Source organism: Rugamonas rubra (genome assembly GCF_900114705.1).
Lineage (GTDB): Bacteria > Pseudomonadota > Gammaproteobacteria > Burkholderiales > Burkholderiaceae_D > Rugamonas > Rugamonas rubra.
This window is the reverse complement of sequence record NZ_FOTW01000018.1, coordinates 1-54,744: the sequence shown is the minus strand read 5'-3', so window position 1 is coordinate 54,744 and position 54,744 is coordinate 1. Positions and strand designations below refer to the sequence as shown.

The window sequence follows — 54,744 nt, the reverse complement described above, 5'->3', positions numbered from 1 at the left end:
GCGCGCAGACCGAGGACAAGACCATCGCCGTCAAGGGCGAGATCAAGCTGCAGAACCTGGTCGGCGACGCCGGCCACATCAACGTCAACAGCTTCAACCGCCGCGTCCTGCTGACCGGCGAGGTGCGCGACCAGGCCATGAAGGACGCCGCCGAACGCGAAGTGCGCGGCATCGAGGGCGTGGTCTCGGTGGCCAACGAGATGGAGATCGCCGGACTGTCGAGCTACACCTCGCGCTCGAGCGACGCGCTGATCACCACCAAGGTCAAGGCCAGCCTGGTCGACATGAAGGACATCTCGGCCAACTCCTTCAAGGTGGTGACCGAGCGCGGCGCCGTCTACCTGATGGGCCGCGTCACCCAGCGCGAAGGCAACATCGGCGCCGACGTGGCGCGCGGCGTCAGCGGCGTGCAAAAAGTCGTGAAGATCTTCGAGTACATCACCGAGGAGGAGTGGAAGAGCTACCAGCCCACCCCCGCCGCGCCCAAGCAGCAGGCCGCCGCCAACTAAGCCAGCCGACGTAAAACCGCGCCGGGTGGACGGCATGTCCACCCGGCGCGCGGGTTCGAACGGTCTTAAGAATACCGGCCTATAATGTTCGCACCTGCCATTCGACGGTGAACATCCTATGCAAGCATCCAGCTCCAACTCCAAAGCCTGGCTCAAGCCGGCGCTGGCCGCCGTGGTCATCGCCGCCGCCGGCGTGGCCGCCTACGCCGCGCTGAACCAGCAGAGCAGCGCCCCGGCCGTGACCTTCATGAGCATCAAGGGCGAGAAGATCACGCCCGAGAGCCTGCACGGCAAGGTGGTGATGGTCAATTTTTGGGCAACCTCCTGCGCCACCTGCGTGGCCGAGATGCCGAAAATGGTCGAGACCTACAACAAGTACAAGTCGCAGGGCCTGGAGTTCGTCGCCGTGGCGATGCGCGACGACCCGCCGAACTACGTGGTCAACTTCGCCGAAACACGCCAGTTGCCGTTCAAGGTGGCGCTCGACACGGCCGGCGACGCCGCCAAGGCCTACGGCAACGTCGCCATGACGCCGACCACCTTCGTCATCGACCGCAACGGCAAGATCCTCAAGCGCTATGTCGGCGAGCCGGAATTCCCGGCGCTGCACAAGCTGCTGGAAAAAGCCCTGCAGGGCTAAGTCGGCCCCACCGGGGCCGCTATGCGCTGGCCGGCGCCGGGCGCCCCGCCAGTTGTGGCGGGGTCAGCGGATCGAAGTCGGTCCAGTCGCCCGCCCGGATAGTCCCGTCCGCCTTTTCGATCCGCGTCGCGCCTACGCGGGCCAGCAAGTCCATCGCCTGCGCCTGCCGCTCCGGGCCGCTGGCGGCCACCGCGACCAGCATGCCCGAGGCGCGCTGCGGCTCGGTGTTGTCGGCGCCATCCGGCCCCGTTTCCTCCTCGCCGCGCTCCTTCATCGAACGCATGCTGCCGACCAGGCCGCCGACGTGGGCGCCGAGCAGGGCCCCCATGGCCGGCGCCAGCGGGCCGGCCACCACCACGCCGGCCATGCCGATGGCCGCGCCGACGGCGCCGCCGGTGGCCATGCCGGCGGCCAGGCCCTCGCCGCTTTGCTTGGCGCCGGGCGACTTGTCGCGGTCGCCGCCCAACCCATAGCTGTCGTGCTGCCCGGCCGGATTGACGAAGAAGGAACTGATCTGGTCGGGCGCGAAATCGCCCTCCACCACCAGACTTTCGATGGCGCGCTTGACCTGGTCTTGCGTCTGCAAATACCCTGCGATGATGTTCGACATGTTTTTCTCCCGGTGAGGCGCCAGAGTCCGCCAAACACCGGAAGCGGTCTGTTCGGGTCCGCACACAGCGGGCGCGACGGCGCGGCGCCGGGTCGCGGCGGCGCTCCCACCGGCTATTTGGGATACAGGATCATCTGTGTGCAGCGGAACATCGCGATCGTCTTGCCGCTCGCCTGGTTGCTCACCACGGCGTCCCACACCTGGGTGGTGCGGCCCGGGTGCAGCAGCTTGGCCGTGACGGCGATGGCGCCCTCGCGCGCCGTGCCGAGGTGGTTGGACTTGAGCTCGATGGTGGTGAAGCTGCTGGCCCCCTCGGGCAGGTTGCTGATGCAGCCGAAGCCGCAGGCGGTGTCGGCCAGCGTGACCACGCTGCCGGCGTGCAGGAAGCCGTTCGGCGCCAGCAGCTTGGGCGTCACCGCGCACTCGGCGCGAACTTCGCCGTCGCCCACGGCGGTGACGACGATGCCCAGGTGCGCCGGCAGGGTGCCTTCGCTGATGTGGTTGAAATACTCGGGGGTACATTGTGGATTCATTGCGGCGCTTCCTCGCTGGCTGGCCGGACGACGGCCCAATGCTCTTGATGATAGCAACTTTCCGCCGACTGCTTGAGGGCGAGGTGAATTCGTCCCACATGGCCCGTGGTCACGGTGCCAGCAGCCAAAATCCAACCATCGAAGAGAATTGCTGATATCTTCATGCAACATTACCGTCGTAATAACATCGAGGTCAACATTGAACCCTAGTGCCACTTTTCGCCAGGCAACCGTCGCCGATATCCCCGCGATGTCGAGAATACGCCTGGAGGTTCGCGAGAACATTCTGGCCGATCCCGCCCGGATCACCCAACAGATGTATTTGGACTATCTTGAGCGCCTGGGGCGCGGCTGGGTCGCCGAGGTGCGTGGCGAAATCGCCGGCTTTTGTTGCGCGGCCAGCCAAGACGCCTCGATTTGGGCCTTGTTCATCGCCCCCGAGCATGAGGGGCGGGGTTGCGCCAAGCGCTTGCTGGCCTTGGCGGTCGACTGGCTATTCGAGCTGGGCAACGACGAGGTCCGGCTGAGCACGGCCGCCAACACGCGCGCCGACCGTTTCTATGCGGCGCAAGGGTGGAGCAGGGGAGCGCAGACCGGCGCCACCGACGTCCAGTATCGCGTGCGCAAGGCGCCGTCCAAGCCTAGTCAAGGTTGAGCAATCCCATGATGACATCACATGACGCGCAGCTCATTTTTCTTGAACACGCCAACCGAGATGTGGCAAGAGCCGGAGGAGATTGGATTGTCATCCAATCTTGTGAATTGTCGCCACGAGGTGATTACTGGGTATTGCGCGGAAACTGCGAAGCGTATGTCGTTCATGGGATTCAGGAACGATGTTTGGTCGGCGCCTCCGCTCACCTAGTCGAAGTCGCGACAGGGACAGTCAAATCGGTGGGCAGCTGGCAAAGCTGGCAGGAGTATTTACAGAACAAATACGACGTCGAGGATGCCAACGGGAGCCACTACCTGCTGTCGCCGACTTTCGACAAAAGCGACAAGGCTGCGCTGATCAATCTGCGGCAAAAACTGGGTTGCCGCTTCCAAGACGTTCTGTTCATGACGTCGCTGGACGGCAGATGTTGGTTAAGCGGCACGCTACGAGCCTTGAACCATGCCAAATGGCTGCTGAAGCAGGAAGCCATAGATACCGCGATAGAACTGGATGCCAGCAGCGGCGGTGCGATTGAGATCAGCGATCGTTGTTGGCACTGGGCTTTGCTCAAAACCGAATTGCTGCGCCGAACAATTCAGCCCCCTGGTGCCAACTCCCGTTAAACCCACTGGGCCAAACAGCCGAACCTAGGCCCGCGCGCGGGGCGGGAAAGCTTACGCCGGCGCGTAGCGCATCTGCCGGCGCATCCAGCGCAGGAAGGCGGCGCGGCGCGGGTCGGCGTCGAAGGGCAGCGGCGACAGCAGGCAGTACGCCGAGCCGTCGCGCACGAAGCCGAACGGCGCCACCAGGCGGCCGTCGGCGATCTCGTCCTGCGCCATGAACACCGAGCTGATGGCCACGCCCAGGCCGGCGCCGGCCGCCTGCAGCGTCAGATAGAAGTGCTCGTAGGTCTGGCTGCCGCTGTGCTCGGCAGCCGTCTTGCTGGCGCCGCGCCAGCTGGCCCACGCCGTCCTGCGCGACGAGGTGTGCAGGATGCGCTGCGCCGGCAGGTGCAGTTGCTTGCGCTTCAACAGGGTCGGCGCGCAGACCGGGCCGATCCACTCGTCGCACACCGTTTCGGCATGGACGCCGACGTCCCACTTGAAGTCGTTGCGGCGCAGCGCGATGTCGACGCCGTCGCGCTGGAAGGCGACCGGGCCGCCGGAGGCGAAGATGTGCAGCTGGATCTCCGGGTGGCAGCGGTAGAAGTCGCCGAGCCGGGGGATCAGCCATTTCATCGAGATGGTCGGCTCGCAGGACAGCACCAGCGGCGCCTGCCGCGCCGGCTGGCGCAGCGCGTCCATGGCGGCGTTGAGGTGCTCGAAGGCGTACTGCGCCGCCGCCCACAGCTGCTCGCCCTGCGGCGTCAGGAACACGCCGCGGTTGCGCCGCTCGAACAGGGCGGTGCCCAGCGACTGCTCCAGCAAACGCACCTGGCGGCTGACGGCGCCGTGCGTCAGGTGCAGCTCCTCGGCCGCCTTGACGAAGCTGCCCAGGCGGGCGGCGGCCTCGAAAAAACGCAGCGCATTGAGCGGTGGCTGGCGGTTCATCGGCGCCTCGCTTTCTGTTAGTTTTCCTCACATGTTATCGAAAGTATAAATCGCTTTTCCGGCGCCGGCAATGTATCGATAATTTTGCTCAGGAACTGGAACAACCGGATCGTCGCCAGGCACCGAACGGCGATGATTTTTCACCGATAACTTTGCGTCGAATGATGCGTAACGAGGAACTTTTAACATGACTATTCTGTTGGATGAAGGCCAGATTTGCGCACCGGATATGGCCATCGATCGACTGTGCGACCTGATCACCCGCAAGGACCGCTGCTTCATTCCCGCCGAGCGGATGCGGGAATACCTGCTCGATGGCAACGAGGCGGCGCTGGCCGACCTGGCGGCCTTCCGCGACAGCTGGAACGACATGCCCTGCGACGAGTACATGGCCGACGGCGGCCGCTACCGCTCGCGCCGCCACGCCACGCTGCGCGCGCTGCCGTCTAGCCACGTGGTGTACGTCGAGCCGCACCAGCCGCACTACCAAAGCCTGAGCTACAACAACCTCAACGGCGGCATCGCGCGGCACTACCAGCCGATCGAGCCGGAGATCCTGCGCGGCCCGACGATGACGGCGATCCTGCGCTTTTGCTGCAGCATCTTCGGCCGCCTGTCGCCGTACGCCCACTGGCACATCGAGGCGCACCAGTTCCGCATCGACGCCAAGCTGGCCGCCGAGGGCAAGCCGACGCCGGAGGGCGTGCACCGCGACGGCGTCAACTTCGTGCTGATGTTGATGGTCAACCGCAAGAACGTGGTCAACGGCTGCACCCAGATCTACGACCTGGACAAGCGCAAGATCGACAGCTTCACCCTCACCGAGTTGTTCGACGCGGCCATCGTCAACGACCACCATGTGCTGCACGGCGTGACGCCGATCGTCCAGCTCGACGTCGAGCAGGCGGCCAGCCGCGACGTGTTGGTGGTGACCTTCCGTAAAAAATAGCCGCAGCAACATCGCGCGGCGCCACGCCGCGCGATCCCCCCACCCCAGAAGGAAAGAAACATGACCGAGCTCATTGCCGTCGCCCTGATCACCATACTCGCCACCATTAGCCCTGGCCCGGATTTCGCGATGGTAACGCGCAACAGCTATTTATACGGCCGCAACGCCGGCCTGCTCGCCGCGCTCGGCATCGCGCTGGGCGTGCAGGTGCACGTGTTCTACACCATGTTCGGCGTCGCCCTGATTATCGCCCACTCGCCGGCATTGTTCACCCTGATAAAGGTAGTAGGCGCCCTCTACCTGATCGTCATCGGTTGGAAGACCTTCGCCAACAAGTCCAAGCTGACCATCGACCTGCACGGCGCCGACGCCGTCGCGCCGCTGCGGATGGTCGGCAACGGCTTCTTCACCAACGCGCTCAACCCCAAGACCACGCTGTTCGTCGTCAGCACCTACACCCAGGTGGTGCAGGCCGGCACGCCGTGGACCACCCAGTTCGGCTACGGCCTGTTCATGTCGGCCACCCATTTCTTCTGGTTCGGCCTGGTCGCGCTGTTCTTCTCGCAGCAGGCCTTCCGCTCGCGCATGCTGAACCACCAAAGCGCCATCGACAAGCTGATCGGCGGCGTCCTGATGGCGCTCGGCACCTCGCTGGCCTTCACCAATTTGAGCCACTAGGCGGGGGCGGAATGAACATCGCATGCATAGACCTGGAGGGTGTGCTGGTGCCGGAGATGTGGCCGCACGTTGGACAACTGGCCCGCATACCCGGACTGGCCGTCACCACGCGCGAGGAGCCGGACTATCCGCGACTGATGCTCAGGCGGATAGCCTTGTTGCGCAGGAGCGGCTTGCGCCTGGTCGACGTCCAACGCATCGTCGCCACGCTGCGGCCGCTGTACGGCGCCGCCGAGTTCCTGGCGGCGCTGCGGCGCCAGCACCAGGTGCTGGTGCTGTCGGACGCCTTTGTCGAACTGGCGGCGCCGTTCGTGGCGGCGTTGGGGACGGTGGAATTGCAGTGCCACCGGCTGTCGGTCGACGCCGACGGCTTCATCGACGGCTGTTGTTTCCTACCCCGCCGCGGCAAGGAGGAAACCGTGCAACAGCTGCAGCAGGAGGGCCACCGGGTGCTGGCCGTGGGCGACGCGCTCAACGACCTGGCCATGCTGCGCCAGGCCGATCTCGGCTTCCTGTTCCAGCCTTCGCCGCAGACGCTCCAGGTGGCCGGCGATCTGCGTGTCGCGCTCGACTACGACGACATCCTGGCCGCCGTCGCGCGCGCCGCCGCGCCCGCCGAGCGGCGGTTCGCGCCGCCGCCCGGCGGTATCGTGTTGCGCAAGGCCGGCAACGGCGCCTGAGGCGCGGCGGCGCCGTTGCCGCCGGCGCCACGCTAGCCGCGCGCCGCCACGGCGCGGCGGGCGAGCGGCGGCGCGCCGCCGTACAGCAGCACCTTCAAGGCCACCAAGGCCAGCGCCAAGGCGGCGAACAGCAGGCCGCTGACGATGCTGCCCTGGATGCCGAAGCGCTCGATGAACCAGCCGCCGGCCAGCGAGCCGATGGTCACGCCGAGGTTGATGAAGGCGATGTACAGGCCGGTGGCGAACTCCGGCGCGTCCGGCGCCTCGGTGCTCAGCCAGACCTGGGTGACGATCAGGCCGCTGGTGTGGGCGGCGCCCCAGAACAGGGCGATGACGGCCATAGTCGTCAGCGCCGGCGTGGCGCAGAAGTACAACACCGCGTAGGCGCCGGCCAGCGCCAGCGGGTGCAGCAGCACCGTCGCCAGCAGACCCTTGCCGAGCAGGCGGCCGGCCAGCAGGTTGCCCAGCACGCCGCCGAGGCCGAAGATCGCCAACGTCAAGCCGATGCCGCCGCCGTCCATGCCGGTGCGCTGGCGCAGATACTCGGCGGCGTAGGCGTAGACCGAGAACATGGCGGCGAACACCACGGTGGCGGCGGCGATGTTGAGCCACAGCGGCGGCCGGCGCAGAATACTCAGCTGCTTGACGTAGGACAGGCGGCCGCCGGCAGGCGTTGGCGGCAGGCTGGCGATCAGGCCGGCGGCGGCGGCCAGGTTGACGCCGGCGCAGAACAGGAACGACATCTCATAGCCGAAGCGGGCGGCGACCCAGGTGGTCAGCGGGATGCCCAGCACCATGCCCATGCTGGTGCCGATGAAGGCGTGGGCGCTGGCGCGGGTGGCCTGCTGCGGCGGATACATCGAGGCGGCGGCGACCATCGCCAGCGAGAAGTAGACCGGATGGAACAGCGCCGCCAGCACGCGCAGCGCCATCAGCGCGCCGAAGCTGGGCGCGTAGGCCGACAGAGCGCTGACGGCGGCAAACAACAGCAGCGCGGCGGCCAGCACACGCTTGCGGTCGAAGCGCGAGGCCAGCAGCACCAGCGCCGGACCGGCAACGGCGACCACCAGCGCGAACAAGCCGACCAGCAGGCCGGCGCGCGCCGCCGTGACGTGGAAGCGCTCGATGATCAGCGGCAGGATGCCGACCACGCCGAACTCGATGCAGTACAGGCCGAACAGGCCCAGCGCGATGAAGAAGACCGGCCGGCGGCTTGTCACGGCCGCGCTCCGGCGGTGGCGGTGGTGGTGGCCGCAGCACCCGGCGTGCTGCCGTAGACGGCGTGGCACAGCTGGTCGACGAAGGCGCCGGCCATGCCCTCCAGCGCGGTGTTGGTGAAGGCCACCACGCTCAGCTCGCGCTGCGGATCGACGAACCAGGAATGGCCGTAGGTGCCGCCCATGCGCCAGGTGCCGACCGATTCGGGGCTCTGCGCGGCGGCCGGGTCCTTCAGCACGGTGATGCCCAGGCCGAAGCCGCGCCCGGGCCAGAAGGCCATCGGCAGCTCGCCGATCTGGTTGCTGGTCATCTGCGCCACCAGCGCCGCCGGCAGCAGCGGCGCGCCGCCCCGGCGCAGGGTTTCCAGCAGGCGCAGCAGGTCGCCGGCCGAGCCGACCATGCCGGCGCCGCCGGACGGGTAGGCGGCGGCGTCGAGCGCGCGCTCCGGCGCCAGGTGGAAGCCGGCGCCGCCGTCGAGGAAGGGTATCCGGTCGGGGCTGGCGAGGCGGCGCGGCGCCGGGCTGGCGTTGGCGTAGGCGGCCGTGAGGCGCTGCGGGTCGCGCGCCGTGAAGGCGGTGTCGAGCATGCCCAGCGGCGCGGTCACCAGCTGCGCCACGGCCTGCGGCAAGGGCAGGCCGCTGACCTGTTCGATCACGGCGCCGAGCACGTCGGTGGCGATCGAATACCTCCACTCGCTGCCGGGCGGATACAGCAGCGGCGCGGCGGCGATGCGGGCCAGGTTGTCGCGCAGGCTGACGGCGCTGTCGTCCATGCCGTCGGACACGCCGGCGCGCGCGTAGGCGCCGTCCTCCGGTTGGAAGAAGCGGTAGCTCAGGCCGGCGGTGTGGGTCATCAGCTGGCGCACGGTGATGGCGGCGGCCGTGCCGTCCGCTAGCCGGGGCTGGAAGTGCGGCAGGTAGTGCGAGACGGCCCGCTCCAGATCGAGGCTGCCCCGCGCCAGCAGCACCAGCGCGGCGGTCGAGACGATGGGCTTGGAGACGGAGGCCAGGCGGAACAGGGCATCCTGCCGCATGGGCCGGCCGGCCTCGCGGTCGGCCATGCCGGCGGCGCGGTGGTAGACCAGTTGGCCGCCCCGGGCGACCAGGACGACGGCGCCGACCAGGCGCTGCTCGGCCAGCGTCTGCTCCAGCACGGCGTCGATGCGCGCGGCCAGCGCCGGGTCGGCCGGATGTTGGACGGGGATGTTGAGATTGGACATGGGAACTCCTCGAAAAGTGGGGATTCCAGCTTAGCGGCGGGCGGGTCGAAGAAAAATGGGCTACAGTTCCGCTCATAGCGGACACTGGCGTCCGTAATCGGGGAGATCCATGGATCATTTGGCGGGCCTGTCGGCCTTCGTGCAGGCGGCGGAGGCGCGCAGCTTTGTCGGCGCCGGGCGGGTGCTGGGGGTGTCGGCGTCGGCCATCGGCAAGAGCGTGGCGCGGCTGGAGTTGCGGCTGGGCGTGCGCCTGTTCCACCGCAGCACGCGCAGCATCACCTTGACGGCCGAGGGTGGCGTCTTCCTGCAGAGCTGCCGCCGCATCCTCGGCGAGGTCGAGCAGGCCGAGCTGGCGCTGTCGAGCAGCATGGCGGCGCCGCGCGGCCGGCTGCGGATCAGCCTGCCGCTGGTGGGCGGCCTGCTCAATCCGGTGCTGGCGGCCTTTGCCCGCGAGTATCCCGAGATCGAGCTGGACCTCGACTGCACCGACCGCCGCGTCGACGTCATAGAAGAGGGCTTCGACGCCGTGGTGCGCGTCGGCGACACGGCCGACTCGCGCCTGATGAGCCGCAAGCTGGGCAGCTTCCATCTGCAACTGGTGGCGTCGCCTTCCTATCTGGAGCGGCACGGCGCGCCGCAGCTGCCGGCCGACCTGCGGCGCCACCGCTGCCTGCTCTACAAGTTCCCCAGCACCGGCAAGGTCGAGCCGTGGCCGGTGGCGGGCTGGGAGCAGCTGCACGGCGCCGGCCTGCCCACGGTACTGGGCTGCAACACCATCGACACCTTGATCCACTTCGCCGAGCAGGGCCTGGGCATCGCCAGCCTGCCCGACTTCGCCGTGCGCGCGGCGCTGGCCGAGGGCCGCCTGCGCACCGTGCTGGCGGCGCACAGCAAGCACAGCGGCTCGTTCCAGATCCTGTGGCCGTCGAGCAGGCAGCTGTCGCCCAAGCTGCGCGTGTTGATCGACTTTCTGGGCGAGCGGGTGTTCCCGAAAATGTGAGCATTGGTGACGCCGTTGGACGCCACCACGGGCTTCGGCTATGTTATTGTTTTTGTACAGTGATTCCCACGGTCAGGAAGAATGATGCAGCCAGCAGTCGCCGGGTTTGTTCTCGCAGTCAATATCGCGTTCGCCGCCGGCGCCGTGGCGGCCGAGGCCGCGCCGGCATCGGCGTCGGCGTCGGCTCGGCAAACTATCGCCAACCCCGCTGCAAAACCCGCTGTGCCACCGGCCGCCACAGCCGTCACGGCGGCGAAACCGGCGGCGGCCAAGAGCACTCAGGCGCGCCCGGCGCCAGCCTCGACGACGACGGCGCCGTTGAATATTTCCGATGCCGTCATCAAGCAGGCGATCAACGATGTGCTGCACGCCGAGGGCGCGCCGGTGTCGGCGCTCAAATCCGGCCCCGACATCTACAGCGGCGACCCGACCAGCGCGCGGATGACGGCGGCATTCAACGAGGCCAGGGTGCCGGACTGTCTGCACGACAACGCGCTGAAGCACCAGCCCGCCAAGATCGGACCGATCGGCGTGGTCGGCCCGCTGTCGCTGCCCTGGGTCATCGCCGCCGCCATGCGCGGCAAGTGCAGCATGCCTTGAGGCGGCGGCCGATGGAAGCGGCCTGAGCAGCACCAGCAGCCGGTTCCGCACGACGGCGGCCGGAAAGGGGCGGATGCAGATCGCTGGCCGCCGCTCGCCGCCTAGTCGAGGCCGGCCAGCAGCCCTTCGGCGCGCAGCAGGTCGACGGTGCTTTGCTCCTCAAGCGCATACATGCCGCGCGCCGCGCGCCACACCAGCTTTTTCTCCTGCAGCGCGATGAGGGCTTGCTGCACACCGGGCACGTCGGCCTTGACCTCGTCCGCCGGCAGGCCGGCCAGCTGCATGGCCAGTCGGTAGCGTCCCATCGTCGCCGTCTCGAACGGGGCGTAGGTGTTGCCCGATGCCGCCATGACACGCAACACCGCCAGTTGGATCGGCGTCAGGCTGTGGATGTCTTTGCGCTGGACTTCAACCATCTCGGCGGCGAGGCGGCGCACCTCCTCGGCGAACTGCTGCGGGCCCGCCGCCGGGTCCAGCTCGAAGTCGAAGCGGAAGTGGTCGCCGGCGGCGCCCAACAATTCCGGCTGGCAGCCGACCGCCGCGAACAAGGGCCACACCTGCGCCGCATCGAGCGGGAAGGGCAGGTCGATGCGGGCACAGAACCAATCGATGAAATCGCGGCCCAGCAGGGGAAAGTTGACCATCGGGGCGCCAAAGAAGGCCTGCTCCTTGCTGTTGCGCAGCATGGCCAGTTTGTCGCGGTTGGAGCCGGTGCAGACGACGCGCAAGCCATGGTGCCGGCTGCTGTTGAGTTCGTCGCGCGCCGCCTTGAGGGCGAATAGTGCCGCGACGCCGGCGTCGCTGGTCATGGCGTGCTGGGCCTCGTCGACGACCAGCACGATCATGGCGGCGATCTCGTCCGACAGGGCGACCAAAGCCTCGCTCAACGACACCGTTGCGCCCAGTCCCACGCGGTCCAGGTCGAATTGCATGGCGCCGCCGACGCTGAACTTGCTCAGGCCCGCGCTCTTGGCCAGGCGCAGCAGCACACCGTCTTGGCCCTGCAACGCCGAGCGTATCGCCTGGACGATGGCATCGCCGGGGTCGGCCGGGGGATTGGCCCACAGGTCGACATACACGACCAAGGCGCCCTCGGCCTCGAAGGCGGGCCGCAGGTCCTCGCGGACAAAGGTGGATTTTCCCGTGCGGCGGGGGGCGGAAAGGAAGACGCCGGAACCGGCGGCACTGCCGACGCCGACCTGGAGTATCTGTTGCACCAACTTGCGGGCCAGTTCCGGGCGGTGGAAAACCGCTGCTGCAGAGGGCATAGTGGTCACCTACTATAGCGAACTATAAAGGAATTATAGTCAGACTATAGGCGTCTACAAGTTCCCCCCTGGGCGCGACGAACCTCACGTTATCGATGGAAACAGCCCTGATTTTTGCACGAGCAGGAACAGCCGCACGCGCAACTCCTTCTTATGCGCTTTCGACAGGCCAAAGTTACTCGCAACGATATCGCCATGGAGTGGATCATCGGGCAACGACGTGTCGTAAAGACGGATGCGCGCCGGCACGGCATCGACATTCACCGCACGCGCACTATGGGCGACGAAGCGGAAAACGCCGAGGTACTGTCGGTCAGGCTGAGGTGGACGTTGTGCCGACCCATTGCGGATTTGTTCGGCCAAAGCTTCCCCGCGCTGGTGAAGCACGGGAAGGGCTTGTTCCCAATCAATTTGAACGCGATTCACCGATGCGCCGAACTTAAACGCATCCAAGACAACGGTCTCGTCAATTTCGCCTGTCTGGGTCGACATGTGTGCAGGAGCGAACACGAAACGTGCAAGCACCTCGTCGTCCTCGACCGGACCCGGCGATGTTCTGCCCACCTTGACACTCTGGCAGTCGCCCAACGGGTCAACTCCAAGGATAAAGCGGACGAATTCGTCCGCTGGTCCAATGTAGTCGCCGATATCTTCGCAGGCCATCGGCCTAGCCTAGCCGCCGATGGCGTCGCGCAACGGAGGTGGCAGCGTGCCACCCGACCACGTGCCAGACGTGACGTCGAGTTCCCTCGCGGCGGACCAGGGGAAGTCGCCATCGGCATCAAAATCGATGCTCGCGTACACGTCGCCATGACGCCAGAACGCGGCCAGCGTGCCATCGTTCAGCAGCATGAGCTTCGGGGCGGGAACCTCTTCCAGAAGAAGCATGAGGAGTCCATGTTGGGCTGCGGCAATTTGCTCGTCATTTGGCGCCACCACGGGCGAGGTCGACCAATTTGTCGGGACTGCACGGAAACGCTCAATGGCATTGAGCTGCACCATATACGCTTCCGCATGCGGAGAATTACCTAGCGGTCCAGTACCATCACGAAGTGAACCATTCTCGATACGAGCTCTGTCTTCCGTCGAGTTCTTCATAGACACCTTTCGACGTGCGCTGTGGCACGGTGGAGCAAACGCCTCCAGCGTAGGTTTTCTTGCTTGGACGCGGAGGTCAAGGTTTGGACGGTTTGCGCGAGATCATCATAGCATCGTGGTGCTTCGCTGGCACATCCTGGCGCCAAATGGCGGCACGCAGCCGAAGGCACAGCGCGCTCAAGTCTGCAGGGGGAGTGGGGCAAGAGGGAATGCGCGGCACCCGATCCGGGCGCCGGCCGAGCGGCGGCGCAGAACGCCGCCACTTGCCCGCCGGAAACGCTCGTCCCCGGGTGCGAGCTTGGATGGTGCAGATTTACAGCGGCGCCAGCACGCCGTGGGCCTGCTCGTCGGCGTGGTAGGAGCTGCGCACCATGGCGCCGACGGCGGCGTGCTTGAAGCCCATCTTGTAGGCCTCTTGCTCGAACATCTTGAACACGTCCGGGTGCACGTAGCGGCGCACCGGCAGGTGGCTGTTGGACGGCGCCAGGTACTGGCCGATGGTCAGCATGTCGATGTTGTGCTCGCGCATGTCGCGCATCACCTGCAGGATCTCCTCGTCGGTCTCGCCCAGGCCGACCATGATGCCGGACTTGGTCTTGACGTTCGGATACAGCTCCTTGAACTCCTTGAGCAGTTGCAGCGAGTGCATGTAGTCCGAACCGGGACGCGCTTCCTTGTACAGGCGGGGCGCGGTTTCCAGGTTGTGGTTCATGACGTCGGGCAGGCCGTCCTTGAAGATGGCCAGGGCCTTGTCCAGGCGGCCGCGGAAGTCGGGCACCAGCACCTCGATCTGGGTGTTGGGCGACAGCGCGCGGGTGTGCTGGATGCACTCGACGAAGTGGCCGGCGCCGCCGTCGCGCAGGTCGTCGCGGTCGACCGAGGTGATCACCACGTAGCTCAGGCGCAGCTTGGCGATGGTGTTGGCCAGGTTGGCCGGCTCTTCCTTGTCGAGCGGATCGGGACGGCCGTGGCCGACGTCGCAGAACGGGCAGCGGCGGGTGCACTTGTCGCCCATGATCATGAAGGTGGCGGTGCCCTTGCCGAAGCATTCGCCGATGTTCGGGCAGCTGGCCTCCTCGCAGACGGTGACCAGCTTGTTCTCGCGCAGGATGTCCTTGATCTCGTAGAAGCGGGTCGAGGCCGAGGCGGCCTTGACGCGGATCCAGTCCGGCTTTTTCAGACGCTCGACCTGTTCGATCGGCACGATCTTGATCGGGATGCGCGAGGTCTTGCTGGCGCCTTTTTGCTTGTCGCTCGGGTTGTAAGCGGGGGCGATCTTGTCGGTGGTCTCAGAGGTCATTGGCTGCGGGCCCACAGGGGCGTAGTTTGGTTATTCGTGGTGGTTGCCGGCGGGCTGGTCTGCGGCCACGTCCAGCACTTGCGTCAGTTCTTGCGCCAGCGCCTGCTGCACCTCGGCCAGGGTCGCCCGCGCGCCGAGGCTGCGCATGTCGACCGTTTCCAAGCCGGAGTAGCCGCAGGGGTTAATCCAGGAGAACGGGGCCAGGTCCATCGCCACATTGAGCGACAGGCCGTGGTAGGTGCAGCCGTTGCCGCGCACCTTGAGGCCGAGCGCGGCGATCTTGGCGCCCTGGTGCGCGCCGTCGGCGACGTAGATGCCGGGGGCGCCGTCGATGCGCTCGCCTGCGAGATTATACGCCGCCAGCACATTGATCATCGCCTGCTCGATTTTATGCACGAACTGGCGGGCGTACAGCTTGCCGCCGGGCTTGTTGCGGCGCAGGTCCATCAGCAGGTAGATCACCACCTGGCCGGGGCCGTGGAAGGTGACCTCGCCGCCACGGTCGGTCTGCACGATGGGGATGCTGTCGGCGCCGGCCAGCAGGTGGCCACGGTCGGCGCCCAGGCCCAGCGTGAACACCGGCGGGTGCTCGACGATCCACAGCTCGTCGCGGCTGTCCGGCGTGCGCGCGTCGGTGAAGGCGCGCATGGCGGCGAAGGTGGCTTCGTAGTCGGCGAGGCCGAGGTGGCGGATCAACGCCGGTTCGGCGCGGGGTGTGGACATGGTTGCTCTGGTGGTGGGGTTCGGGGCCGGACGGCCGGGGAACCGGAACTGCGACATTATAAGGCAGCGCGGGCCGGAGGCGGGAATGGCGCGGCCGGACTGGCGCGGCGGGACGAATCGGGGCGGGCGGCGAGGGGCGGACGCCACCCCACAGACACAGCAGGGGTCGGACCCCGTACGGGGTCCGACCCCAAACACGCCGCCGGCCTCAGGTACACCGGGGCGGGCGGGGTGCTGCTCAATAGATAGGCAACAGGCGCAGCCATTGCTGCACGGAATCGCGCTGCCACTGGGCGGCGGCGTAGTCGCGCAGCCGCGCCGGCACCGCGTCGCCGTTCTTGATCAGGCGTTGCAGCATCATCGCCAGGTCGGTGTCGGCGACGCACCAGGCGCCGAACAGGTGCTCGCCGTTGCCGTCGAGCAGGACCTCGGCGGCGTGGATCAGCTTGTCGGCGCCGGCGCGCGCAGCGGCGCCGAGCGGCTCGGTGGCCGGCTGGTAGAACACGGTGCGGGTGTCGCGCGCCTCGCGCAGGGGCAGGAAGTCGCTGCGCAGCCAGGCTTGCAGCTGGCGGGCGCGGGCCCGTTGGCGCAGGCCGGGCGGCAACAGCGCCGGGTGGCCCGGCGCCGGGAAGGCCTCGTCCAGGTATTCGCAGATGGCGCTCGACTCGGTCAGCACGAAGTCGTCGTGCACCAGCGCCGGGATGCGCGTGGTCAGCGACAGGTCGCGGTAGGCGGGCAGCAGGTTGGCGCCGGCCTCGAGGTCGAGGGTTTCCAGGGTGAAGGGCAGGCCCTTCTCCGTCAAGGCGACGAAGGCGGACAGGGCGTAGGGGCTGGTGTAGCTGCTGTTGGCGTACAAGACTAGGCTCATGGCGGTTTCCGTGTTGTTGAAATCTGTTCACATGGTATTCCTTGCCAAAGCAACTACATAACGATATATTTTGGGGCTTCTTGTTAGTTCTATTCACATAAAACCGGCCCGAGAAAAACCCATGAGCGAGACCCCGCGGCTGCCCAATTTTTCCGCCCTGCGCGCCTTCGAGGCGGCGGCGCGGCACCAGAATTTTTCGCGCGCGGCCGAGGAGTTGCACCTGACCCATGGCGCGATCAGCCACCAGGTGCGCGCGCTGGAGGAGGAGCTGGGCCTGGCGCTGTTCGTGCGCAACGGCCGCCACGTCAAGGTGACGGCGGACGGGCTGCGCTTCGCCCAGGTGCTGGGCCGCTCCTTCGCCGAGATCGCCATGGCGGCCGAGGCGCTGCGGCCGGGCAGCGCCAGCGCGCGCCGGCTGACGGTGTCGTCCATCCCCTCGTTCGCGGCGCGCTGGCTGGCGCCGCGCCTGGGCCGCTTCATCGAGTTGCATCCCGAGGTGGAGGTGGTGCTGCAGTCGAGCGGGCAGTTGCAGGATTTGGCGCGCGACGGCGTCGACGTCGGCATCCGCTTCGGCCGGGGCCACTATCCGGGCATGCAGGTGGAACGCCTGATGGGCGACATCTATTTTCCGGTGGTGAGTCCCCACTATCGCGGCGGCGCCCTGCCGGCAACGCCGGCCGAGCTGGACCAGGCTTGCCTGCTGCGCTCGGTGGAGCCGTGGGCGCCGTGGTTGCAGGCGGCCGGCCTGGCGCTGGCGGAGCCGTCCGGCGGGGTGATGTTCGAGGATTTGTCGATGCTGATACGCTCGGCCGTCGACGGCGACGGCGTGGCGCTGGTGCGCCGCGTGGTGGCGATGCAGGAGCTGGCCTCGGGCCAACTGCTGCGCCTGTTCGAGCTGGCCGTTCCCTGCGCCGAGCAATATTACTTCGTCAGCCCGCCGGCGGCGGCGCACAAGCCGCAGGTGCAGGCCTTCCGCGCCTGGCTGCTGGCCGAGGTGGCGGACTTCCAGCGCCAGCTCGGCGGCGCTGTTACATGACGATCTTGACCATCGGGTGGGCCGACAGTTCGGTGTAGAGGGCGTCGAGCTGCTCGCGGCTGGTGGCGCGCACGATCACCGTCAGGCCGGTGTAGTTGCCCTTGGCCGAGGGACGCACTTCGAGCTTGCCTTCATGGAAGGTGTCGTCGAACCTGAGCACCACTTCAACGATGGTCGGCGCGAAATCGACATGGGTCGGGCCCATCACCTTGATCGGGAAATCGCTCGGGTACTCGATGAGGGACTCTGAGGGTGGGATCGCTGCCATAATCATTCCAATCAAAAACAATGTAAAAAAACCAAGCATGACGGCCGTCGCGGCCGCCACACTTGGTATTGTAGCCAATTACGTCGACGTCTTATGAATTGCCCAGCTGCGGGGCCGGCGCGGCGCTTTTGCCGGACAGCCGTTGCAGCCGTTCCAGCGCCGACTCGGCGCCCAGCGCCGGCGTGTTGACGGAGCGGCGGATGGCCTCGATCTCGGCGGCCTGGTCGATCGGGCGCTGGCCGATGTCGTTGACGATGCGCATGCCGGCCGCCTCGTTGCTGACGGTCTGGGCGCGCCGGGTCAGCGCGTTCAGGGCGCTGGAGTTGCCGCGCATGCCGGACAGGCCGGCCAGTTCGCTCTGGCGCTCGGCGCGCACCTGCTGCAGGTCCTGCTGGGCCTTGGCGGTGGCCAGCTGCTGCATGGCCTTCTTGGCGGCGGCGTCGAACTCGGAGAGTTGCTTGGCCAGCGCGTCGACGATGGTTTGCAGCTCGTCCATGTACTGCTTGGCGTCGGCCTCCTCCTGCTCCTCCTGCGGCATGCGGGCCTTGTTGGCCTCCAGCTCGTCGCAGAACAGGGTGATGGTGGCCTCCGAGATCTTGCCGGCGGCCAGGCGCTCGGCCAGGGTGCCGGTGGCCTTCTCGTCGGTGGCGATCAGCTCGCGCAGCTTGACCACGTCGGTGCGCTCCTTCTCGAAGGAGGCGCGGGCGGCGGCCAGCTTCTGCGCGGTGCTGCGCAGGCTGTCGGCCAGGCGGTCGCGGTCGGCTTCGGTGGCGGTTTCGGGATCGAAGTTGGCGATCGCTTCCGACACGCGGTCGCCCAGCGCGCCGAAGTGTTTCGAGATCAGGCGCGCGGTCAAACCCCAGCCATTCGAGTTGCTCATATCAGTATCCTTCTAGGTTAATTTGGGTAAAACACTTCACACACACTGCGGACCGCTTATTGGATGACGATCCGCTCTTGCTCTACCGGTATGCCAATGACGAAATCGACATGGATACCGCGCTTCGAGTTGTCGCCGTTCACGCTGGAGATGACTTCCGTGGTGATCAGCAGATACTCGCTGCCGCCGCTGGGCAACTTGCGCACATACGGCATGAAATACATTTCCTGGCGCAGGCCGTTGCGGCCAGCGGCGTCGTCGATGCGCGTCTCGGTGCCGGAGAACGGCGCGACGAACTCGGCCTGGCTGTCGCCGGCGTCGCGCCAGAAGTCGACGCCCTCGTGCTGGCCGAAGATCAGGTCGAGGTCGGCCTGGTCGAGGCCGTAGTCGTCGAGCTGGTTGCGCCACAGCGTGTAGCTGCGGTCGCCCAGGCCCGCGCCGGACACGCCCATATAGGCCTCCTGGTCCTCCACCGTCTCCGGGATCACCCGGGCCAGCTGGGTACAATACATCAGCTCGGCCACCTCGCCCTTGGCGTTCTGGTAGACCTGCAGGAAGGTTTCGCGGGCGTCCAGGTCGCCCTTGCTCAGGTAGTAGCGGTACAGGCCGCCGGCCAGGTTCAGGCGGATCTGCGACACCGCCTGGATGCGCGTCTCGCCCGGCAGCGGCAGGCGGATCAGCGAGCCCTCGGCGTTGGCGCGGATCAGCGGCGACTGCTGCAGCGTGAACAGGCTGCCGATGCGGGCGCCGAGCGGCAGGTCGGCGTCGGCGCGTGCTTCGCTCGGGTCGGCGCCGCGCTTGGCGGCGACACCGCGCAGATAATCAAATGCATTGCTCCAACCCATTTCTATTCCCTTTCGAAGGAGTAATTCGCGCCGCTGGGCGTGCGGCCGCGTTTGAGACGTTTCACGGTGAAGTAGGCCAACCAGCCCAGCACGCTCAGCAGCACCAGCCAGGCGAAGGTGCGCAGCACCGTGGCGCCGAACGAGGGCGCGGCGGGCGGCGCCGCGACCGCGCCGGCGCCGAGGCCGGCGTCGGCGGCGTTGTTGTTGCCTGTGCCGTTGTTGTGGCCGTTGTTGGCGTTGCCGCCGTTGTTATTGCCGTTGTTGCCCGGATAATAGGTCGGCTGCGAACCGCCGCTGACGGCGCGGCCCAGCATGAAGCCCATCAGGCCGTGCATCAGGCCGTTGCTGGGTTGCTGCACGATCACCGGCGGCGCTTGCTGCGGATAGCCGGGGCCGGGCTGCTGGTATTGCGGCCCCGGCGAATACTGCGGCGACTGCTGCGGCCGCGACACCGGATCGGTCAACGGCGGCAACGGCGGCGCGGCGGCGGCGGCGCGGCGCGCCTCCAGCGTCTGGTTGGCGCGCTGCTGGGCCGTGCTCTGGTTCATGTCGCGGCCCAAGGCCGAACGGCTCGACGACGGTGCCGGCTCAGCGGCGGGCGGCGGCGCGCTGTTGGCGCTGCGGCCGAACGAGCCGAAGCCGCCGCGCTGCGACGACGGCGCAGGCGCCGGCGCGGCCTCGGACGCCGTGTCGCGGCTGGCGCCGCGGCCGAACGAGCCGAAGCCGCCGCGCTGCGACGACGGCGAAGGCGAAGGCGCGGCCTCGGGCGCCGTGTCGCGGCTGGCGCCGCGGCCGAACGAGCCGGGAGCGCTGCGCGGCGAGGACGGCTTGCTCTTCGCCGTGCTCGACCGTTGCGACGAAAATCCGCTCTTGTACGACGATGTGCCAGAATGCGAGGTATCGCGCGCCTCGGCCGGCAGGTGGCCCGCCAGCGACAGCAGCACGGCCAGGACCACGGCAAAATGAGAGGACTTCATGATGTCTTTTCAGTTAAGTTGGGCAAAAAACAGCATAGCATGACTTGCATTGGAATCAGCATAGCGCCCATTTGGGGGGCATGCATCGGTAATAAAAGGTTAACTTCACCATGACGCGCAAATACCTCGACATGAATCAACACGATGCCCTGTATAAAGTGGCACGCAACTACCCGGGCGGCATCGAAGCGCTGGCGCAGAGCATGGAAATCTCCGTCAACGTGCTGCGCAACAAGCTGGCGCCGACCATCGCCTCGCACTACCCCTCGTTCGAGGAGGTCTCGGCCATCGTCGAGCTGTGCCACCGCGCCGGCGTGGCCGAGGCCCATTTGCCGCTGCACGCGCTGTTGACGCGCCACGGCATGGCCGCCTTCGTCGTGCCGCAGCCCGAGCAGATCGGCAGCGACGACCTATCGCAGACCGTCTGCCGGGTGATGAGCCAGGTCGGCGCGGTGGCCGAGGCGGTCTCCAACGCGCTGATGGACGGCAAGGTCACGGCGGCCGAGGCCGACCTGATCGAGCGCGAGTTCCAGGGCGCGCTGTCGGCGCTGGGCGAGTGGCGGGCGCGGCTGCGCATCAAGGCCCAGGCCGAGGGCAAGTAAAAAAAAAGCCAGCCCGTGGGCTGGCGAAAAACTATTCTCATTGGGCAGAAAATAGTCGGGAACTAGGCGTGCTGTCTCGACGGCCCTGCGCTGCGGGCGATGTGCTTCCACCCTGTCCTGCCGCGGCCCCCGTCATTGCAATGGCGAAACTATATCCAATTGGCAATGCCCGGCGACAGCGGAATGTGACGAACTGCTCCTTTCACGTGCTGAGTTGCCGAATTGCCGGACTGGGCTGTCGCGCCCAGCGCGCCGGCGGCCCACGCTTGTTGTCGCCGCGCTAGCGCGCATCGCGCCCCTCCTCGCGCCGTTTGTCGCGGCCCTCTTTGCGGCCCGGCGACTCGTTGCCCGGCCGGCCGGCGTCGCGGCCCGCCGCCGCAGGCGCCTGCTGCGGCGCCTGTTGCTGCACCTGCGGCGCCTGTTGCTGCACCTGAGGCGCCTGCTGTTGCGGCGGCGGCGCTTGCGTCCGCAGCGGCAACACCATCCGCTCGGAGCGGCCCGGCGTGGTGTTGCGTTCGCCATGGTCGGCGCGCTCGCCGCGTCCCGGCTCGCGGCCGTCGTCGCGCCGCTCGAGGTGGCGGGTGTCGAGCACCCGGGCCGGCGCCGCCGGCGCGCCCACCAACGGCGCGTTGAGCATCAGCGGCGGGGCCATGACGACCTTCGGCCCCTTGCCGACCGGCGCCACCCGGTGGCCATCGAACCGGTCGCGCGGCGGCACCGTGACGCCGTCGCGATGGTCGCGACGCGGCTCGCCGGGTCTGTGGCCGTCGCGCCACTCGCCGCCACGGCCGTCGTGGCGCCAGCTCAGGCGCCGTTCGTGGTCGAGGGAAACGCGGTAGGGCGGCACATAGGTGTCGCGCGGCGACAAGGGGAACCAGCCCGTGCCGGGCGCATGACGCCGGCCGACGCTGCCGCCGAAGGTCACCGTCAGCTGGTCGCCGCCGACCCAGCCGACCAGCGCCGGCGCCCACACCGGCCGGCCGACCACGCGGCCGGGCGCCCAGCACCAGCGCCGGTTGAGCATCACCCAGCGGCCGTAGTGGGACGGCGCGTAGCCCCAGGGCGCGTTGTCGACCCAGGTCCAGCCCCAGGGCGCCAGCCAGATCCAGCGGCCGTCGCGGTAGGGCGCCCAGTCCACCGCCACCACGCGCGGCGTCCACAGCGGGCCGTAGTCGCTACTGTCCTGCCAGCTGCCGTACTGGTCCAGCTCCTCGTAGCCGGTCACCTCGCTCGACAGGTAGCGGCTGGCGGTGCCGGCCTGCTCGCGGCGGTCGCGCGCCTCGGCCCAGTGGTCGAAGGCGCCGCGCTTGGCCGTGCCGGTGTGCAGCTCCTCGTTGCCGACCTCGACCCGGTGGCCGCCGCACAGGCTCACCGTGTTGCCGGCGCCGTCGACCTGGGCCAGGCCGGCGAAGACGCTGACGACGCTGGTGTCGGCGCTGCGGCCGGCGTCGACGCGCAGCCAGCCCGGCTCGACCAGCGTGACGCGGGCCTGCGGCGTGCTCAGCTCGAAGTCGCGGGCCAGCGCGTTGTCGCGGATGCGCACGCTGACGCTGCCGTAGTGCAGGTACAGGCGCAGGCTGTCGTCGTCGAGCCGGCTGATTTCCAGGTCGGAGTCGCCGTCCAGCCGCAGCGCCGCTGCGCCGACGCGGAACTCGGCGCGCGCGCCGCGCCCGGTGGCGATGTGGTTGTCGCTGGTGATCGGCCAGTTCAGCAGGGCGGCGTTGGCCTCGCCCTCGGCCAGCACGGTGACCTGGCCCTCCAGGCTGGAGATGCGGCCGACGCGGGCCGGCGGGTCGGCCAGCGCCGCGCCGGCGGCCAGCGCGGCGGCGGCCACGCCGCCCAGGGTGGACACGATCAGGCGGTGGAATACGGTGCGGCTCATCGCTGCGCTCCTCGGGGTGTTGGTTCTGCGCACAAGGCGCGGGCGCGACGCGCCATCTTTATTTAACGGCGCAGATGATTTTTCGACTACCTGGGTTACAAATGATTGCACATTGTAGAATGTGCACTCCCGCCATCCCACCAAAGACCCCATGCGATTCCCCGTATCGACCCTGCTGGCCGGCCTGCTGCTGTCGGCCTGCGCGCTGGCCCAGGCCAGCGACTGGAAGGACAGCGCCGCCGTCGGCAAGCTGTTCAAGAAGGCCGGCGTCAGCGGCACCTTCGTGCTGCACGACGTCGCGGCCGACAGCTACACCGTGCACAACCTGGCGCGCGCCAAAACGCGCTACGCGCCGGCCTCGACCTTCAAGCTGGCCAACACCTTGATCGGCCTGACCGTCGGCGCCGTGGCCGACGTCGACGCGGCGCTGCCCTACGGCGGCAAGCCGCTGGCGCGCAAGGAGTGGGAGCACGACATGAGCCTGCGCCAGGCGATGCCGGTGTCGAACCTGCGCATCTACCAGGAGCTGGCGCGGCGCATCGGCGCCGAGCGCATGCGCACCCAACTGGCCACCCTGAACTACGGCAACATGCAGACCGGCAAGGCCATCGACAGCTTCTGGCTGGAGGGGCCCTTGCAGATCAGCGCGCTCGAGCAAACCGGCTTCGTCGAGCGGCTGGCGCAGGACCGCCTGCCCTTCCCGCGCGAGGCGATGGCGCAGACGCGCGCGATCGCCGAGCTCGAGCGCACGGCGGCCTACACGCTGTATGGCAAGACCGGCTGGTCGTCGCCGGCCGACGGCAAGGACCTGGGCTGGTGGGTCGGCTGGCTGCAACAGGACGGCCGCCTGTACAGCTTCGCGCTGAACCTGGACATCCGCCGCGAGCGCGACGCCGGGCAGCGCGTGCCGCTGGGCCGCGCCAGCCTGAAGGCGCTCGGCCTGCTGTAGCCGGCCGGGGCCGGCGGCGTCAGGCGTTGGCGCCGCCGCGCTTGACGAAGAACAGCGCCGCGCCGACCGCCATCAGCAGGCCGCCGAAGACGCGGTTCTGCTTGCGCAAGGCGCGCGCGTCGCGGAAGTAACGCTGCATCGACGCGGCCAGCAAGGCGTAGCTGTGCATCACCACCAGGTCGATCGAGCACATGGTGACGGCCAGGATCAGCAGTTGCGGCAACACCGGGGCGTGCTGGTTGATGAAGTTGGGCAGCACGGCGACCATGAAGATGATGCCCTTGGGATTGGTGGCGTTGGTCAGGAAGCCGGTCAGCACGCGCTTGCCCAGCGACGGCGCCACGCTTTGCGCCGCTGCGGCGCTGCCGCCGGCGCCGACGCCGAGCTGCACCTTGGCGCGCCACTGGCCCAGGCCCAGGTAGATCAGGTACAACGCGCCGACCACCTTGACCACGTTGAAGGCCAGCTCGGAGGCCAGCAGCAGCGAGCCGACGCCGGCGCCGGCGATGAACAACACCAGCAACAGGCCGGCCTGCAGGCCCAAAATGGTGCCGCTGGCCTTTCTCACGCCATACGACAGGCCGTGCGACATCGACAGCACGGCGCCCGAGCCGGGCGAGACGGCGATGATGCAGGCGGCGACGAAAAAGGTGATCCAAGTGGCGAAGGTCATGCGCTGGTCCCGGGCGAGAGGGTGGAAACGGTGCCGAATGGGCGGCGATTCGGCGGCGGCGCGGTGTGGCGGGCGCGGCCGATCGGCTATTGTAGCGGGCCGGCGCATTCCGCGCCGGCCCGGCCTGGGTTACACTTGCCGCTCCACCATTTTTGCCAAGAGAACCATGATGCGCACCCCGACCCGTCCCGCCCTCCCCCCAGCCGCCATGACGGAGAACCGCTGAGATGGCCGGCTCCAGTCTGCTGGCGCTGATCGACGACATCGCCGCCATCCTTGACGACGTCGCCCTGATGAGCAAGGTGGCGGCCAAGAAGACCGCCGGCGTGCTGGGCGACGACTTGGCGCTGAACGCCCAGCAGGTGGCCGGCGTGAAGGCCGAGCGCGAGCTGCCGGTGGTGTGGGCGGTGGCCGTGGGTTCGCTGAAGAACAAGGCGGTGCTGGTGCCGGCGGCGCTGGGCATCAGCGCCTTCGCGCCCTGGGCCATCACGCCGCTGCTGATGGCCGGCGGCGCCTACCTGTGCTTCGAGGGCTTCGAAAAACTGGCCCATCCGTATCTGCATGCCGACGAGCAGGCCGCCCACCTGGTCGAGCTGGCCGACGCCGTCAGCGATCCCGAGGTCGACCTGGTGGCCTTGGAGAAGGACAAGATCAAAGGCGCCATCCGCACCGACTTCATCCTCTCGGCCGAGATCATCGTCATCTCGCTGGGCACGGTGGCCGGGGCGCCGTTCGGCCAGCAGGTGACGGTGCTGGCCGGCATCGCCTTGGTGATGACGGTGGGCGTCTACGGCCTGGTCGCCGCCATCGTCAAGATGGACGACGCCGGCCTCTACCTGAGCCGGCGCGGCGGCGCCGCCACGCGCGCCCTCGGCCAGGTGCTGCTGGCCGCCGCGCCCAAGCTGATGAAGCTGCTGTCGGTGGTCGGCACCCTGGCCATGTTCATGGTCGGCGGCGGCATCCTGACCCACGGCACGCCCGGCGCGCACGAGGTGATCCACCACGCCGCCGAGGCCGTCGGCACGCTGGCCGGCGTCGGCCCGGCGCTGGCCTGGCTGACGCCGAGCATGCTCGACGCCCTGGCCGGCCTGGCCGCCGGCGCGCTGGCGCTGGCCGTGGTGGGCCTGGGCGGCAAGCTGTTGCGTCTGCTCAAAGGGCGCGGCTAGGTTTCCGGCGGGATCGCAGCGAAGTCGAGAAAACCCCGCAGCGAAATCTAGGGTCGGACCCGGCGGGTCCGCCCCGGGCTTTGTGCCGTTGGGTGGTGTTCGCCGCCGGCCTCTTGATTTCGGCATGGCGGCCTGCCGCTCCCGGTCAAACTTTCGGCGCCTTGGGTGCTTTGGGCGCCTTGGGCGCCTTGGGCTTCTTCGGCGCCGGCGGCGGCAGGGCGGCGGCGGTGAGCCCGGCCAGCCGGCCCAGCCAGGCGCCGTCGTCCCAGCGCTCGCCATCGACCAGCAGCCAGTTGCTGGCGCCCGGGTAGGGCGGCGCCTCGACCACCGCGCCGATCCACTCGCGCCCGGCGGCGGTCGGCTTGAGGTAGAGCTGGTCGTCGCAGACCAGGGCGAAGAACCTGCCATCGCAGTACAGGCCGTACTCGCCGAACATGCGCTTGGCGGCGATGGCGCCGGCCGGCGCCATCTGGTCGACCAGGTAATCCACCGTGCCTTGTTTCGATGCCATGCCCACCTCCTTGGTTGTTGGCGCCATCGGCAGGCGCCGGCCATGCGGGCGGAACTTTTCCGCCGTGCTTGCCGTCTAACAAATATTAACAAAGTTGCCGGTCCGGCGGAGACGCAACGATGAAGATCCTGCAACAACGCCTGCATCTGGCGCTCGACGTCGCGCACATGGCGGTCTGGGACTCCAGCCTGGACAACGGCAAAGTCGTCGACAGCCACGTCAATTGGGTCGGCCACGGCGCCTCGCTACTGGGTTTGCCGCCGGAGCCGCTGCGGCAGCCCTTCACCGGCTTCCTCGACTGCGTCCACCCGGACGACCGCGCGGCGCTGCTCGAGGCGATGCAGGACGGCGTCGACCGCTGCGGCGGCTACGAGGTCGAGTACCGCGTCTGCTGGCCCGACGCCAGCGTGCACTGGCTGGCCGCGCACGCCCGCGCGTTCTGCGACGAGCAGGGCCAGCCCACCGGCACGCTGGGCATCGTCTGGGACGTCACGCTGCGCAAGGCCGACGAGCTGAAGACGGTGCGCCAGCGCGAGCTGGCCGAGATCACGCTGCGCTCGATCGGCGAGGGGGTCATCACCACCGACCAGCTGGGCCGCACCCAGTACCTGAACCGCGTCGCCGAGCAGCTGACCGGCTGGAGCAACGAGCAGGCCGCCGGCTGCGACATCGGCACCACGCTGCGCCTGGTCGACGAGGACGGCCACGCCACCGACGAGCACATCGCCCTGCAATGCCTGCGCCAGCGCCAGGCCGTCAACGCCTGCGCCGACAGCCCGCTGCAGCTGGTCACGCGCGAGGGGCGCCACGTCGCCGTCGAGGAGTCGGCCGCGCCGATCTGGTCGGACGACGGCCAGCTGCTCGGCGCCGTGGTGGTGTTCCGCGACGTCAGCCACGAGCGCAAGCTGAGCCGCCAGCTGTCGTGGAACGCCAGCCACGACGCGCTGACCGGCCTGATCAACCGCCACGAGTTCGAGCGCCAAGTGGCCGCCGCGCTGCACACCGCCAAGCACGAGGGCCACGTCCACGCCCTGCTGTACATGGACCTGGACCAGTTCAAGGTGGTCAACGACACCTGCGGCCACGGCGCCGGCGACCTGCTGCTGCAGCTGCTGGCCAAGATGCTGCAGACGCAGATGCGCGACAGCGACATCCTGGCACGCCTGGGCGGCGACGAGCTCGGCGCGCTGCTGCCGCACTGCCCGCCCGAGCGCGCCATGCTGATCGCCAACCAGCTGCGCCAGTCGGTCAAGGACTTCCGCTTCGTCTGGGACAGCCACGCCTTCGAGCTGGGCGCCAGCGTCGGCGTGGTCGAGATCAACCACAACAGCAAGTCGATGACCGAGCTGCTGATCGCCGCCGACCAGGCCTGCTACCTGGCGAAGGAGCGCGGCCGCAACCGCGTCCACCTGTACCGGGAGTCGGACCAGCGGCTGGCCCAGCGCCACGGCGAGATGATGTGGGTGTCGCGCCTGAAGGAGGCCTTCGAGCGCCGCCTGTTCCGCCTGTACGCCCAGCCCATCGTCAGCCTGAACAGCCACAACGAATGCCACGACGAGGTGCTGATCCGCATCCAGGACGGCAAGGGCCGGCTGGTGCTGCCCGGCGCCTTCATCCCCGCCGCCGAGCGCTACGACATGATGACGGCGATCGACCGCTGGGTGATCCGCGCCGTCTGCCACCACATCCAGACGGTGCGCGACAGCCTCAACCCCGAGCAGGCCTTCATTGCCAGCCACCAATCGCTGCCGGCGCAGTACTCGATCAACCTGTCGGGCACCTCGCTGGGCGACGAGGGCCTGCACGACTACATCCTCGAGCAGTTCGGCAGCTACACCGTGGCGCCCGAGCAGGTCTGCTTCGAGATCACCGAGACGGCGGTGATCGCCAACCTGCCCAAGGCGCAGGCCTTCATGGAGCGCCTCAAGCTGCTCGGCTGCCGCTTCTCGCTGGACGACTTCGGCAGCGGCCTGTCCTCGTTCGCCTACCTGAAGTCGCTGCCGGTGGACTTCCTCAAGATCGACGGCATCTTCATCCGCGACATCGCCAACAACCCGATCAACCGGGCGCTGGTCAAGGCGATCAACGAGGTCGGCCACGTGATGGGCATCCGCACCGTCGCCGAATACGTCGAGGACGGCCCCACCCTGGCCATGGTGCGCGAGCTGGGGCTGGACTACGCCCAGGGCTACGCGGTGGGCGCGCTGCGGCCGCTGACGGCGGGCAGCGACTGAGCCGGCGGCGGGCGGGCGGCGGGCGGCGCAAAGGTGGCGAGAACGACATCGTTCATTGCACATGATCTACATTCTTGAAAGCATTAATACTTGATTGCCTGACTGCGGCATAGGCGCTCCGGGCGGGCAAATAGGCTACACTTGCCGGATGAATCAAGCCCTCCCCTCCCTGACCCTGCCCGGCGCCACGCTGGAGCACCTGCGCGCGCGCTGCGCCACCTGCAGCATGCACCAGCTGTGCCTGCCCATGGGGCTGGACACGGCCGACATGGACCGGCTCGACCAGATCATCGGCCGGCGCCGCAAGATCGTCCGCGGCGGCACGCTGTTCCGCATCGGCGACCCGTTCGGCAGCCTGTACGCGATCCGCCTGGGCCACTTCAAGACCTACCAGCTGAACCCGGACGGCGCCGAACAGATCACCGGCTTCCAGATGGCCGGCGAGCTGCTCGGCATGGACGCCATCTCGGCCGACCGCCACCACTGCAACGCCATCGCGCTGGAGGACAGCGAGGTGTGCGAGATCCCCTTCGCCAGCCTGCAGCAGCTGCTGGTCGACATGCCGACGCTGTTGCGCCATTTCCACCGCATGATGAGCCAGGAGATCACCCGCGAGCAGGGCGTCATGCTATTGCTGGGCAATATGCAGGCGACCCAGCGCTTCGCCGCCTTCATCGTCAACCTGTCGTCGCGCTACGAGGCGCGCGGCTACTCGCCTTACGTGTTCCAACTGCGCATGTCGCGCGAGGAGATCGGCAACTACCTGGGGCTGACCATCGAGAGCATCAGCCGGCTGTTGTCGAAGTTCAAGAAGGAGGGGCTGCTGCGCGTCAGCAACCGCGAAATCGAGCTGCTCAACCCGGCCATGCTGAAGGCCATCACGGCCGGCACGCAGAGCTGCGACTAGCGCGCCGCGGCGGCGCAAAAACAACAAGGGCGGCCCCGTGGGGTCGCCCTTTTCACATCCGCCCAATCGCGCGGCGGCGGCCTACTCGGCCGGCGCCAACTGCGGGTCGGCCTGCAGCAGGATCTCGCGCTGGGCCGGCCAGTGCCAGGTGCCGGCCAGGCGCCAGTCGCGTTGTTCGCTTTCCACCTGGACCACCCAGCGGCTGCGCTCGAGCATCGGCAGCGGCACGCGGAAGACGCCGTCGGCGTCCGGCTGGATCGCCAGCTGGACGTCCTTCTCCGGCTGGGTGGCGTGCGACAGCTGCAGCAGCAAACGGCCCGGCACGGCCTGCGCCGCGCCGGCGATGCGCCCGCTGAGCACGCCGTCGCCGGCCTCGTAGCGCAGCGCCAGCTTCAGGCCCAGCGCGCTGGCGGCGCGGTCGCGCCGCAGGTCCTGGTTGATCGCCTTGCCCTGCTTGTAGTAGTCGCCCACCACCAGCGCGTCCTGGCCCTGGTAGGCGATGTAGCCAAGGTAGCTGCCGGCCACCACCACGATGGCCGGGCCGGCCATCAGCAGCCAGGGCCAGCGGTGGCGCCACCACGGCGCGGCGGCCTCGGCGTGCGGGTTGAGCGGAATCACTTCGGCCATCTGGTTCTCCTTAACGCGGCACAAAGAAGACCGCGTGTTCACGCACGTGCAGGCTGGGGTCGTCGACGGCCACCAGTTCGATGTCGATCTTGTTCGAGCCCTTTTGGCCGACGCCGTGCGCGGTGCGCAGGCGGATCGGATAGGCCAGCGTCTCGGTGGCCGCCACCTTGACGGTGTCGCCGGTGAGCAGGGTCAGCGTGTCCAGGCCCTTGACCGCGATGCGGTAGGTGTGGGCCTGCTCGGTGGTGTTCATGATCTGCAGGCGGTAGACGTTCTCGATCATGCCGTCCTCGACCTCGCGGCCCAGGGTGCCGCGGTCGCGGATCACGTCCAGCTTGAGCGGCATGCGGAACCACAGCGCGCTGCACACGGCCAGCACGATCAGGCCGAGGATGGTGATGTAGATCAGCACGCGCGGACGCAGCGCGTGGGCGCGGATCTGCGCCGTGGTGTAGTTCTCGGCCATGGCGTGGTCGGTGCTGTAGCGGATCAGTCCGCGCGGCTGGCCGACCTTGTCCATCACGTCGTTGCAGGCGTCGATGCAGGCGGCGCAGCCGATGCACTCGTACTGCAGACCCTTGCGGATGTCGATGCCGGTCGGGCAGACCTGCACGCACAAGGTGCAGTCGATGCACGAGCCCAGCTTGGCGTTGGCCACCTCGTCGCGGCGGCGCACGCCGCGCGGCTCGCCGCGCTTGCTGTCGTAGGTGATGATCAGGGTGTCGCGGTCGAACATCGAGCTCTGGAAGCGGGCGTAGGGGCACATGTACTTGCACACCTGCTCGCGCATCCAGCCGGCGTTGCCGTAGGTGGCGAAACTGTAGAAGACCACCCAGAACCATTCCCAGGGGCCGAAATTAAGCGTCAGCACCTCCTGCGCCAGCGTCTTGATCGGCGTGAAGTAGCCGACGAAGGTGAAGCCGGTCCACAGCGCCAGGGCGCCCCAGACCAGGTGCTTGGCGGTCTTCTTGAGGAATTTGGAGACGGACGGACCTTGCTTGTCGAGGGCCATGCGCGCGCTGCGCTTGCCCTCGATTTTGCGTTCGATCCACAAGAAAATCTCGGTGTACACCGTTTGCGGGCAGGCGAAGCCGCACCAGACCCGCCCCGCCATCGCCGTCGCCAGGAACAACAGGTAGGCGCAGATGATCAGCAGGGCGGCCAGGTAGATGAAGTCCTGCGGCCACAGCACCAGGCCGAAAATATAGAACTTGCGGGCGACCAGGTCGAACAGCAGGGCCTGCCGTCCGTTCCAGCTCAGCCAAGCCAGCCCGTAGAACGCGAGCTGGGTCAGCCAGACGCACAGCCAACGGATGTTGGCGTAGCGTCCCTTGGTCTCGCGAGGATAGATCTCCTCGCGAGCGGCGTACATCTTGATGACTTGTGGTTTTGGAGCGTTCATTTCTTAGATGATACTCTTACTGCTGTGCGGCGGGCGCGGCGGCGACGGCGGGATTGTTGACGTCGTTCGACAGACTCCAGACGTAGGCGGCCAGCACGTGCACCTTGCCCTCGCCGAGGAAGTCCGAGAAGGCCGGCATGGCGTTGGTGCGACCCTTGCGGATGGTTTCCATGATGGTGTCGGCACTGCCGCCGTACAGCCAGACCTTGTCGGTCAGGTTGGGCGAGCCGATCGCCTGGTTGCCCTTGGCGTCGGCGCCGTGGCAGGCCATGCAGGCGCCGAACTTGGCCTTGCCGAACACCGCCTTGATCGGGTCGGAGGTCGAGCCGGACAGGCTCAGCACATACTGGGCGACGTTCTCGACGTCCTTGTCGCTGCCCAGCGCGGCGGCCATGCTCGGCATCATGCCGTTGCGGCCTTGCATGATCGTGGTCTTGATCACGTCCGGCGCGCCGCCGTGCAACCAGTCCTTGTCGGTCAGGTTGGGGAAGCCCTTGTTGCCGCGCGCGTCGGAGCCGTGGCACTGCGCGCAGTAGGTCAGGAACAGGCGTTCGCCCATGGCGTGCGCCTTGGGATCGGCGGCCACGGTTTTCAGGTCCTGTTTCAGGTACTGGCTGAACAGCGGGCCGTAGTCGGCGTCGGCCTTCTTCAGCTCGGCCTGGTAGGCGCCCGTCGATTTCCAACCCAGGCTGCCGGCGTAGGTGCCCAGGCCCGGATACAGGAACAGATAGGCCAGGCCGAACACGATGGTGATGTAGAACAACCACATCCACCAGCGCGGCATCGGCGTGTTCAGCTCGGTCAAGTCCTCGTCCCAGACGTGGCCGGTGGTGCCCACCGCCGCGCCGGGCTCGGCCGACTCGCCGGGCTGCAGCTTGTGCTTCGACTGGGCGTACAGCAGGATGCCGCAGCCGAACACGCCGAGCATGGTCAGCACGACGATGTAGATGTTCCAGAAACCGCTAGTGAAGTCAGACATGGGGGGTCTCCTCGTCGGCGAAGGGCAGTTGTGCCGCCTCGGCAAAATTCTCCGTGTTACGGCGGGAGAAGGCCCACCACATGATGCCGATGAAGGTGATGAAGGAAACCACCGTCATCACGCTGCTGGCGCGGTCGAACAGGTTGTCGATAACCATGCTAGTTCCTCGTTTTGATTTGTGTGCCCAGGCCTTGCAGATAGGCGATCAGGGCGTCTTCTTCGGTCTTGTCCTTGAGCGCCTCGGGCGCGGCGGCAATCTCGGCCTCGGTGTACGGGTCGCCCAGGCGGCGCAGCGCGCGCAGCTTCGGCTGGATGTCCTGCGGCACCAGCTTGGTGGCCGCCAACCAGGGGTAGTTCGGCATGTTCGACTCGGGCACCACGTCGCGCGGGTTGTTCAAGTGCGTCTTGTGCCATTCGTCGCTGTAGCGGCCGCCGACGCGCGCCAGGTCGGGCCCGGTGCGCTTGGAGCCCCACTGGAACGGACGGTCGTAGACGAACTCGCCGGCCACCGAGTAGTGGCCATAGCGCTCGGTCTCGGCGCGGAACGGACGCACCATCTGCGAGTGGCAGTTGTAGCAGCCTTCGCGCACATAGATGTCGCGGCCGGCCAGGCGCAGCGGCGAGTAGGGCTTGAGGCCGGCCACCGGCTCGGTGGTCGACTTCTGGAAGAACAGCGGGATGATCTCGACGGCGCCGCCGACGCTGACCACCACGGTCACCAGGGCGATCAGCAGCCAGGGGTTCTTTTCAATCCATTCATGGGTAAATTTCATCGTCAACTCCAGGGTTTAGGCGTGACCCGCGGCCAGCGCGGGAATGCGTGCCGTCACGGTGGCGCGGTTGCGCAGCGTCATGTAGGTGTTGTAGCCCATCAGGCACATGCCGGTCAGGTACAACAGGCCGCCGCCGAAGCGCACCACGTAGTAGGGATAGGTGGCCTTGACGCTTTCGACGAAGGTATAGGTCAGGGTGCCGTCCGGATTGACCGCGCGCCACATCAGGCCCTGCATCACGCCGGCGATCCACATCGCGGCGATGTACAGCACGATGCCGATGGTGGCGACCCAGAAGTGCACGTCGATCAGCTTGGTGCTCCACATCTTGGTCTCGCCGGCCATGCGCGGCAGCAGATAGTAGATCGAACCCATGGTGATGAAGCCGACCCAACCCAGGGCGCCGCCGTGGACGTGGGCGACGTTCCAGTCGGTGTAGTGCGACAGGGCGTTGACGGTCTTGATCGACATCATCGGACCTTCGAAGGTGGCGATACCGTAGAACGACAGCGAGACGATCATGAACTTCAGGATCGGGTCGGTGCGCAGCTTGTGCCAGGCGCCCGACAGGGTCATGATGCCGTTGATCATGCCGCCCCAGGACGGTGCCAACAGGATCAGCGAGAAGACCATGCCCAGCGATTGGGTCCAGTCAGGCAGCGCGGTGTAGTGCAGGTGGTGCGGACCGGCCCACATGTAGGTGAAGATCAGCGCCCAGAAGTGGACGATCGACAGGCGGTAGGAGTACACCGGACGCTCGGCCTGCTTCGGAATGAAGTAGTAGACCATGCCCAGGTAGCCGGCGGTGAGGATGAAGCCGACCGCGTTGTGGCCGTACCACCACTGGATCATCGCGTCCTGCACGCCCGAGTAGACCGAGTAGGATTTGAACAGCGAGGCGGGCATGCTGGCGCCGTTGACCACGTGGAGGATCGTCACGGCCAGGATGTAGCCGGCGAAGAACCAGTTGGCGACGTAGATGTGCTTGACCTTGCGCTTGATCAGCGTGCCGAAGAAGACGATGGCGTAGGAGATCCAGACGACGGCGATCAGGATGCTGATCGGCCATTCGAGCTCGGCGTATTCCTTGCCGCGGGTCAGGCCCAGCGGCAGGGTGACGACGGCGCTCAGGATCACCGCCTGCCAACCCCAGAAGGTGAAGGCGGCCAGCTTGTCGGAGAACAGCCGCACCTGGCAGGTGCGCTGCACGACGTAGTAGGAGGTGGCGAACAGGCCACAGATGCCGAAGGCGAAGATGACGGCGTTGGTGTGTAGCGGACGCAAGCGTCCATAGGTCAGCCAGGGTATGTCCAGGTTCAGGGCGGGCCAGGCGAGCTGGGCGGCGATGATGACGCCGACCAGCATGCCGATGATCCCCCAGACTACCGTTGCGATCGCGAACTGCTTCACGATTTTGTAGTTGTAGTTCAGTGCTTGATCCACTTGATTCTCTCCCGAGATTACTTCGATGATGTAAATCACAGAATACGGGTTTGAACCTTCAAAAACTTTGATTCAGATCAAAATTGCCTGATTGAATTAATGCGTAGCGTCACCATTTTGCTGCGCCGCGTCAACCGGGCCGGCCGGGGCGGCCGGGGCGCCGGAATCGTCGTCCTGCAACACGCGCATGCCGGGGCCGACCAGGTCGTCGAACTGGCCGCCGTCGGAGGCGCTGAAGAACACCCACAGGGCGACGAAGACCATGATGACGGACAGGGGGACGAGGAGGAACAGAGCTTCCATGGGGATCAGTCGCGCCGCAGGCGCATAGCGTTGGCCACCACGACGGCGGAGCTGAGCGCCATGCCGACGCCGGACAGCCAGGGATTGAGGTAGCCCAGCGCGGCGGCCGGGATCGCCACCAGATTGTACACGGTGGCCCAGCCGAGGTTCTGGCGGATCACCCGCATCGCCTTGGCCGCCGTGCGCGCCGTGTCGGCCACCGAGGCCAGCCGGCCCGACAGCAGCACGGCGTCGGCGTGGGCCTGGGCCAGGGCGGCGCCCGAGCCCATGGCGAAGGAGACGTCGGCGGCGCTGAGCACGGCGGCGTCGTTGATGCCGTCGCCGACCATCGCCACCACCGCGCCCTGCCGCTGCAGGCGCTGCACGTAGGCCAGCTTCTGCTCCGGCAGGTAGCCGCCGCAGGCCTCGGCGATGCCGAGGCGGGCGCCGACCTGCTGGGTCAGGGCGTGCTGGTCGCCGCTGAGCAGGACGATCCGCTTGCCGGCGCGGCGGAAGTAGTCGACGGTGGCCTCGGCGTCGTCGCGCAGGCCGTCCTGCAGGTGGAAGCAGGCCAGCCAGTCGTCGGCGCCGCCGAGGTAGACCGGGGTCATGCCGCCGGGCACGCTGTGGCCGGGTTCGGGCAGCGGACCGCTCAGGCCGGCGACGAAGGCGGCGCTGCCCAGCCGGTATTGGCGGCCGTGCACCCAGCCCTCCAGGCCCTGGCCGGGCACTTCGACGATCTTTTCCGCCTGCCACCAGTGGGCCGGCAGCAGCGGGTCGGCCGGCGGCGCGGCGGCGCGCAGGGCGCGCGCCAGCGGATGGGCGCTGTCGGCCTCGAGCGCGGCGGCCAGGTGCAGGCAGTGCTCCTGCTGCATCAGGCCGAGCAGGGCGGTGTCCTGCAGTCGCGGCCGGCCCAGGGTCAGCGTGCCGGTCTTGTCGAACACGATGTGGCTGGCGCGGTGCAGGGTTTCCAGGGTTTGCGGGCCGACCACCAGCACGCCACGGCGCAGCAGGCGGTCGATGGCGGCGGCCAGCGCGCTCGGCGTGGCCAGCGACAGCGCGCAGGGGCAGGACACCACCAGCACGGCGATCGCCACCGGCCAGGCCAGCGCGGGCTCGTACCAGCGCCAGAAGGCGAAGGTGGCCAGGGCGAACACCAGCAGGGCGCCGACGAACCAGGCGGCGACCCGGTCGGCCCACTGGGCGATGCGCGGCTTGTCCTGGCCGGCGCGGTCGATCAGGCGCACCAGGTCGGACAGGGTGCTGTCGCCGCTGGTCCGCAGCACGCGGGCCACCACGGCGGCGCTGGCGTTGATGGCGCCGCCGGGCACCTCGTCGCCGGGGCCGCGGCGCTGCGGCGCGCTCTCGCCGCTCAGCAGCGACAGGTCGAGCGCGGTCTGGCCGTCGACGATGGCGCAGTCGGCGGCCACCGCCTCGCCCGGCTTGACCAGGATGAAGTCGCCGGCGGCCAGCGCGGCGGCCGGCACCACGGCGCCGGCGCGGCTGGCCGGCCAGTCGGCCAGCCTGGTGGCGGCGGCGGGCAGGGCGTGCTGCAGGCGCTCGAGCGCGGCGGCGGCCTTGCGGCGCGCCAGCAGCTCGAGGTAGCGGCTGGCCAGCAGCAGGAAGATGAACATGGTCACCGAGTCGAAGTACACCTCGCCCTGGCCGCGCCAGGTGGCCACCACGCTGGCGCCGAAGGCGGCGACGATGCCCAGCGCCACCGGCACGTCCATGCCCAGCGCGCGCGCGCGCAGGCTGGCCCAGGCGCCGCGCAGGAAGGGCTGGGCCGAGTAGAGGATGGCCGGCAGGGTCAGCAGCAGGCTGGCCCAGCGCATCAGGCTGGCCATGTCGTCGTCCAGGGTGCCGGACTCGGCCAGGTAGGCCGGCGCCACGTACATCATCACCTGCATCATCGCCAGGCCGGCGACGAACAACTGGCGGCCCAGCGTCTTGCCGGCGCGGCGCAGCTGCTCGCTGTGGCGGGCGGCGTCGTAGGGGTAGGCGGCGTAGCCGATGGCGTGCAGCGCGGCGAGGATGTCGCCCGGCTTGCAGGCGGCCTTGTTCCAGCGCACATAGAGGCGCTCGGTGGCGACGTTGAGCTGGGCACCGTGCACGCCGGGCAGGCGGGCCAGGCGGCGCTCGATCAGCCAGACGCAGGCGGCGCAGCGGATGCCCTCGACCGCCAAGGTGGTCTCGCAGCTGTCCTCGTCGAGGGCGAAGCGGGGGTCGGCGTTGTCGTACAACTGCAGCTCGGGCGGCACCAGCTGGGCGCCCTCGGCGCTGACGGCGAAGGCCGAGCGGGTGCGGTAGTAGTCCTCCTGGCCCAGCTCGACGATGGTCTGCGCCACCGCCTCGCAACCGGGGCAGCACATCGGCTGCGAGGCGCCGTCGATGCGCACGCGCCAGTGCGACTTGGCCGGCACCGGCAGGCCGCAGTGGTAGCAGGCCAGCGCCGGGCCGCTGTGGGCGGGCGCGGCGGCGGCCGGCGCGTCCAGGCGGGCGCTCACGGGTGCCCCGTCAGGCACAGCGCGTCGATCCAGCCGAGCGAGACGCCGTTGCCGGCGCGCGCCAGGCCGAGCAGGCCGAAGGCCAGCACCAGCAGGCCGCAGCCGACCCGCACGGCGCGCCGTTGCAGCGCCTCGCGCAGGCGGGCGCCGAGCAGGCCCAGGCTGAGCAGCATCGGCAGGGTGCCCAGGCCGAAGGCCAGCATGACGGCGGCGCCGGAGGCGGCCGAGCCGCTCAGCATGGCCGTCAACAGCACGCTGTAGACCATGCCGCAGGGCAGCCAGCCCCACAGGCCGCCCAGCGCCAGCGCCTTGGCCGCGCTGTCCATCGGCAGCAGCGGCTTGAGCAGCGGCTGCACGCGGCGCCAGACCACCTGGCCGGCCGCCTCCAGCCGGGCCAGGCCGCGCCAGGCGTCCATCAGGTACAGGCCGAGCGCCACCAGCATCAGGTTGGCCAGCCAGTAGAAGCCGATCTGCACGCCGGCCATGCGGGCCAGGCTCTGCGCGCCGCCGGCCACGCCGCCGGCCAAGGCGCCGGCCAGCATGTAGCTGCCGATGCGCCCGCCGTTGTAGGCCAGCACACGGGCCAGGCGGTCGGCCAGGGCCACCGGCCGCGCGGCGGCCGGCGCCGTGGCCGCCGGCTGGGCCAAGGCGATGGCGATCACCGGACGCGGCCGGGGCTTGGGCCGGGACGCCGCCGACAGCGCGCCGACAATGCCGCCGCACATGCCGACGCAGTGCACGCTGCCGGCCAGGCCGACCAGGAATACCGGTAGAAGTTGCAGACCGCTCATGTTTGAATGAAACCGTTTATATCGTTTATATAATTTAAATCGTTTATATTGTTTAGTTGATTTATATCGTTTATATCGTTTTGGAGTAGCGCAAGGGCTGCGGCGCGTTGTCGCGCGCGGCGTTGAGGTAGCGGTCGAACACCATGCAGATGTTGCGGATCAGCAGGCGGCCCTTGGGCGTGACGGTCAGCCAGGCCGGCTCGATGCTCAGCAGGCCGTCGGCCTCGAGCGCGGCCAGCTTGGCCAGCTCGGGCGCGAAGTAGCTGCGGAACTCGATCGGGTAGGCCTGCTCGATCGACTCGATGGACAGCTCGAAATTGCACATCAGCATCTGGATGATGATGCGGCGCAGCAGGTCGTCGGTGCTCAGCTTGATGCCGCGGGCGATCGGCAGCTTGCCCTCGTCGAGCTTCTCGTAGTAGGCCTCGAGCGTCTTCTCGTTCTGGCAGTAGGTGGCGCCGACGGCGCTGATGGCCGACACGCCGCAGGAGATCAACTCGGCCTCGGCGCGCGTCGAATAGCCCTGGAAGTTGCGGTGCAGCCGGCCCTGGCGCTGGGCGATGGCCAGCTCGTCGGTCGGCTTGGCGAAGTGGTCCATGCCGATGTAGACGTAGCCGGCGGCGCACAGCCGGCGGATGCACAGCGCCAGCATGTCCAGCTTGACCTGGGCGGTCGGCAGCTCGGCCTCGTGGATGCGCCGCTGCGGCTTGAACAGGTGCGGCATGTGGGCGTAGTTGTACAGGGCGATGCGGTCGGGGCTGGCCGAGATCACCTTGGCGATGGTCTGCTCCATCGTCGCCAGGCTCTGCAGTGGCAGGCCGTAGATCAGGTCGATGCTGACCGAGCGGAAGCCGGCCGCGCGCGCCGCCTCGATGATGGCCACCGTCTCGGCCTCGGGCTGGATGCGGTTGACCGCCTTCTGCACGTCCGGGTCGAAGTCCTGCACGCCCAGGCTGATGCGGTTGAAGCCCTGCGCGCGCAGCGAGTGGACCCGCTCGACGGAGACGGTGCGCGGGTCGATCTCGATCGAGTACTCGCCCAGGTCGTCCGGGGCGAACTCGAACTGGTGGCGCAGGTGGGCCATCAGCTCGCCCATCTGGCGGTCGCTCAAGTAGGTCGGCGTGCCGCCGCCGAAATGCAACTGCTCGATCTGGTTCATGCCGGCGAACAGGCGCGCCTGCATCTCGATCTCCTGCTTCAGGTAGCTCAGGTAGGTGGCCGCCTTGCTGCGGTCCTTGGTGACGATCTTGTTGCAGCCGCAGTAGTAGCACACCGTGTCGCAGAAGGGGATGTGCAGGTACAGCGAGAGCGGGCGGCGGCCGCCGCGCATGCGCAGGCCGGCGACGGCCTCCAGGTAGTTGCCGTAGCCGAAGTCGGGCTGGAAGCGGTCGGCGGTCGGGTAGGACGTGTAGCGCGGCCCGGACTGGCTCAGTTTGCCGATGATGTCGGCGTCGAACTGGACCGAGGGGAAAAACGCGACGTTCTGGCTGGCGGTGGTGGGCATGGTCGTTTCAATCTAGCGTGGCGAGTACAAGTGCGGGTGCGGCTGCGGGTGGAAAGGGCGGTCGGGCGGCGGCGCGGCCGGCCTCAGGCGGCCAGGCGCTTCGGCGCCGGGGTCGCCTTGGCGGCGGCGGCGGGCGCGCCACGACGACCGCGCGCGTCCGCCACCGGGCGGCCGAACTTGAACAGGCTGACCGCCTGGCTCAGGCCGCCGGCCTCGTTGGCCAGGCTGGCGGCGGCCGCCGCCGCCTGCTCGACCAGGGCGGCGTTCTGCTGGGTCACCTGGTCCATGTGGGCGATGGCCGAGTTGACCTGGTCGACGCCGATGCTCTGCTCGCGCGAGGCGGTGGAGATCTCCTGCATGATGGCGGTGACGCGCTGCACCGAGCTGACCACCTGCTGCATGGTCGAGCCGGCGCGGTGCACCTGCACCATGCCGGCGCTGACCTTGCCGACCGACAGGTCGATCAGGTTCTTGATGTCCTTGGCGGCGGTGGCGCTGCGCTGGGCCAGGTTGCGCACCTCGCCGGCGACGACGGCGAAGCCACGGCCCTGCTCGCCGGCGCGGGCCGCCTCGACGGCCGCGTTCAGCGCCAGGATGTTGGTCTGGAAGGCGATGCCCTCGATCAGCGCGATGATGTCGACGATCTTCTTCGACGAGGCGTTGATGTCGTCCATGGTGGCGATGACGTCGGCGACGATCTCGCCGCCCTGCACCGCCACGCTGGAGGCGCTGACGGCGAGCTCGTTGGCCTGCACCGAGTTGTCGGCGTTCTGCTTGACGGTGGCGGAGAACTGCTCGACCGAGGAGGCGGTCTGCTCCAGGCTGGCGGCCTGCGCCTCGGTGCGGCCGGACAGGTCGGCGTTGCCGGCGGCGATCTGGCGGGTCGCCACGGCCATCGTCTCGACGTTGACGCGCACGTCGCGGATGGTGGCGATCAGGTTGCTGTTCATCTGCTGCAGGGCGCGCAGCAGCTGGCCGACCTCGTCGGTGGAGTCGGTCTCGAAGGTGCCCGACAGGTCGCCGGCGGCGATGGCGCGGGCGCCGTGCAGGGCGCGGTTGAGCGGCTGCAGCACGCCGGAGCGCAGGGTCCACCAGAGGAAGACGTTGATCAGCAGGCCGACGAAGGTGGTGATCAGGATCACGTAGTTGACCGTGGTCAGCGGGCCGTCGTGGCCCAGCAGCACGGCCAGGCAGGTGCCCAGCTGCAGCGTGTTGACCAGGCTGGTGCACAGCCAGATGCGCATCGCCAGCGAGACGTGGCGCAGGCGCGCCAGGGTGTTGCCCAGGCCGGGGCGGATGAACTGGCCGTTCTTGATGCGCAGCTTGCTGCCGGCCCGCTTCAGCTCGCGGTAGTCCTGCTCGGTCTTGGCCACCAGCTGGCGCTCGGCCTTGACGCGCACCGCCATGTAGCCGATGGTGCGGCCGGCCTCGCGGATCGGCGTGACGTTGGCCTTGACCCAGAAGAAGTCGCCGTTCTTGCAGCGGTTCTTGATCACGCCGGTCCACGGCGAGCCGTGCTTGATCGAGCGCCACAGGTCGGCGAAGGCCTCGGCCGGCATGTCGGGGTGGCGCAGGATGTTGAGTGGCTGGCCCATCAACTCGGCCTCGCCGAAGCCGCTGATCTGGGTGAAATACGGGTTCACATAGGTGATGTTGCCATCCAGATCGGTCTTGGAGACGATGGCTTGGTCGTCCATGACCTCGACTTCTTGATTGGTGACAGGTTGATTGTTACGCATCTCGTCTCTCCGGGACTGGGGTGTGTTCTTGTGATATAGCAAGATATGGGCCCCAGTGTAAGGAGTCGGGGCGGCAAATTTATTGATTTAGATCAAAATTTCCCGGATTGCCTGTGCTAGGCGGCAGGTTTGATTGCCTAAAATACAAGCACAACGGGCGGCGCGCCGGCGCCGCCGCGTCGCCGCCGCCGGCCGGCGGCGCCGGCCCGGCGCGGGCCGATCTTTGCTCCTTGCCAAGGTCGCGTATTGATAGGAGAATTCTCCAGCCAGCCGGCGCGTTCGCCGGCCCCCGCACACAAGGACCCCATGAAGCCACTCGGCATCAAAGCCAAGGTCGCCTTGGCCACCAGCGTCACGTCGATCCTGATGATAGGCATCGTGACCGTGGTGCAGATGCAACGCATGCGCGACGACTTCACCACCGTCCTGTTCGCCCAGCAGAACGCGCTGATCGAGCGCACCGCGCAGGACCTGGACGACAAGCTCGGCCTGCTGCTCGAGGTGCTGGCGCGGTCGGCCCGCACCACGCCGCTGGCCGCCACCGCCTCGCCCGACAAGCTGCGCGCCCATTTCGGCGACCGCGTGCTGCTGGCCATGTTCGACGACCTGCTGGTGCTCGACCGCGCCGGCCAGATCATGGCCGACCTGCCGCAGCAGCCCGGCCGCACCCTGATCAACGCCGCCGACCGCGCCTACTTCCAGCGCGTGATGCGCGAGCGCAAGCCCTTCATCACCGAGCCGCTGATCGGCCGCGGCAACAAGCAGCCGATCGTGCAGATGGTCGCCCCGGTGTTCGACGCCAAGGGCGAGGTGGTCTGCGTGCTGGTCGGCGTGCTGCGCCTGTACAAGGACAACCTGCTGGGCCACCTGCGCACCGCCAAGGTCGGCAAGAGCGGCTACTATTTCGCCCTGACCCGCGGCGCCCTGCCGGTCTACGTGCTGCACCCGGACCCGCAGCGCCTGCTGCAGCCGCGCCCGGCCAACGCCAACCCGGCCACCAGCGAGGCGCTGACCCACGGCTTCGAGGGCACCACCATCAGCACCAACAGCCACCAGCTGCGCGCCCTGGTCAGCTACAAGATGCTCAAGTCGGTCGACTGGATGCTGGCCGCCTCGCTGCCGGTGGAGGAGGCCTTCGAGCCCTTCGACGGCCTGCTGTCGCGGCTGGCGCTGTGGAGCTTCCTGGCGGCGCTGCTGACGGCGGCGCTGATCGGCTGGCTGACCTCGCGCCTGCTGGCGCCGCTGGTGCGCCTGCGCAACGCCATCGTCCGCCTGCGCGCCGACGCCAGCAGCTACGTGCCGCTGCTGGTGCGCACCCAGGACGAGGTGGGCCAGCTGACCATGGCCTTCAACAGCCTGATGCACGAGCGCCTGGCCGCCGACGCCCGCCTGCAGGGCCTGATCGAGTTCGCCCCCAACGCCATCGTGGTGATCGACGGCGACGGCCGCATCGAAACCTTCAACCGCCAGGCCGAGGTGTACTTCGGCTACGCCCGCGGCGAGATCCTCGGCCAGCCGCTCGAGACGCTGGTGCCGGAGCGCCTGCGCGGGCGCCATGTGGTGCACCGCCAGCGCTTCTTCTCGACCCGCCTGAGCGCCGAGCCGGTGCGCATGGGCCGCGACGCCACCCTGTGGGGCCTGCGCAAGGACGGCAGCGAGTTCCCGCTGGAGATCAACCTGAGCGCGGTGCGCACCGACCAGGGCACCAAGACGCTGTCGGTGATCTCCGACATCACCGAGCGCCACCGCCTGCAGCTGGAGGTGGCCGCGCGCGCCCTCGAACTGGAGCGCGAACGCGACCGCGCCGAGGCGGCCAACCGCGCCAAGGGCGACTTCGTGGCCAACATGAGCCACGAGATCCGCACCCCGATGAACGCCGTGCTGGGCATGGTCCACCTGCTCGGCAACACCGCGCGGACCAACGAGCAGCGCAAGTACCTGACCATGGTGCGGGTCTCCGGCCAGTCGCTGATGGGCATCCTCAACGACGTGCTCGACTACTCGAAGATCGAGGCGCGCCGCATGGAGCTGGCGCCGGTCGAGTTCGTGCTCGACGAGACCATGGACGCGCTGGCCACCACCATGACCATGAACGCCGGCGACAAGGAGCTCGAGCTGGCCATCGACGTCGACCCGGCGGCGCCGCGCCGGCTGCGCGGCGACGCCCTGCGCCTGCAGCAGATCCTGGTCAACCTGGCCGGCAACGCCATCAAGTTCACCGAGCAGGGCGAGGTGCTGGTCAGCGTCAAGCTCAGCGCGCGCCAGGGCGAGCGGGCGCTGCTGCGCTTCGAGGTGCGCGACAGCGGCATCGGCATCAGCCTCGAACAGCAGGCCCAGCTGTTCACCGCCTTCTCGCAGGGCGACGAGAGCATCACCCGGCGCTTCGGCGGCACCGGCCTGGGGCTGACCATCACCAAGCACCTGGTCGAGCTGATGGGCGGCCAGATCGCCGTCAGCAGCCCGCCCGGCGAGGGCACGCGCTTCTGGTTCACGCTGCCCTTCGAGGTGGTGGCCGAGCAGGCCGGGCCGCGCCGCAAGCCCGACATCGGCCCCTTGAACCTGCTGGTGGTCGACGACAACCGCACCAGCCGCGAACTGATCGCCCGGCTGATCCGCGCCTGGGGCTGGAGCGCCGACGAGGCCGCCAGCGGCGAGGCCGCCGTCGCCCTGGTCGGCGCGCTGCAGGCGCGCGCCCAGCGCTACGACGTGGTGCTGGCCGACTGGCACATGCCCGGCATGGACGGCCTGGCCACGGCCAAGGCGGTGCGCCGCGCCGCCGCCGGCGCGCGCCAGCCGATCGTGGTGATGGTCAACGCCTTCGCCCGCGGCGACCTGGCGGCGATCTCCGCCGCGCCCGAGGCCGACGCCGTGCTGGTCAAGCCGATCACCAGCTCCAACCTGTTCGACGCGCTGCACCAGGCGCTGGCCCAGCACGACGGCCGCGACGAGGCCCACCTGGTCGAGCAGGGCGGCGCGCCCGACCGCCTGCGCGGCGCCCACTTCCTGCTGGTCGAGGACAACCTGCTGAACCAGGCGGTGGCGCGCGGCATCCTCGAACACGCCGGCGCCACGCTCGACGTGGTCGGCGACGGCCAGCAGGCGGTCGACCTGCTGCGCGTCGACGCCGGCCGCTACGACCTGGTGCTGATGGACATGCAGATGCCGGTGCTCGACGGCTTCAGCGCCACCCGTATCCTGCGCCAGGAGCTCGGCCTGGCGCTGCCGGTGGTGGCGATGACGGCGGCGGTGCTGACGGCCGAGCGCGAGCGCTGCGTCGAGGCCGGCATCAGCGACTTCATCCCCAAGCCGATCGAGGTCGAGGAGATGCTGGCGGTGATCCTGCGCCACCTGGCCGAGCCGGCGCGGCGCGCCGGCGCGCGGCGCGCCGCCCGCGTCGCCGCCGCCGCCGAGGACAGCGCGCCGGCGCCGGCCCCGGCGGCCCCGGCGGCCCCGGCGGCCCCGGCGGCCCCGGCGCCGGCTCTCGCGCCGGCGCCGGCGGCGGCCGGCGCGGCCGACACCGTCTTCAACATGGACAGCCTGATGCGGGTGATGGGCCGGGACCCGAAGGGCCGCACGGTGATGTTCAAGCTGGTGCGCGGCGCCCTGGGCGGCGGCCTCGAGCCGCTCGACCAGGCCGACCTGGCGCTGCGCGAGGGCCGCCCGCTGGACGCCGGCCGGGTGCTGCACAGCCTGCGCGGCGCCGTCGGCGTGCTCGGCGCCAAGCGCCTGATCCAGGCCACGCTGGAGGCCGAGAGCGCCATCCACGAGGGCCGCGCCGACCAGCTCGAGGCGCAGTTGGCCACCGTCCGGCGGGTGCTCGAACAGACCCTGGCCGAGGCCCGCGCCTGGCTCGAGCAGGAGGACCGCTAGCCGCCCGGCCGCTCAGGCCATCTTGTCGAGCTGCTGCTGCAGGCGGTCCAGGTTCTGCTCGTTGGCCTCGACGGCGAACTTGCTGATGCGGGCGCACTCGGCGGCGCTGTCGAAGCGCATGGTCCAGTCCAGCCAGGTGCCGCCGTCCTGCTCCTTGAACAGCAGGGTGGCCTCGAACGGCGGCCCGGACACATGGCGGAAGACGATGCGCGCCGGCGCGTCGACGGCGACGAACTCGCACTCGTTGGGATAGTTGACGCCGTCCGGCCCGTGCATGACGAAGCGCCACAGGCCGCCCGGCGCCATGTCGAACACCTTGAAGGTGTTGGAAAAGCCCTCCGGGCCCCACCAGCGCGCCAGGATGGCCGGGTCGCTGAAGGCGCGGAACACCTGCGGCGGCGGCGCGGCGAACTGGCGTGAGGTCACAATTTCGGTATCGTTCATGGCGCGCTTCCTCCAGGCTCGTGGGCGAAACTCAGGCTGTCCGGGAAATAGTACCGCAATGCGCCGCGCGCTTCCACGCTATCATGGCGGCGCGTTCGCCGCCTTGCCACCTAGGCGGCGAAGCAACCTTTTTTTTCGGAATCATGTATAAACAAACGTCAACATCGGCCGATACTCCCCCTGGACGGCCGTCGTCCACCCAATAACCAGCTATCCCCGCCTATGGCCGCCCACTCGCCCCCACCACCCTGTCCCGTCCGCCACGCCGCCGCCCGGTCCGCCCGGTTCGCCATGGCGCGCCCGGCGGCGCTCCGCCTGGCCGCGCTGTTGCTGCTGGGCATGGCCGGACCCGCCGCCCTGGCCCAGGCGCCGGCGGCCGACGCCAGGCGCGCCCAGGAGGTGGTCCGCGTGGTGGCCGGCATCAACAGCTATGTGCGCTGGCCGGCGCCGCACCCGGAGACCCTGGTCTGCGTGTTCGGCACCCCCCGCTACGCCGACGCCCTGCTCGATCCGGCCGGCGCCGGCCACCTGCGCGCCGTGCGCGCCGTCGGCGACCACGAGGACGGGCCCGGCGCCTGCCAGATCGCCTACCTGGGCGCGCTGGGCGCGCTCGAACACCAGCGCCTGATGGCCCACGTCATCGGCCGGCCGGTGCTGTCGATCAGCGAGGCCAACCCCAACTGCGCCGCCGGCAGCATGTTCTGCCTGAAGTTCCGCGACAACCAGGTGGCCTTCGAGGTCGACCTCGACGCCGTCGCCCGCAGCGGCCTGCGGGTGCATCCCAACGTGCTGCTGCTGGCCAAGCGCAAGGCGGCCACGCCATGACGCCGCTGCCGCCGCACCCGCCGCACAGTCCGCGCCCCTCGCTCGACCAGGTGCTGACCCGGGCGCACCGCCGCGTCGCCTGCATCGCCGTGGCGCTGGCCGGGCTGGCGCTGACCGTCGCCGGCCTCGGCGCGCTGCGCTTCTATTCCGAGCAGAACCTGCGCCTGGTGGCGCGCTCGCTCAGCTACACGGTGGAGGCGGCCGTGGTGTTCGACGACGCCCAGGCGGCGCAGGAGGCGCTGGCGCTGATCGGCGGCCACGAGGACGTCGCCGAGCTCGAGGTCGGCAACATCGAGGGCCGCGTGCTGGCGCGCTGGTCGCCCGGCGCGCCCGGCGCCGGCGCCCGGCTGGAACAGACCCTGGCCGGCTGGCTGATCCCCAGCCCGCTGCTGTTCCCCGTGCTGCACGACGGCCAGGCGGTCGGCCAGATCCGCCTGGTGCCGCTGGGGCGCGGCCTGCTGCAGTACCTGCTCAGCGGACTGGCCTGCGTCTGCCTGTGCCTGGCCATCAGCATCGCCGTGGCGGCGCGGCTGGCGCGCCGCATGCAGGCCGAGATCACCGGCCCGCTGCGCGACCTGGCCGGCGTGGCGCACCGGGTGCGCTGCGACCGCAGCTTCGGCCTGCGCGTGCCGGACGCCGGCATCGCCGAGCTGAACGCGCTCAACGGCGACTTCAACGCCCTGCTCGACGAACTCGAGGCCTGGCAGCGCCACCAGCAGAAGGAGCACGCCACGCTGTCGCACCGCGCCAGCCACGACAGCCTGACCGGCCTGTCGAACCGCGCCATGCTCGAGAGCGAGCTGGCCAAGGCGCTGGCCGAGGCCGCCGCCGAGGACGGCCTGGTGGCCCTGCTCTACCTCGACAGCGACCGCTTCAAGGAGATCAACGACCAGTACGGCCACGCCGCCGGCGACGCCGTGCTGGTCAACATCGCCGCGCGCATCAAGACCCTGCTGCGCAGCAACGACCTGGTGGCCCGGCTGGGCGGCGACGAGTTCGCCATCCTGCTGCGTCCGCTGCGCCACGGCGCCGACGCGCTGGCCATCGCCGACCAGATCATCGCCGCCATGGCCCAACCGATCCACCTGCCCGGCGGCGACAACATTTACACCTCCCTCAGCATCGGCGTGGCGCTGTACCCGCAGCACGGCGCCGACCCGGCCGCCATGCTGCTGGCCGCCGACGAGGCGATGTACCAGGCCAAGCAGCGCCGCCGCGGCTCGCGCCACGTGGCCGGGCCTCCCCACACCATTCCAGGATAAGAGCTTATGAAACCACCCGTCCAACCCCGCCGCCGCGCCCTGCTGGCGGCCGCGCTGCCCCTGCTGGCCGCGCTGACCCTGACCGCCTGCCAGAGCGCGCCGCCGGCGCCGCCGCCGCGCTTCAACGCCAGCCAACTGGCCATGTTCCGCGAGCTCGGCTTCAGCCAGACCGAGGAGGGCTGGGAGCTGAGCTTCGCCGAGAAGCTGCTGTTCGACTTCGACGCGCACAAGCTCAACGGCACGAGCCGGGCGGCGGTGGGCAAGGTCAGCGCCGCCCTGCTGTCGGTCGGCATCGTCCACCTGCGCGTCGAGGGCCACACCGACGCCTCCGGCAGCGAGGCCTACAACAGCAAGCTGTCGCGCCAGCGCGCCGACGCCGTGGCCGACGCCATGAGCGAGGCCGGCATCCGCCGCGAGGACATCGTCGCCATCGGCCACGGCAAGGGCAGCCCGATCGCCGACAACGCCACCGCCGCCGGCCGCGCCGAGAACCGCCGCGTCGCCATCATCGTGCTGGCGCCGTAGCGGCGCGCCGGGGCGTTGCCCCCACTATGGCCTATCACCTCCCTTGAACGACAAGCAATTGCGTCATTGTCTCCGCGCTGCGGAGACAATTCGGCTGACCGCGATGGTCGCCGTGTAGCTCGGCCGCTCGTAGCCGCGGCAAGCAAGATAAGATCGACTTGGCAGGAATCGTCGGGTGGATGTCCTTTCGCACGGCACACCGGCTGCGCTATAGTTGTCGTCATATCAATGCCGACCAGGAAGCGCCGCCACCATGAAGCCAGATCCCGGCGCCAGCCGCCACATCGTCCTGTTCGCCTTCGACGGCGTCGAGCTGCTCGACGTGGCCGGGCCGCTGGAGGCCTTCGCCACCGCCTCGGCGCTGCTGGGCGGCGCCGCGCCCGGCTACACGGTGGAGATCGCCGCCGAGCGGCCCGGCCTGCTGCGCACCGCCTCCGGGCTGGCCATCGCCGCGACCCGCGACTTCGCCGCGCCCGGGCCGCTCGACACCCTGCTGGTGGCCGGCGGCGCGGCCATCGAGGACTGCTGCGCCCGCCCCGGGCTGCTCGACACGCTGCGCCGCCAGGCCGGCCGCGCCCGCCGCCTCGGCGCCGTCTGCACCGGCGCCCTGCTGCTGGCCGAGGCCGGCCTGCTCGACGGCCGCCGCGCCGTGACCCATTGGAACTGGTGCGAGCGCCTGGCGCGCCGCTACCCCAAGGTGACGGTGGACGGCGCCGCCATCTTCGTCGCCGACGGCGGCGTCTGGACCTCGGCCGGCGTGACCGCCGGCATCGACCTGGCGCTGGCCATGATCGAGGACGACTTCGGCGCCGCGCTGGCGCTGCGCACCGCGCGCGAGCTGGTGATGTTCCTGCGCCGGCCGGGCGGCCAGTCGCAGTTCGGCGTCGCGCCGCCGGCCCCGTCAGGCCGCGACGAGGCGATCCGCCGGGTCCAGCAAGCCATCGTCGAGCATCCCGAGGCCGACCTGTCGGTGGAGGCGCTGGCGCGCCTGGCGGCCATGAGCCCGCGCAACTTCGCCCGCGTGTTCAAACGCGACACCGGCGTGGCGCCGGCCCAGTTCGTCGAGCGCAGCCGCCTCGAGCACGCGCGCCGCCGGCTCGAAAGCGGCGCCGCGCCGGTCGAGCTGGTCGCCCTGGCCTGCGGCTTCCGCAGCGCCGACGTGATGCGCCGCGTCTTCCTGCGCTATCTACAGGTCGGCCCGGGCGACTACCGCGAGCGCTTCGGCGCCTGGCGCGGCCGGCCGCCAGCCGTTTCCCCCCACCCAGCCACAAGCACAGAAGAGGAATTGCAATGAACCATCAGTTCGAGGATATCGCCGCGCGCCGCGCCCGTTTGCACACCCTGCACGTCGGTATTTTGGTGTTTCCCGGCGTCGAAGTGCTCGACTTCGCCGGTCCCTTCGAGGTGTTCTCCGTCGCCGCCCGCGTCGCCAAGCGCGACCTCGGCCTGGAGTCGGCCTTCAAGGTCGCGCTGATCGGCGCAGAGCGCGACACCGTGGCGGCACGCCACGGCATGGGCGTGCTGCCGCACCACGGCTTCGACGACACGCCGCCGCTCGACCTGCTGGTGGTGCCGGGCGGCCTGGTCGAGCAACCGCGCGGCTGCCCCCGTACCCTGGCCTGGATCCGCCGCGCCAGCGAGCAGGCCGCGCTGACCGCCTCGGTCTGCACCGGCGCCTTTCTGCTGGCCCAGCTGGGCCTGCTCGACGGCCTGGCCGCCACCACCCACTGGAGCGACATCGCCGAGCTGCGCGCCGAGTTTCCCCACCTCGACATCCGCGCGAACACGCCCTGGGTCGACCAGGGCCGCATCGTCAGCTCGGCCGGCATCTCCGCCGGCATCGGCATGAGCCTGCACCTGGTCGAGCGCGTGCTGGGGGCCACGCTGGCCGCCGCCACGGCGCGCCAGATGGAGTACGACTGGACGCCGTCGACTCAGTCGTCGAAGTACCAGTAGCCGCGGTTGACCCACTGCGCCAGCGCCTGCACCAGCTCGGGCTGCTCCAGCCAGGGCGCCAGGGCGGCGTAGTCCAGCTCGTCGTTGTCGCACAGCGCCAGCACGGCGCCGTGACAGGCCGGGCCGAAGTTGTAGCGGCTGCCGTCGATGTAGCAGACGCCGGCCGCCACCGTGGCGTCGACATAGAAGCAGCGCAAGCCGCCGATGCGCAGCAGCGGCGCCTGGCGCCAATACTCCAGCAACTCGGCCGAAGTGTAGGGCTCCTGCAGCGGCTGCAGGTCGAGCTCGCACTTGTTGCGCGACAGCATGGCGCCGACGGCGTCGGCCAGCACCGCCTCGTCGTCCAGCATGGCCTGCATCTGCGCGCGCAGGCGGGCGAAGTCGGTGGCGTCGATGCGGCCCTGTTGCCGGTGGGCCGGCCGGCCCGGGTCGCTGAGCAGCTCGTTGCCCAGCTCCTTGTCGAGCAGGTGGTCGGCCAGCGCGCTGACCAGCTCGCTAGGCGACTTGCTGCGGAAGCCCACCGAAAAGCTCATCGAGGCCTCCAGCGTGACGCCGTCGTGCGGGAAGCCGGGCGGCAGGTAGAGGATGTCGCCGGGCAGCAGCTCGACGTCGATGATCGGCTCGAAGGGGTCGCAGTGCAGCAGCGCGGCGTGGGCGGCGAACTCGCGGTGCGGCCCGCGCGCGCCGACGCGCCAGCGGCGCCGGCCCGAGCCCTGGCAGATGAACACGTCGTAGCGGTCGATGTGCGGGCCCACGCCGCCGCCCGGCGTGGCGTAGCTGATCATCACGTCGTCGAGGCGCCACTTGGGCAGGAAGGCGAAGGGCTTGACCAGCTCGGCCACCTCGGGCACCCAGTGGTTGGCGGCCTGGACGATCAGCGTCCAGTCGCGCTCGCCGAGCCGCTCGTAGGAGTCGAACGGGCCGTGCTCGGCCTGCCACTCGCCGCCGCGGCGGTAGACCAGGCGCGACTCGATCTGCTCCTCGCAGGCCAGGCCGGCCAGCTCGTCCGGGCTGAGCGGGTCGGCGAAGTGTTCGAAGCCGCCACGGATGACCAGCGGCTGCTGCTGCCAGTGCTTGGCGAGGAAGTCGTCTATCGAGACGTTGGCGAGGGTGAAGGTGGACATGGCGGACACGGTCAGGGAAAGGGCCATGTTTTACCACCGGCAATATCGCAAAGATATACGCTACATCAAAGAAATGCGGAATAGGGCGGCGGCGAGCCGGCGCCGCTAGGGCGCGCCCTGCGGCGACGCCTTGCCAAGCGCGGCCTGCAAATAGGCCAGGCCGGCGGAAACCTAGGGATGAGCTTGCAGTTGAACGTCGTAAACTCGTCCTCGATTTTCGGTATCAGGAAGTCCTTGGCGTTTTTGTTGACAAAACACTGCTAGGGTGCGGAGCGCCGCAATTGCTTGAGCTCGTCCGTCAACTTGTTGGCAAGTGCCCGTCGCTCGCGATGGCGCCGAACCAAAGTTTCATATGGTTCGCCGACGGAGAAGGCCGGCATGGCAAGTTGCACGACACCGGCCTCCGCCAGTTGAAGAATTCCTTCACACTCTGCGTTCTCCTCCTGCATGAACGCCAGTTCGAGTACGAAATTGGACTCGACGTAGACGATCACACCATGGCCTCGACTTGCATGGAGCCCGTCCGAATTGCCTCGGACAGCCCCGAGTCGGCAAGCCAGCGCGGCTCGGCCCCGTTAGCTTTCGTCGCGTCATCCGAATTGGTCAAGTCGCTTAACCAGGATTGCACCGCCAATTCAAGGCCGCGCTTACTGATTGCGCCTTGCTGGGCATGCGGCAAATATCGTTTCAACGCGGACCAGGTTTTCGCATGATAATCAGGCAGAGCGCTTGTTTCACCATGCTTCGCTGTCCACAAGTAAAGCTGGTCTGGCAGTACAAGGAGGAAAAACGGCGCAGGAGGGACGGCATAATGCGTCAGTAAATTGCGGCGAAATTGGGCAGCCCACTGCTCATCGGAGCTCGGCATGCCTTTGATTTCGACTACTAGCTGCAACTGGCGATCTGCCGAGTACACCGCGATATCAGACAGGAACGACATGGTGAATGCCTTAGAAGATGTTGCCCCCCGGCGGAAGCAGGCACCGTCATCGTAGCACCTTCACATAGCGAACGCTTGCGGTCGGCCATGCTGTCGCCGCAAACAAAAAACACCACGCGGTACATACGCGGTTTGACGCCTTTTCCAGAGTTGATGAATCTGCCTTTCATCAATATGCTAGACGGCTAGCAGGCAAAAATGAAAAACATCTGCAACGGGGGAGGACATCATGATGCAAGCGATCGGCAGGCAAGGGGCGCGTTTCGTCTTGGGCAGCGCCATTGCCATCGGCACGGCGGGCTGTGCCGCCGCGCCGGACCAGCCTCCCCGAGCGAGGCTCAGCGTATTGTCCAGCGCGCCGGAGCTGGTGTCCGGCGGCGACGCCCGCATCGAGGTGGCGGCGGCGCCTGCGCTGCTGGAGCACGTCACGCTCTGGCTGAACGGCAAGCCGGTGGCGCCGGCGATGGCGCGCCACGGCGAGCGCATGGAGGGCGTCCTCACGGGCCTGGTGGACGGCGAAAACCGCCTCGAAGCGCGGCATTCGCACGGCAGTCGCGACCACGACCTGCTCGACGCGATCACGCTGACCAACCATTCGATCAGCGGGCCGCTGTTCACCGGGCCGCAACAGCAGCCCTTCATCTGCCGCTCGCAGGAATCCGGCCTGGGCCAACCGCGGGTCGACAACCACGACGGCGTCGGCCACCCCGTCTTCGATCCCGCCAGCGGCCAACTGCTCGGCCACAGCCGGAACTGCAACATCCCCCGCCGCATCGGCCACTTCTATTTCAACGGCAGCGGCTTCAAGCCCTTCGAGCCGGCCACCGGCTACGCCAGCCCGCCGGCCGACCTGGCCAGCACCACCGTCAACGGCGCCGCCGTGCCCTTCGTGGTGCGGGTCGAGGCAGGCTCGATCAACCGCTTCCTGTACACCATCGCCATGCTGGCGCCGAGCGCCGTGTTCGACCAGTCGGCCTGGAACCGCAAGCTGGTGTATTGGCTGCGCGGCGGCGTCGGCATCGGCCACCAGCAGGGCACGGCGATGTGGTTCAACAACGGCCTGAGCGGCTCCGAACTGCAGCTGCTGCCGCGCATACTGGCGCAGGGCTACGCCGTCGTCAGTTCCTCCGGCAACGAGGCCGGCGTGCACTACAACATGCGCCTGGCCGAGGAGACGGCCTTGATGACGAAGGAGCATTTCATCAAGGCCTACGGCAAGCCCGACTACACGATAGGCCTGGGTGGTTCCGGCGGCGCCGTCCAGCAATACCTGTTCGCGCAGAACCGCCCGGGCCTGCTCGACGGCGGCGTGCCGATCCAATCCTACCCGGACATGCTGACGCAGACCACGCCGATCTCGGACTGTCCGCTGCTGGGGCAGTATTTCAGGGACGCGGTGGCGCTCGACCCGGCCTCGCCATGGGCGACATGGAGCCGGCAGCGCCTCATCGAAGGCATGAACGCCAGCGACACCGTGCGCAACGCCATCCTCGGCACCCCGGGAACGACGGAATGCATCAACGGCTGGCGCATGGCGCTGCCGACCGTGCTCAATCCGCAGTACAAGGATCCCCGCTACGAACAGGCGGCGGCGTTCTACCACTACCCGCCCGGAGCCTTGGCAAATGTAAAGTGGACGCACTGGAACGACCTGGCCAACATCTACGGCACCGACAGCCAGGGCTTCGCGCCCAACACCATCGACAACGTCGGCGTGCAATACGGCCTGACCGCGCTGGCGCAGGGCCGGATCGACGCCGACGAGTTTTTACGCATCAACGCCTGCGTCGGCGGCTGGAAGGAGCAGGCCGACTTTGTCGCCTGGGAGCAGGCGGCCGATCCCTTCGACGCCGCCAACATGCAACGCGGCACGGCCTGCCGCGATCCCGCCGGCACCCCGGCGCGGCGGCGCGCCGGCGACGTGGCGGCCATCGGCAAGGCCTTCGCCTCGGGCCACGTGTTCACCGGCCGGCGGCTAGACATTCCGTTGATCGACCTGCGGCCCTATCTCGAGGCCGAGCTCAATATGCACAACGCCCGCCAAGCGTTTTCGGCGCGGGCGCGCCTGCTGGAGGCGAACCGGGCGGCGGCGAGCAAGCAGGTGATTTGGGTGGCGGGATCGAACAACAGCGCGCTGGCCATGGCCATGGACGCCCTGGCCGTGATCGACCGCTACCTGGCCGACGGTGCCGCGCCGGCCGCCTTCGTCGACCAATGCATAGACGCCGGTGGCGCCGCGATCGCCACAGGGCCGGCGGTGTGGGACGGCATCCTGAACCAGAACCCACCCGGCGCCTGCAGCAAGGCCTATCCGATTTTTTCCAGCCCGCGCATGGTGGCCGGCGAGTCGATCAAGGGCGACATCTTCAAGTGCGCGCTCAAGCCGCTGGCCACGGCGCTGGCCGACGGCAGCTATGGCGCCGGCGCGCCGTTCACGGCCGGCCAGCGGGCGTGGCTGCAGAAAATCTTTCCGGACGGCGTGTGCGACTACGCGGCGGCGGGCCTGCGCTAGGCCGGGCCGGGCCGGGCCGTGGACACGTCCATTTCAAGCGGCCAGTGCTAGTTTTATGTGGCTGGCCTACCTTCGTTGTCCACAAGTGAGACGCTTTCAATGAATAGCTGGAATAACAATTTCGTGGGTTCATTTCCCCCAACTGACAGGCTGAAGTCTCCACGCGCCTCATTTTTCATGCCAATATATCCGGGCAGGTTCCCTTCATTCG

56 protein-coding genes (1 of these 56 only partly in view) are annotated in these 54,744 nt (G+C 68.5%); 22 read left to right on the top strand and 34 right to left on the bottom strand.

Annotated elements, in window-relative coordinates; all coding sequences use genetic code 11:
* A protein-coding gene (locus BM252_RS18855) for a BON domain-containing protein (RefSeq protein ID WP_093389222.1) crosses the window boundary here: on the top strand, positions 1 to 509 show its 3' portion. The gene continues 163 nt to the left of window position 1, outside the view; only the last 509 of its 672 coding nucleotides appear in the window; the start codon falls outside the window, past its left edge; it ends in the stop codon at positions 507 to 509.
* A 118-nt stretch (positions 510 to 627) separates the two neighbouring features.
* Complete coding sequence (locus BM252_RS18850; RefSeq protein ID WP_093389221.1) at positions 628 to 1,149, top strand: TlpA disulfide reductase family protein; 522 nt, start codon at positions 628 to 630, stop codon at positions 1,147 to 1,149.
* A gap of 19 nt (positions 1,150 to 1,168) precedes the next feature.
* On the opposite strand, the gene BM252_RS18845 is transcribed toward BM252_RS18850, so the two are convergent.
* Together BM252_RS18845 and BM252_RS18840 are read right to left on the bottom strand one after the other, a co-directional pair.
* Positions 1,169 to 1,759, bottom strand: coding sequence for a hypothetical protein (locus BM252_RS18845; RefSeq protein ID WP_093389220.1), 591 nt, complete (start codon positions 1,757 to 1,759; stop codon positions 1,169 to 1,171).
* Positions 1,760 to 1,872: 113 nt separating this feature from the next.
* A complete protein-coding gene (locus BM252_RS18840; RefSeq protein WP_093389219.1) occupies positions 1,873 to 2,292 on the bottom strand; it encodes a PaaI family thioesterase in 420 nt (139 codons plus the stop codon).
* A 199-nt stretch (positions 2,293 to 2,491) separates the two neighbouring features.
* On the opposite strand from BM252_RS18840, the gene BM252_RS18835 reads away from it, so the two are divergent.
* A complete protein-coding gene (locus tag BM252_RS18835) occupies positions 2,492 to 2,947 on the top strand; it encodes a GNAT family N-acetyltransferase (RefSeq protein ID WP_342742527.1) in 456 nt (151 codons plus the stop codon).
* Positions 2,948 to 2,955: 8 nt separating this feature from the next.
* On the top strand, positions 2,956 to 3,570 hold the full coding sequence (locus BM252_RS18830; RefSeq protein WP_139236609.1) for a hypothetical protein: 615 nt from the start codon (positions 2,956 to 2,958) through the stop codon (positions 3,568 to 3,570).
* A gap of 51 nt (positions 3,571 to 3,621) precedes the next feature.
* Here the strand turns inward: BM252_RS18830 and BM252_RS18825 are convergent, their stop codons facing one another.
* Both BM252_RS18825 and BM252_RS31110 read right to left on the bottom strand, forming a co-directional pair.
* Entirely contained in the window at positions 3,622 to 4,497 is an 876-nt protein-coding gene (locus BM252_RS18825; protein WP_093389216.1) for a LysR substrate-binding domain-containing protein, read from the bottom strand.
* A gap of 27 nt (positions 4,498 to 4,524) precedes the next feature.
* On the bottom strand, positions 4,525 to 4,686 hold the full coding sequence (locus BM252_RS31110; RefSeq protein WP_174900583.1) for a hypothetical protein: 162 nt from the start codon (positions 4,684 to 4,686) through the stop codon (positions 4,525 to 4,527).
* A gap of 40 nt (positions 4,687 to 4,726) precedes the next feature.
* On the opposite strand from BM252_RS31110, the gene BM252_RS18820 reads away from it, so the two are divergent.
* Genes BM252_RS18820 through thrH form a run of 3 tightly spaced genes read left to right on the top strand, consistent with a single transcriptional unit; the run spans position 4,727 to position 6,804 of the window.
* A complete protein-coding gene (locus BM252_RS18820) occupies positions 4,727 to 5,446 on the top strand; it encodes a 2OG-Fe dioxygenase family protein (RefSeq protein ID WP_093389215.1) in 720 nt (239 codons plus the stop codon).
* A gap of 60 nt (positions 5,447 to 5,506) precedes the next feature.
* A complete protein-coding gene (locus tag BM252_RS18815; protein ID WP_093389214.1) occupies positions 5,507 to 6,124 on the top strand; it encodes a LysE family translocator in 618 nt (205 codons plus the stop codon).
* A gap of 11 nt (positions 6,125 to 6,135) precedes the next feature.
* Entirely contained in the window at positions 6,136 to 6,804 is a 669-nt protein-coding gene (gene thrH / locus BM252_RS18810; RefSeq protein ID WP_093389213.1) for a bifunctional phosphoserine phosphatase/homoserine phosphotransferase ThrH, read from the top strand.
* A gap of 32 nt (positions 6,805 to 6,836) precedes the next feature.
* Here the strand turns inward: thrH and BM252_RS18805 are convergent, their stop codons facing one another.
* Positions 6,837 to 8,024, bottom strand: coding sequence for an MFS transporter (locus BM252_RS18805; RefSeq protein WP_093389212.1), 1,188 nt, complete (start codon positions 8,022 to 8,024; stop codon positions 6,837 to 6,839).
* Positions 8,021 to 9,241, bottom strand: coding sequence for a serine hydrolase domain-containing protein (locus BM252_RS18800; protein ID WP_093389211.1), 1,221 nt, complete (start codon positions 9,239 to 9,241; stop codon positions 8,021 to 8,023). The genes BM252_RS18805 and BM252_RS18800 overlap by 4 nt, the downstream gene beginning before the upstream one ends.
* 109 nt (positions 9,242 to 9,350) lie before the next feature.
* On the opposite strand from BM252_RS18800, the gene BM252_RS18795 reads away from it, so the two are divergent.
* Together BM252_RS18795 and BM252_RS18790 are read left to right on the top strand one after the other, a co-directional pair.
* Complete coding sequence (locus tag BM252_RS18795) at positions 9,351 to 10,241, top strand: LysR family transcriptional regulator (protein WP_093389210.1); 891 nt, start codon at positions 9,351 to 9,353, stop codon at positions 10,239 to 10,241.
* 81 nt (positions 10,242 to 10,322) lie between these two features.
* Positions 10,323 to 10,841 (top strand): hypothetical protein, encoded by a 519-nt coding sequence (locus BM252_RS18790; RefSeq protein ID WP_245774334.1) that lies wholly within the window; start codon positions 10,323 to 10,325, stop codon positions 10,839 to 10,841.
* A 101-nt stretch (positions 10,842 to 10,942) separates the two neighbouring features.
* On the opposite strand, the gene BM252_RS18785 is transcribed toward BM252_RS18790, so the two are convergent.
* From BM252_RS18785 to yfcF, 6 genes are all read right to left on the bottom strand, one after another.
* Positions 10,943 to 12,109 carry a P-loop NTPase family protein gene (locus tag BM252_RS18785; RefSeq protein WP_093389209.1) on the bottom strand — a complete coding sequence of 389 codons (1,167 nt, stop codon included), beginning with the start codon at positions 12,107 to 12,109 and terminating at the stop codon, positions 10,943 to 10,945.
* Positions 12,110 to 12,193: 84 nt separating this feature from the next.
* The gene (locus tag BM252_RS18780) at positions 12,194 to 12,772 is read right to left on the bottom strand and encodes a hypothetical protein (protein ID WP_093389208.1); all 579 of its coding nucleotides are present in this window, start codon (positions 12,770 to 12,772) and stop codon (positions 12,194 to 12,196) included.
* Between the two features lie 9 nt (positions 12,773 to 12,781).
* Positions 12,782 to 13,207, bottom strand: a complete 426-nt coding sequence (locus tag BM252_RS30295; RefSeq protein WP_139236607.1) for a hypothetical protein — start codon at positions 13,205 to 13,207, stop codon at positions 12,782 to 12,784.
* Positions 13,208 to 13,520: 313 nt separating this feature from the next.
* Positions 13,521 to 14,507, bottom strand: coding sequence for a lipoyl synthase (lipA, locus tag BM252_RS18770; RefSeq protein ID WP_093389206.1), 987 nt, complete (start codon positions 14,505 to 14,507; stop codon positions 13,521 to 13,523).
* Between the two features lie 30 nt (positions 14,508 to 14,537).
* Positions 14,538 to 15,230 (bottom strand): lipoyl(octanoyl) transferase LipB, encoded by a 693-nt coding sequence (lipB, locus tag BM252_RS18765; RefSeq protein WP_093389205.1) that lies wholly within the window; start codon positions 15,228 to 15,230, stop codon positions 14,538 to 14,540.
* 238 nt (positions 15,231 to 15,468) lie between these two features.
* Positions 15,469 to 16,098, bottom strand: coding sequence for a glutathione transferase (gene yfcF / locus BM252_RS18760; protein WP_093389204.1), 630 nt, complete (start codon positions 16,096 to 16,098; stop codon positions 15,469 to 15,471).
* 121 nt (positions 16,099 to 16,219) lie between these two features.
* Here yfcF and gcvA point away from each other — a divergent pair, with 121 nt between their 5' ends.
* On the top strand, positions 16,220 to 17,134 hold the full coding sequence (gcvA, locus tag BM252_RS18755) for a transcriptional regulator GcvA (protein ID WP_093389203.1): 915 nt from the start codon (positions 16,220 to 16,222) through the stop codon (positions 17,132 to 17,134).
* Here the strand turns inward: gcvA and BM252_RS18750 are convergent.
* The 4 genes from BM252_RS18750 to BM252_RS30290 form a co-directional block, all read right to left on the bottom strand.
* On the bottom strand, positions 17,127 to 17,402 hold the full coding sequence (locus BM252_RS18750) for a DUF493 family protein (RefSeq protein ID WP_093389202.1): 276 nt from the start codon (positions 17,400 to 17,402) through the stop codon (positions 17,127 to 17,129). The two genes, gcvA and BM252_RS18750, sit on opposite strands and share 8 nt — an antisense overlap.
* 91 nt (positions 17,403 to 17,493) lie before the next feature.
* Positions 17,494 to 18,282, bottom strand: a complete 789-nt coding sequence (locus tag BM252_RS18745) for a coiled-coil domain-containing protein (RefSeq protein WP_093389201.1) — start codon at positions 18,280 to 18,282, stop codon at positions 17,494 to 17,496.
* Between the two features lie 56 nt (positions 18,283 to 18,338).
* Positions 18,339 to 19,127 carry a DUF2491 family protein gene (locus tag BM252_RS18740; protein WP_093389200.1) on the bottom strand — a complete coding sequence of 263 codons (789 nt, stop codon included), beginning with the start codon at positions 19,125 to 19,127 and terminating at the stop codon, positions 18,339 to 18,341.
* Positions 19,128 to 19,129: 2 nt separating this feature from the next.
* Positions 19,130 to 20,104: a hypothetical protein gene (locus BM252_RS30290; protein ID WP_139236605.1), complete on the bottom strand. Its 975-nt coding sequence runs from the start codon at positions 20,102 to 20,104 to the stop codon at positions 19,130 to 19,132.
* 110 nt (positions 20,105 to 20,214) lie between these two features.
* Between BM252_RS30290 and BM252_RS18725 the strand changes: the two genes are divergently transcribed.
* Positions 20,215 to 20,706: a phage regulatory CII family protein gene (locus tag BM252_RS18725; protein WP_093389197.1), complete on the top strand. Its 492-nt coding sequence runs from the start codon at positions 20,215 to 20,217 to the stop codon at positions 20,704 to 20,706.
* A 280-nt stretch (positions 20,707 to 20,986) separates the two neighbouring features.
* Here the strand turns inward: BM252_RS18725 and BM252_RS18720 are convergent, their stop codons facing one another.
* Positions 20,987 to 22,588: a DUF6600 domain-containing protein gene (locus BM252_RS18720; RefSeq protein WP_093389196.1), complete on the bottom strand. Its 1,602-nt coding sequence runs from the start codon at positions 22,586 to 22,588 to the stop codon at positions 20,987 to 20,989.
* A gap of 151 nt (positions 22,589 to 22,739) precedes the next feature.
* On the opposite strand from BM252_RS18720, the gene blaOXA reads away from it, so the two are divergent.
* Entirely contained in the window at positions 22,740 to 23,537 is a 798-nt protein-coding gene (gene blaOXA / locus BM252_RS18715; RefSeq protein ID WP_093389195.1) for a class D beta-lactamase, read from the top strand.
* A 19-nt stretch (positions 23,538 to 23,556) separates the two neighbouring features.
* Here blaOXA and BM252_RS18710 read toward each other — a convergent pair whose 3' ends face one another.
* A complete protein-coding gene (locus BM252_RS18710) occupies positions 23,557 to 24,210 on the bottom strand; it encodes a LysE family transporter (RefSeq protein ID WP_093389194.1) in 654 nt (217 codons plus the stop codon).
* A gap of 227 nt (positions 24,211 to 24,437) precedes the next feature.
* On the opposite strand from BM252_RS18710, the gene BM252_RS18705 reads away from it, so the two are divergent.
* Positions 24,438 to 25,376 (top strand): DUF808 domain-containing protein, encoded by a 939-nt coding sequence (locus BM252_RS18705; protein WP_093389193.1) that lies wholly within the window; start codon positions 24,438 to 24,440, stop codon positions 25,374 to 25,376.
* Between the two features lie 145 nt (positions 25,377 to 25,521).
* On the opposite strand, the gene BM252_RS18700 is transcribed toward BM252_RS18705, so the two are convergent.
* The gene (locus tag BM252_RS18700; protein WP_093389316.1) at positions 25,522 to 25,887 is read right to left on the bottom strand and encodes a TfoX/Sxy family protein; all 366 of its coding nucleotides are present in this window, start codon (positions 25,885 to 25,887) and stop codon (positions 25,522 to 25,524) included.
* A gap of 119 nt (positions 25,888 to 26,006) precedes the next feature.
* Here BM252_RS18700 and BM252_RS18695 point away from each other — a divergent pair, with 119 nt between their 5' ends.
* Together BM252_RS18695 and fnr are read left to right on the top strand one after the other, a co-directional pair.
* Complete coding sequence (locus tag BM252_RS18695; RefSeq protein ID WP_093389192.1) at positions 26,007 to 28,121, top strand: EAL domain-containing protein; 2,115 nt, start codon at positions 26,007 to 26,009, stop codon at positions 28,119 to 28,121.
* Between the two features lie 148 nt (positions 28,122 to 28,269).
* Positions 28,270 to 29,028: a fumarate/nitrate reduction transcriptional regulator Fnr gene (gene fnr / locus BM252_RS18690; protein WP_093389191.1), complete on the top strand. Its 759-nt coding sequence runs from the start codon at positions 28,270 to 28,272 to the stop codon at positions 29,026 to 29,028.
* Between the two features lie 81 nt (positions 29,029 to 29,109).
* Here fnr and BM252_RS18685 read toward each other — a convergent pair whose 3' ends face one another.
* The 11 genes from BM252_RS18685 to BM252_RS18635 form a co-directional block, all read right to left on the bottom strand.
* Positions 29,110 to 29,655 (bottom strand): FixH family protein, encoded by a 546-nt coding sequence (locus BM252_RS18685; RefSeq protein WP_093389190.1) that lies wholly within the window; start codon positions 29,653 to 29,655, stop codon positions 29,110 to 29,112.
* 10 nt (positions 29,656 to 29,665) lie between these two features.
* The gene (gene ccoG / locus BM252_RS18680) at positions 29,666 to 31,057 is read right to left on the bottom strand and encodes a cytochrome c oxidase accessory protein CcoG (RefSeq protein ID WP_093389189.1); all 1,392 of its coding nucleotides are present in this window, start codon (positions 31,055 to 31,057) and stop codon (positions 29,666 to 29,668) included.
* A 16-nt stretch (positions 31,058 to 31,073) separates the two neighbouring features.
* A complete protein-coding gene (gene ccoP, locus BM252_RS18675; RefSeq protein ID WP_093389188.1) occupies positions 31,074 to 32,036 on the bottom strand; it encodes a cytochrome-c oxidase, cbb3-type subunit III in 963 nt (320 codons plus the stop codon).
* Positions 32,029 to 32,193 (bottom strand): cbb3-type cytochrome oxidase subunit 3, encoded by a 165-nt coding sequence (locus BM252_RS18670; protein WP_093389187.1) that lies wholly within the window; start codon positions 32,191 to 32,193, stop codon positions 32,029 to 32,031. The genes ccoP and BM252_RS18670 overlap by 8 nt, the downstream gene beginning before the upstream one ends.
* Position 32,194: 1 nt before the next feature.
* A complete protein-coding gene (gene ccoO / locus BM252_RS18665; RefSeq protein WP_093389186.1) occupies positions 32,195 to 32,809 on the bottom strand; it encodes a cytochrome-c oxidase, cbb3-type subunit II in 615 nt (204 codons plus the stop codon).
* A gap of 15 nt (positions 32,810 to 32,824) precedes the next feature.
* Positions 32,825 to 34,252: a cytochrome-c oxidase, cbb3-type subunit I gene (gene ccoN, locus BM252_RS18660; RefSeq protein ID WP_093389185.1), complete on the bottom strand. Its 1,428-nt coding sequence runs from the start codon at positions 34,250 to 34,252 to the stop codon at positions 32,825 to 32,827.
* A gap of 96 nt (positions 34,253 to 34,348) precedes the next feature.
* The gene (gene ccoS, locus BM252_RS18655; RefSeq protein WP_093389184.1) at positions 34,349 to 34,555 is read right to left on the bottom strand and encodes a cbb3-type cytochrome oxidase assembly protein CcoS; all 207 of its coding nucleotides are present in this window, start codon (positions 34,553 to 34,555) and stop codon (positions 34,349 to 34,351) included.
* A gap of 5 nt (positions 34,556 to 34,560) precedes the next feature.
* On the bottom strand, positions 34,561 to 37,041 hold the full coding sequence (locus BM252_RS18650) for a heavy metal translocating P-type ATPase (protein ID WP_425442342.1): 2,481 nt from the start codon (positions 37,039 to 37,041) through the stop codon (positions 34,561 to 34,563).
* Entirely contained in the window at positions 37,038 to 37,832 is a 795-nt protein-coding gene (locus tag BM252_RS18645; protein ID WP_093389183.1) for a sulfite exporter TauE/SafE family protein, read from the bottom strand. Before BM252_RS18645 ends, BM252_RS18650 begins: the two co-directional genes overlap by 4 nt.
* 70 nt (positions 37,833 to 37,902) lie before the next feature.
* Entirely contained in the window at positions 37,903 to 39,336 is a 1,434-nt protein-coding gene (gene hemN / locus BM252_RS18640) for an oxygen-independent coproporphyrinogen III oxidase (RefSeq protein WP_093389182.1), read from the bottom strand.
* A gap of 83 nt (positions 39,337 to 39,419) precedes the next feature.
* Complete coding sequence (locus BM252_RS18635; protein WP_093389181.1) at positions 39,420 to 41,075, bottom strand: methyl-accepting chemotaxis protein; 1,656 nt, start codon at positions 41,073 to 41,075, stop codon at positions 39,420 to 39,422.
* A gap of 306 nt (positions 41,076 to 41,381) precedes the next feature.
* On the opposite strand from BM252_RS18635, the gene BM252_RS18630 reads away from it, so the two are divergent.
* The gene (locus BM252_RS18630) at positions 41,382 to 44,945 is read left to right on the top strand and encodes a response regulator (RefSeq protein WP_093389180.1); all 3,564 of its coding nucleotides are present in this window, start codon (positions 41,382 to 41,384) and stop codon (positions 44,943 to 44,945) included.
* A gap of 12 nt (positions 44,946 to 44,957) precedes the next feature.
* Here the strand turns inward: BM252_RS18630 and BM252_RS18625 are convergent, their stop codons facing one another.
* Entirely contained in the window at positions 44,958 to 45,389 is a 432-nt protein-coding gene (locus BM252_RS18625) for an SRPBCC family protein (RefSeq protein WP_093389179.1), read from the bottom strand.
* Positions 45,390 to 45,680: 291 nt separating this feature from the next.
* Here BM252_RS18625 and yfiR point away from each other — a divergent pair, with 291 nt between their 5' ends.
* From yfiR to BM252_RS18600, 5 genes are all read left to right on the top strand, one after another.
* Positions 45,681 to 46,214, top strand: coding sequence for a regulatory sequestration protein YfiR (yfiR, locus tag BM252_RS18620; protein WP_093389178.1), 534 nt, complete (start codon positions 45,681 to 45,683; stop codon positions 46,212 to 46,214).
* Positions 46,211 to 47,476, top strand: coding sequence for a diguanylate cyclase DgcN/YfiN (gene dgcN / locus BM252_RS18615; RefSeq protein ID WP_093389177.1), 1,266 nt, complete (start codon positions 46,211 to 46,213; stop codon positions 47,474 to 47,476). Before yfiR ends, dgcN begins: the two co-directional genes overlap by 4 nt.
* 6 nt (positions 47,477 to 47,482) lie before the next feature.
* Complete coding sequence (gene yfiB / locus BM252_RS18610; protein ID WP_093389176.1) at positions 47,483 to 48,001, top strand: outer membrane lipoprotein YfiB; 519 nt, start codon at positions 47,483 to 47,485, stop codon at positions 47,999 to 48,001.
* Between the two features lie 253 nt (positions 48,002 to 48,254).
* Positions 48,255 to 49,295: a GlxA family transcriptional regulator gene (locus BM252_RS18605; RefSeq protein ID WP_093389175.1), complete on the top strand. Its 1,041-nt coding sequence runs from the start codon at positions 48,255 to 48,257 to the stop codon at positions 49,293 to 49,295.
* On the top strand, positions 49,292 to 49,957 hold the full coding sequence (locus BM252_RS18600; RefSeq protein WP_093389174.1) for a DJ-1/PfpI family protein: 666 nt from the start codon (positions 49,292 to 49,294) through the stop codon (positions 49,955 to 49,957). Before BM252_RS18605 ends, BM252_RS18600 begins: the two co-directional genes overlap by 4 nt.
* Here the strand turns inward: BM252_RS18600 and BM252_RS18595 are convergent.
* The 3 genes from BM252_RS18595 to BM252_RS18585 all read right to left on the bottom strand — a co-directional run bounded on the left by BM252_RS18595 (position 49,936) and on the right by BM252_RS18585 (position 52,021).
* A complete protein-coding gene (locus BM252_RS18595) occupies positions 49,936 to 51,108 on the bottom strand; it encodes a cupin domain-containing protein (protein ID WP_245774333.1) in 1,173 nt (390 codons plus the stop codon). The genes BM252_RS18600 and BM252_RS18595 overlap by 22 nt on opposite strands.
* A 233-nt stretch (positions 51,109 to 51,341) precedes the next feature.
* Positions 51,342 to 51,575 (bottom strand): hypothetical protein, encoded by a 234-nt coding sequence (locus tag BM252_RS18590; RefSeq protein WP_217429931.1) that lies wholly within the window; start codon positions 51,573 to 51,575, stop codon positions 51,342 to 51,344.
* Positions 51,572 to 52,021, bottom strand: coding sequence for a hypothetical protein (locus BM252_RS18585; RefSeq protein ID WP_093389173.1), 450 nt, complete (start codon positions 52,019 to 52,021; stop codon positions 51,572 to 51,574). The genes BM252_RS18590 and BM252_RS18585 overlap by 4 nt, the downstream gene beginning before the upstream one ends.
* A gap of 229 nt (positions 52,022 to 52,250) precedes the next feature.
* Between BM252_RS18585 and BM252_RS18580 the strand changes: the two genes are divergently transcribed.
* On the top strand, positions 52,251 to 54,533 hold the full coding sequence (locus BM252_RS18580) for a DUF6351 family protein (RefSeq protein ID WP_139236603.1): 2,283 nt from the start codon (positions 52,251 to 52,253) through the stop codon (positions 54,531 to 54,533).
* Positions 54,534 to 54,744: the final 211 nt, after the last annotated feature.

Coding starts and splice junctions, on each gene's coding strand:
- BM252_RS18850 (WP_093389221.1), top strand. CDS start 628: ATGCAAGCATCCAGCTCCAACTCCAAAGCCTGGCTCAAGCCGGCGCTG.
- BM252_RS18845 (WP_093389220.1), bottom strand. CDS start 1,759: ATGTCGAACATCATCGCAGGGTATTTGCAGACGCAAGACCAGGTCAAG.
- BM252_RS18840 (WP_093389219.1), bottom strand. CDS start 2,292: ATGAATCCACAATGTACCCCCGAGTATTTCAACCACATCAGCGAAGGC.
- BM252_RS18830 (WP_139236609.1), top strand. CDS start 2,956: ATGATGACATCACATGACGCGCAGCTCATTTTTCTTGAACACGCCAAC.
- BM252_RS18825 (WP_093389216.1), bottom strand. CDS start 4,497: ATGAACCGCCAGCCACCGCTCAATGCGCTGCGTTTTTTCGAGGCCGCC.
- BM252_RS31110 (WP_174900583.1), bottom strand. CDS start 4,686: ATGTTAAAAGTTCCTCGTTACGCATCATTCGACGCAAAGTTATCGGTG.
- BM252_RS18820 (WP_093389215.1), top strand. CDS start 4,727: ATGGCCATCGATCGACTGTGCGACCTGATCACCCGCAAGGACCGCTGC.
- BM252_RS18815 (WP_093389214.1), top strand. CDS start 5,507: ATGACCGAGCTCATTGCCGTCGCCCTGATCACCATACTCGCCACCATT.
- thrH (WP_093389213.1), top strand. CDS start 6,136: ATGAACATCGCATGCATAGACCTGGAGGGTGTGCTGGTGCCGGAGATG.
- BM252_RS18800 (WP_093389211.1), bottom strand. CDS start 9,241: ATGTCCAATCTCAACATCCCCGTCCAACATCCGGCCGACCCGGCGCTG.
- BM252_RS18795 (WP_093389210.1), top strand. CDS start 9,351: ATGGATCATTTGGCGGGCCTGTCGGCCTTCGTGCAGGCGGCGGAGGCG.
- BM252_RS18790 (WP_245774334.1), top strand. CDS start 10,323: ATGATGCAGCCAGCAGTCGCCGGGTTTGTTCTCGCAGTCAATATCGCG.
- BM252_RS18785 (WP_093389209.1), bottom strand. CDS start 12,109: ATGCCCTCTGCAGCAGCGGTTTTCCACCGCCCGGAACTGGCCCGCAAG.
- BM252_RS18780 (WP_093389208.1), bottom strand. CDS start 12,772: ATGGCCTGCGAAGATATCGGCGACTACATTGGACCAGCGGACGAATTC.
- BM252_RS30295 (WP_139236607.1), bottom strand. CDS start 13,207: ATGAAGAACTCGACGGAAGACAGAGCTCGTATCGAGAATGGTTCACTT.
- lipA (WP_093389206.1), bottom strand. CDS start 14,507: ATGACCTCTGAGACCACCGACAAGATCGCCCCCGCTTACAACCCGAGC.
- lipB (WP_093389205.1), bottom strand. CDS start 15,230: ATGTCCACACCCCGCGCCGAACCGGCGTTGATCCGCCACCTCGGCCTC.
- yfcF (WP_093389204.1), bottom strand. CDS start 16,098: ATGAGCCTAGTCTTGTACGCCAACAGCAGCTACACCAGCCCCTACGCC.
- gcvA (WP_093389203.1), top strand. CDS start 16,220: ATGAGCGAGACCCCGCGGCTGCCCAATTTTTCCGCCCTGCGCGCCTTC.
- BM252_RS18750 (WP_093389202.1), bottom strand. CDS start 17,402: ATGGCAGCGATCCCACCCTCAGAGTCCCTCATCGAGTACCCGAGCGAT.
- BM252_RS18745 (WP_093389201.1), bottom strand. CDS start 18,282: ATGAGCAACTCGAATGGCTGGGGTTTGACCGCGCGCCTGATCTCGAAA.
- BM252_RS18740 (WP_093389200.1), bottom strand. CDS start 19,127: ATGGGTTGGAGCAATGCATTTGATTATCTGCGCGGTGTCGCCGCCAAG.
- BM252_RS30290 (WP_139236605.1), bottom strand. CDS start 20,104: ATGAAGTCCTCTCATTTTGCCGTGGTCCTGGCCGTGCTGCTGTCGCTG.
- BM252_RS18725 (WP_093389197.1), top strand. CDS start 20,215: ATGACGCGCAAATACCTCGACATGAATCAACACGATGCCCTGTATAAA.
- BM252_RS18720 (WP_093389196.1), bottom strand. CDS start 22,588: ATGAGCCGCACCGTATTCCACCGCCTGATCGTGTCCACCCTGGGCGGC.
- blaOXA (WP_093389195.1), top strand. CDS start 22,740: ATGCGATTCCCCGTATCGACCCTGCTGGCCGGCCTGCTGCTGTCGGCC.
- BM252_RS18710 (WP_093389194.1), bottom strand. CDS start 24,210: ATGACCTTCGCCACTTGGATCACCTTTTTCGTCGCCGCCTGCATCATC.
- BM252_RS18705 (WP_093389193.1), top strand. CDS start 24,438: ATGGCCGGCTCCAGTCTGCTGGCGCTGATCGACGACATCGCCGCCATC.
- BM252_RS18700 (WP_093389316.1), bottom strand. CDS start 25,887: ATGGCATCGAAACAAGGCACGGTGGATTACCTGGTCGACCAGATGGCG.
- BM252_RS18695 (WP_093389192.1), top strand. CDS start 26,007: ATGAAGATCCTGCAACAACGCCTGCATCTGGCGCTCGACGTCGCGCAC.
- fnr (WP_093389191.1), top strand. CDS start 28,270: ATGAATCAAGCCCTCCCCTCCCTGACCCTGCCCGGCGCCACGCTGGAG.
- BM252_RS18685 (WP_093389190.1), bottom strand. CDS start 29,655: ATGGCCGAAGTGATTCCGCTCAACCCGCACGCCGAGGCCGCCGCGCCG.
- ccoG (WP_093389189.1), bottom strand. CDS start 31,057: ATGAACGCTCCAAAACCACAAGTCATCAAGATGTACGCCGCTCGCGAG.
- ccoP (WP_093389188.1), bottom strand. CDS start 32,036: ATGTCTGACTTCACTAGCGGTTTCTGGAACATCTACATCGTCGTGCTG.
- BM252_RS18670 (WP_093389187.1), bottom strand. CDS start 32,193: ATGGTTATCGACAACCTGTTCGACCGCGCCAGCAGCGTGATGACGGTG.
- ccoO (WP_093389186.1), bottom strand. CDS start 32,809: ATGAAATTTACCCATGAATGGATTGAAAAGAACCCCTGGCTGCTGATC.
- ccoS (WP_093389184.1), bottom strand. CDS start 34,555: ATGGAAGCTCTGTTCCTCCTCGTCCCCCTGTCCGTCATCATGGTCTTC.
- BM252_RS18645 (WP_093389183.1), bottom strand. CDS start 37,832: ATGAGCGGTCTGCAACTTCTACCGGTATTCCTGGTCGGCCTGGCCGGC.
- hemN (WP_093389182.1), bottom strand. CDS start 39,336: ATGCCCACCACCGCCAGCCAGAACGTCGCGTTTTTCCCCTCGGTCCAG.
- BM252_RS18635 (WP_093389181.1), bottom strand. CDS start 41,075: ATGCGTAACAATCAACCTGTCACCAATCAAGAAGTCGAGGTCATGGAC.
- BM252_RS18630 (WP_093389180.1), top strand. CDS start 41,382: ATGAAGCCACTCGGCATCAAAGCCAAGGTCGCCTTGGCCACCAGCGTC.
- BM252_RS18625 (WP_093389179.1), bottom strand. CDS start 45,389: ATGAACGATACCGAAATTGTGACCTCACGCCAGTTCGCCGCGCCGCCG.
- yfiR (WP_093389178.1), top strand. CDS start 45,681: ATGGCGCGCCCGGCGGCGCTCCGCCTGGCCGCGCTGTTGCTGCTGGGC.
- dgcN (WP_093389177.1), top strand. CDS start 46,211: ATGACGCCGCTGCCGCCGCACCCGCCGCACAGTCCGCGCCCCTCGCTC.
- yfiB (WP_093389176.1), top strand. CDS start 47,483: ATGAAACCACCCGTCCAACCCCGCCGCCGCGCCCTGCTGGCGGCCGCG.
- BM252_RS18605 (WP_093389175.1), top strand. CDS start 48,255: ATGAAGCCAGATCCCGGCGCCAGCCGCCACATCGTCCTGTTCGCCTTC.
- BM252_RS18600 (WP_093389174.1), top strand. CDS start 49,292: ATGAACCATCAGTTCGAGGATATCGCCGCGCGCCGCGCCCGTTTGCAC.
- BM252_RS18595 (WP_245774333.1), bottom strand. CDS start 51,108: ATGGCCCTTTCCCTGACCGTGTCCGCCATGTCCACCTTCACCCTCGCC.
- BM252_RS18585 (WP_093389173.1), bottom strand. CDS start 52,021: ATGTCGTTCCTGTCTGATATCGCGGTGTACTCGGCAGATCGCCAGTTG.
- BM252_RS18580 (WP_139236603.1), top strand. CDS start 52,251: ATGATGCAAGCGATCGGCAGGCAAGGGGCGCGTTTCGTCTTGGGCAGC.